The 54392-nt window shown below is 71.7% G+C and carries 62 protein-coding genes (2 of these 62 running past the window's edge); 30 read left to right on the forward strand and 32 right to left on the reverse strand.

What is annotated here, in order from left to right; translation table 11 throughout:
• Positions 1–444: the 3' portion of a response regulator transcription factor gene (locus AB0A90_RS19130; RefSeq protein WP_357249241.1), read on the forward strand. 201 nt of this gene lie to the left of the window's left edge; only the last 444 of its 645 coding nucleotides appear in the window; its start codon lies beyond the left edge, outside the window; the stop codon is at positions 442–444.
• 107 nt (positions 445–551) lie between these two features.
• On the opposite strand, the gene AB0A90_RS19135 is transcribed toward AB0A90_RS19130, so the two are convergent.
• Complete coding sequence (locus AB0A90_RS19135; protein ID WP_357249244.1) at positions 552–1331, reverse strand: alpha/beta hydrolase; 780 nt, start codon at positions 1329–1331, stop codon at positions 552–554.
• Between the two features lie 159 nt (positions 1332–1490).
• Between AB0A90_RS19135 and AB0A90_RS19140 the strand changes: the two genes are divergently transcribed.
• From AB0A90_RS19140 to AB0A90_RS19155, 4 genes are all read left to right on the forward strand, one after another.
• On the forward strand, positions 1491–1970 hold the full coding sequence (locus tag AB0A90_RS19140) for a hypothetical protein (protein ID WP_357249247.1): 480 nt from the start codon (positions 1491–1493) through the stop codon (positions 1968–1970).
• Between the two features lie 326 nt (positions 1971–2296).
• Complete coding sequence (gene zwf / locus AB0A90_RS19145; RefSeq protein ID WP_357249250.1) at positions 2297–3676, forward strand: glucose-6-phosphate dehydrogenase; 1380 nt, start codon at positions 2297–2299, stop codon at positions 3674–3676.
• Between the two features lie 147 nt (positions 3677–3823).
• Positions 3824–5236: an OFA family MFS transporter gene (locus AB0A90_RS19150; protein ID WP_357249253.1), complete on the forward strand. Its 1413-nt coding sequence runs from the start codon at positions 3824–3826 to the stop codon at positions 5234–5236.
• Positions 5233–5358: a hypothetical protein gene (locus tag AB0A90_RS19155; RefSeq protein WP_357249256.1), complete on the forward strand. Its 126-nt coding sequence runs from the start codon at positions 5233–5235 to the stop codon at positions 5356–5358. Before AB0A90_RS19150 ends, AB0A90_RS19155 begins: the two co-directional genes overlap by 4 nt.
• 89 nt (positions 5359–5447) lie before the next feature.
• On the opposite strand, the gene AB0A90_RS19160 is transcribed toward AB0A90_RS19155, so the two are convergent.
• Positions 5448–6176: an SDR family oxidoreductase gene (locus AB0A90_RS19160; protein ID WP_357249259.1), complete on the reverse strand. Its 729-nt coding sequence runs from the start codon at positions 6174–6176 to the stop codon at positions 5448–5450.
• A gap of 88 nt (positions 6177–6264) precedes the next feature.
• On the opposite strand from AB0A90_RS19160, the gene AB0A90_RS19165 reads away from it, so the two are divergent.
• From AB0A90_RS19165 to AB0A90_RS19175, 3 genes are all read left to right on the forward strand, one after another.
• A complete protein-coding gene (locus AB0A90_RS19165; RefSeq protein ID WP_357249263.1) occupies positions 6265–7098 on the forward strand; it encodes a patatin-like phospholipase family protein in 834 nt (277 codons plus the stop codon).
• A 45-nt stretch (positions 7099–7143) separates the two neighbouring features.
• Positions 7144–7605 carry a peroxiredoxin gene (locus AB0A90_RS19170; RefSeq protein WP_357249267.1) on the forward strand — a complete coding sequence of 154 codons (462 nt, stop codon included), beginning with the start codon at positions 7144–7146 and terminating at the stop codon, positions 7603–7605.
• A gap of 84 nt (positions 7606–7689) precedes the next feature.
• Positions 7690–8367: a hypothetical protein gene (locus AB0A90_RS19175; protein ID WP_357249271.1), complete on the forward strand. Its 678-nt coding sequence runs from the start codon at positions 7690–7692 to the stop codon at positions 8365–8367.
• Positions 8368–8373: 6 nt separating this feature from the next.
• Here the strand turns inward: AB0A90_RS19175 and AB0A90_RS19180 are convergent, their stop codons facing one another.
• Positions 8374–8826, reverse strand: coding sequence for a MarR family winged helix-turn-helix transcriptional regulator (locus AB0A90_RS19180; RefSeq protein WP_357249274.1), 453 nt, complete (start codon positions 8824–8826; stop codon positions 8374–8376).
• A 97-nt stretch (positions 8827–8923) separates the two neighbouring features.
• Between AB0A90_RS19180 and AB0A90_RS19185 the strand changes: the two genes are divergently transcribed.
• A complete protein-coding gene (locus tag AB0A90_RS19185) occupies positions 8924–9358 on the forward strand; it encodes a hypothetical protein (RefSeq protein ID WP_357249277.1) in 435 nt (144 codons plus the stop codon).
• Positions 9359–9405: 47 nt separating this feature from the next.
• Here the strand turns inward: AB0A90_RS19185 and AB0A90_RS19190 are convergent, their stop codons facing one another.
• From AB0A90_RS19190 to AB0A90_RS19210, 5 genes are all read right to left on the reverse strand, one after another.
• Entirely contained in the window at positions 9406–10338 is a 933-nt protein-coding gene (locus AB0A90_RS19190; RefSeq protein WP_357249280.1) for a CU044_5270 family protein, read from the reverse strand.
• Positions 10335–10919 (reverse strand): RNA polymerase sigma factor, encoded by a 585-nt coding sequence (locus AB0A90_RS19195; protein WP_357249283.1) that lies wholly within the window; start codon positions 10917–10919, stop codon positions 10335–10337. Before AB0A90_RS19195 ends, AB0A90_RS19190 begins: the two co-directional genes overlap by 4 nt.
• A 75-nt stretch (positions 10920–10994) precedes the next feature.
• Positions 10995–12188, reverse strand: a complete 1194-nt coding sequence (locus AB0A90_RS19200; protein WP_357249286.1) for a GNAT family N-acetyltransferase — start codon at positions 12186–12188, stop codon at positions 10995–10997.
• A gap of 86 nt (positions 12189–12274) precedes the next feature.
• The gene (cydB, locus tag AB0A90_RS19205; RefSeq protein ID WP_357249289.1) at positions 12275–13273 is read right to left on the reverse strand and encodes a cytochrome d ubiquinol oxidase subunit II; all 999 of its coding nucleotides are present in this window, start codon (positions 13271–13273) and stop codon (positions 12275–12277) included.
• Between the two features lie 18 nt (positions 13274–13291).
• Entirely contained in the window at positions 13292–14704 is a 1413-nt protein-coding gene (locus tag AB0A90_RS19210; protein ID WP_357249662.1) for a cytochrome ubiquinol oxidase subunit I, read from the reverse strand.
• Positions 14705–14856: 152 nt separating this feature from the next.
• Here AB0A90_RS19210 and AB0A90_RS19215 point away from each other — a divergent pair, with 152 nt between their 5' ends.
• The 5 genes from AB0A90_RS19215 to AB0A90_RS19235 all read left to right on the forward strand — a co-directional run bounded on the left by AB0A90_RS19215 (position 14857) and on the right by AB0A90_RS19235 (position 20135).
• Positions 14857–15621, forward strand: coding sequence for a lysophospholipid acyltransferase family protein (locus AB0A90_RS19215; protein WP_357249665.1), 765 nt, complete (start codon positions 14857–14859; stop codon positions 15619–15621).
• 114 nt (positions 15622–15735) lie between these two features.
• The gene (locus AB0A90_RS19220) at positions 15736–16578 is read left to right on the forward strand and encodes an SDR family NAD(P)-dependent oxidoreductase (protein WP_357249292.1); all 843 of its coding nucleotides are present in this window, start codon (positions 15736–15738) and stop codon (positions 16576–16578) included.
• A gap of 153 nt (positions 16579–16731) precedes the next feature.
• Positions 16732–18162 carry a sensor domain-containing protein gene (locus AB0A90_RS19225; RefSeq protein ID WP_357249295.1) on the forward strand — a complete coding sequence of 477 codons (1431 nt, stop codon included), beginning with the start codon at positions 16732–16734 and terminating at the stop codon, positions 18160–18162.
• 2 nt (positions 18163–18164) lie between these two features.
• A complete protein-coding gene (locus tag AB0A90_RS19230) occupies positions 18165–18809 on the forward strand; it encodes a response regulator transcription factor (RefSeq protein ID WP_357249669.1) in 645 nt (214 codons plus the stop codon).
• A gap of 123 nt (positions 18810–18932) precedes the next feature.
• The gene (locus AB0A90_RS19235; RefSeq protein WP_357249298.1) at positions 18933–20135 is read left to right on the forward strand and encodes a serine hydrolase domain-containing protein; all 1203 of its coding nucleotides are present in this window, start codon (positions 18933–18935) and stop codon (positions 20133–20135) included.
• A gap of 131 nt (positions 20136–20266) precedes the next feature.
• Here the strand turns inward: AB0A90_RS19235 and AB0A90_RS19240 are convergent, their stop codons facing one another.
• Positions 20267–21166, reverse strand: coding sequence for an alpha/beta hydrolase (locus AB0A90_RS19240; protein ID WP_357249301.1), 900 nt, complete (start codon positions 21164–21166; stop codon positions 20267–20269).
• Between the two features lie 35 nt (positions 21167–21201).
• On the opposite strand from AB0A90_RS19240, the gene AB0A90_RS19245 reads away from it, so the two are divergent.
• The 4 genes from AB0A90_RS19245 to AB0A90_RS19260 all read left to right on the forward strand — a co-directional run bounded on the left by AB0A90_RS19245 (position 21202) and on the right by AB0A90_RS19260 (position 24732).
• Positions 21202–21699 (forward strand): MarR family transcriptional regulator, encoded by a 498-nt coding sequence (locus tag AB0A90_RS19245; protein WP_357249305.1) that lies wholly within the window; start codon positions 21202–21204, stop codon positions 21697–21699.
• Between the two features lie 78 nt (positions 21700–21777).
• Entirely contained in the window at positions 21778–22545 is a 768-nt protein-coding gene (locus tag AB0A90_RS19250; protein ID WP_357249308.1) for a glycerophosphodiester phosphodiesterase, read from the forward strand.
• Between the two features lie 19 nt (positions 22546–22564).
• The gene (locus AB0A90_RS19255) at positions 22565–23959 is read left to right on the forward strand and encodes an MFS transporter (RefSeq protein WP_357249311.1); all 1395 of its coding nucleotides are present in this window, start codon (positions 22565–22567) and stop codon (positions 23957–23959) included.
• A 164-nt stretch (positions 23960–24123) separates the two neighbouring features.
• Positions 24124–24732 (forward strand): thymidine kinase, encoded by a 609-nt coding sequence (locus AB0A90_RS19260; protein WP_357249671.1) that lies wholly within the window; start codon positions 24124–24126, stop codon positions 24730–24732.
• Here AB0A90_RS19260 and AB0A90_RS19265 read toward each other — a convergent pair.
• Both AB0A90_RS19265 and AB0A90_RS19270 read right to left on the reverse strand, forming a co-directional pair.
• Positions 24699–25913 carry a low temperature requirement protein A gene (locus AB0A90_RS19265; protein ID WP_357249314.1) on the reverse strand — a complete coding sequence of 405 codons (1215 nt, stop codon included), beginning with the start codon at positions 25911–25913 and terminating at the stop codon, positions 24699–24701. The two genes, AB0A90_RS19260 and AB0A90_RS19265, sit on opposite strands and share 34 nt — an antisense overlap.
• A gap of 167 nt (positions 25914–26080) precedes the next feature.
• Positions 26081–26929, reverse strand: coding sequence for a hypothetical protein (locus AB0A90_RS19270; protein WP_357249317.1), 849 nt, complete (start codon positions 26927–26929; stop codon positions 26081–26083).
• A gap of 200 nt (positions 26930–27129) precedes the next feature.
• Here AB0A90_RS19270 and AB0A90_RS19275 point away from each other — a divergent pair, with 200 nt between their 5' ends.
• The gene (locus tag AB0A90_RS19275; RefSeq protein ID WP_357249320.1) at positions 27130–27666 is read left to right on the forward strand and encodes a hypothetical protein; all 537 of its coding nucleotides are present in this window, start codon (positions 27130–27132) and stop codon (positions 27664–27666) included.
• Here AB0A90_RS19275 and AB0A90_RS19280 read toward each other — a convergent pair.
• From AB0A90_RS19280 to AB0A90_RS19290, 3 genes are all read right to left on the reverse strand, one after another.
• Entirely contained in the window at positions 27654–27962 is a 309-nt protein-coding gene (locus tag AB0A90_RS19280; RefSeq protein WP_357249323.1) for a bacterial transcriptional activator domain-containing protein, read from the reverse strand. The genes AB0A90_RS19275 and AB0A90_RS19280 overlap by 13 nt on opposite strands.
• An 84-nt stretch (positions 27963–28046) precedes the next feature.
• Entirely contained in the window at positions 28047–29249 is a 1203-nt protein-coding gene (locus AB0A90_RS19285) for a low temperature requirement protein A (RefSeq protein WP_357249326.1), read from the reverse strand.
• Positions 29236–29694: a hypothetical protein gene (locus AB0A90_RS19290; RefSeq protein ID WP_357249328.1), complete on the reverse strand. Its 459-nt coding sequence runs from the start codon at positions 29692–29694 to the stop codon at positions 29236–29238. The genes AB0A90_RS19285 and AB0A90_RS19290 overlap by 14 nt, the downstream gene beginning before the upstream one ends.
• A gap of 147 nt (positions 29695–29841) precedes the next feature.
• Between AB0A90_RS19290 and AB0A90_RS19295 the strand changes: the two genes are divergently transcribed.
• Positions 29842–31545, forward strand: coding sequence for an acyl-CoA dehydrogenase family protein (locus AB0A90_RS19295; protein ID WP_357249331.1), 1704 nt, complete (start codon positions 29842–29844; stop codon positions 31543–31545).
• Between the two features lie 31 nt (positions 31546–31576).
• Positions 31577–32749 carry a hypothetical protein gene (locus tag AB0A90_RS19300; protein ID WP_357249334.1) on the forward strand — a complete coding sequence of 391 codons (1173 nt, stop codon included), beginning with the start codon at positions 31577–31579 and terminating at the stop codon, positions 32747–32749.
• Between the two features lie 25 nt (positions 32750–32774).
• On the opposite strand, the gene AB0A90_RS19305 is transcribed toward AB0A90_RS19300, so the two are convergent.
• The 7 genes from AB0A90_RS19305 to AB0A90_RS19335 all read right to left on the reverse strand — a co-directional run bounded on the left by AB0A90_RS19305 (position 32775) and on the right by AB0A90_RS19335 (position 37311).
• Positions 32775–33620, reverse strand: coding sequence for an LLM class flavin-dependent oxidoreductase (locus tag AB0A90_RS19305; protein ID WP_357249337.1), 846 nt, complete (start codon positions 33618–33620; stop codon positions 32775–32777).
• A gap of 28 nt (positions 33621–33648) precedes the next feature.
• On the reverse strand, positions 33649–34647 hold the full coding sequence (locus AB0A90_RS19310) for a tyrosine-type recombinase/integrase (RefSeq protein ID WP_357249340.1): 999 nt from the start codon (positions 34645–34647) through the stop codon (positions 33649–33651).
• A gap of 67 nt (positions 34648–34714) precedes the next feature.
• Complete coding sequence (locus AB0A90_RS19315) at positions 34715–35140, reverse strand: Hsp20/alpha crystallin family protein (RefSeq protein ID WP_357249343.1); 426 nt, start codon at positions 35138–35140, stop codon at positions 34715–34717.
• 103 nt (positions 35141–35243) lie between these two features.
• Complete coding sequence (locus AB0A90_RS19320; RefSeq protein WP_357249346.1) at positions 35244–35735, reverse strand: GNAT family N-acetyltransferase; 492 nt, start codon at positions 35733–35735, stop codon at positions 35244–35246.
• A 41-nt stretch (positions 35736–35776) separates the two neighbouring features.
• Positions 35777–36190: a DUF6069 family protein gene (locus AB0A90_RS19325; RefSeq protein WP_357249350.1), complete on the reverse strand. Its 414-nt coding sequence runs from the start codon at positions 36188–36190 to the stop codon at positions 35777–35779.
• 76 nt (positions 36191–36266) lie between these two features.
• On the reverse strand, positions 36267–36743 hold the full coding sequence (locus tag AB0A90_RS19330; RefSeq protein WP_357249353.1) for a MarR family transcriptional regulator: 477 nt from the start codon (positions 36741–36743) through the stop codon (positions 36267–36269).
• Positions 36744–36795: 52 nt separating this feature from the next.
• On the reverse strand, positions 36796–37311 hold the full coding sequence (locus AB0A90_RS19335; protein WP_357249356.1) for a DUF2087 domain-containing protein: 516 nt from the start codon (positions 37309–37311) through the stop codon (positions 36796–36798).
• Positions 37312–37435: 124 nt separating this feature from the next.
• On the opposite strand from AB0A90_RS19335, the gene AB0A90_RS19340 reads away from it, so the two are divergent.
• Positions 37436–38155: a VOC family protein gene (locus AB0A90_RS19340; RefSeq protein ID WP_357249359.1), complete on the forward strand. Its 720-nt coding sequence runs from the start codon at positions 37436–37438 to the stop codon at positions 38153–38155.
• Between the two features lie 45 nt (positions 38156–38200).
• Here AB0A90_RS19340 and AB0A90_RS19345 read toward each other — a convergent pair whose 3' ends face one another.
• Complete coding sequence (locus tag AB0A90_RS19345) at positions 38201–38704, reverse strand: MarR family transcriptional regulator (RefSeq protein WP_357249363.1); 504 nt, start codon at positions 38702–38704, stop codon at positions 38201–38203.
• Positions 38705–38772: 68 nt separating this feature from the next.
• Between AB0A90_RS19345 and AB0A90_RS19350 the strand changes: the two genes are divergently transcribed.
• Both AB0A90_RS19350 and AB0A90_RS19355 read left to right on the forward strand, forming a co-directional pair.
• The gene (locus AB0A90_RS19350; RefSeq protein ID WP_357249366.1) at positions 38773–40005 is read left to right on the forward strand and encodes an MFS transporter; all 1233 of its coding nucleotides are present in this window, start codon (positions 38773–38775) and stop codon (positions 40003–40005) included.
• Between the two features lie 197 nt (positions 40006–40202).
• Positions 40203–41474 (forward strand): MFS transporter, encoded by a 1272-nt coding sequence (locus AB0A90_RS19355; protein WP_357249368.1) that lies wholly within the window; start codon positions 40203–40205, stop codon positions 41472–41474.
• Positions 41475–41554: 80 nt separating this feature from the next.
• Here AB0A90_RS19355 and AB0A90_RS19360 read toward each other — a convergent pair whose 3' ends face one another.
• From AB0A90_RS19360 to AB0A90_RS19370, 3 genes are all read right to left on the reverse strand, one after another.
• Entirely contained in the window at positions 41555–42049 is a 495-nt protein-coding gene (locus AB0A90_RS19360; protein ID WP_357249371.1) for a CAP family protein, read from the reverse strand.
• Positions 42050–42471: 422 nt separating this feature from the next.
• Entirely contained in the window at positions 42472–42978 is a 507-nt protein-coding gene (locus tag AB0A90_RS19365) for a DinB family protein (RefSeq protein ID WP_357249374.1), read from the reverse strand.
• On the reverse strand, positions 42975–44006 hold the full coding sequence (locus AB0A90_RS19370) for an aldo/keto reductase (protein ID WP_357249377.1): 1032 nt from the start codon (positions 44004–44006) through the stop codon (positions 42975–42977). The genes AB0A90_RS19365 and AB0A90_RS19370 overlap by 4 nt, the downstream gene beginning before the upstream one ends.
• A gap of 122 nt (positions 44007–44128) precedes the next feature.
• On the opposite strand from AB0A90_RS19370, the gene AB0A90_RS19375 reads away from it, so the two are divergent.
• Positions 44129–45679 carry a glycosyltransferase family 39 protein gene (locus AB0A90_RS19375; protein WP_357249380.1) on the forward strand — a complete coding sequence of 517 codons (1551 nt, stop codon included), beginning with the start codon at positions 44129–44131 and terminating at the stop codon, positions 45677–45679.
• Between the two features lie 37 nt (positions 45680–45716).
• Here the strand turns inward: AB0A90_RS19375 and AB0A90_RS19380 are convergent, their stop codons facing one another.
• The gene (locus AB0A90_RS19380) at positions 45717–46199 is read right to left on the reverse strand and encodes an Rrf2 family transcriptional regulator (RefSeq protein WP_357249384.1); all 483 of its coding nucleotides are present in this window, start codon (positions 46197–46199) and stop codon (positions 45717–45719) included.
• Positions 46200–46336: 137 nt separating this feature from the next.
• Here AB0A90_RS19380 and AB0A90_RS19385 point away from each other — a divergent pair, with 137 nt between their 5' ends.
• Both AB0A90_RS19385 and AB0A90_RS19390 read left to right on the forward strand, forming a co-directional pair.
• Positions 46337–47077, forward strand: a complete 741-nt coding sequence (locus AB0A90_RS19385; RefSeq protein WP_357249387.1) for an NAD(P)H-binding protein — start codon at positions 46337–46339, stop codon at positions 47075–47077.
• Between the two features lie 93 nt (positions 47078–47170).
• Positions 47171–47905 (forward strand): SMI1/KNR4 family protein, encoded by a 735-nt coding sequence (locus AB0A90_RS19390; protein ID WP_357249390.1) that lies wholly within the window; start codon positions 47171–47173, stop codon positions 47903–47905.
• 28 nt (positions 47906–47933) lie between these two features.
• Here the strand turns inward: AB0A90_RS19390 and AB0A90_RS19395 are convergent, their stop codons facing one another.
• Positions 47934–48416 carry an NUDIX hydrolase gene (locus AB0A90_RS19395; protein ID WP_357249392.1) on the reverse strand — a complete coding sequence of 161 codons (483 nt, stop codon included), beginning with the start codon at positions 48414–48416 and terminating at the stop codon, positions 47934–47936.
• 129 nt (positions 48417–48545) lie between these two features.
• On the reverse strand, positions 48546–49664 hold the full coding sequence (locus AB0A90_RS19400) for an NAD(P)/FAD-dependent oxidoreductase (RefSeq protein WP_357249395.1): 1119 nt from the start codon (positions 49662–49664) through the stop codon (positions 48546–48548).
• 53 nt (positions 49665–49717) lie between these two features.
• On the opposite strand from AB0A90_RS19400, the gene AB0A90_RS19405 reads away from it, so the two are divergent.
• Positions 49718–50410, forward strand: a complete 693-nt coding sequence (locus AB0A90_RS19405; RefSeq protein ID WP_357249398.1) for a TetR/AcrR family transcriptional regulator — start codon at positions 49718–49720, stop codon at positions 50408–50410.
• A 151-nt stretch (positions 50411–50561) separates the two neighbouring features.
• Here the strand turns inward: AB0A90_RS19405 and AB0A90_RS19410 are convergent, their stop codons facing one another.
• Complete coding sequence (locus AB0A90_RS19410; protein ID WP_357249401.1) at positions 50562–51242, reverse strand: uridine kinase; 681 nt, start codon at positions 51240–51242, stop codon at positions 50562–50564.
• Positions 51243–51296: 54 nt separating this feature from the next.
• Positions 51297–51740 (reverse strand): nuclear transport factor 2 family protein, encoded by a 444-nt coding sequence (locus AB0A90_RS19415; RefSeq protein ID WP_357249675.1) that lies wholly within the window; start codon positions 51738–51740, stop codon positions 51297–51299.
• 94 nt (positions 51741–51834) lie between these two features.
• Here AB0A90_RS19415 and AB0A90_RS19420 point away from each other — a divergent pair, with 94 nt between their 5' ends.
• Positions 51835–52293: an HNH endonuclease gene (locus tag AB0A90_RS19420; protein ID WP_357249404.1), complete on the forward strand. Its 459-nt coding sequence runs from the start codon at positions 51835–51837 to the stop codon at positions 52291–52293.
• A 102-nt stretch (positions 52294–52395) separates the two neighbouring features.
• On the opposite strand, the gene AB0A90_RS19425 is transcribed toward AB0A90_RS19420, so the two are convergent.
• Both AB0A90_RS19425 and AB0A90_RS19430 read right to left on the reverse strand, forming a co-directional pair.
• A complete protein-coding gene (locus AB0A90_RS19425) occupies positions 52396–52920 on the reverse strand; it encodes an NUDIX hydrolase (RefSeq protein WP_357249407.1) in 525 nt (174 codons plus the stop codon).
• A 317-nt stretch (positions 52921–53237) separates the two neighbouring features.
• Positions 53238–53633 carry a RidA family protein gene (locus AB0A90_RS19430; protein ID WP_357249678.1) on the reverse strand — a complete coding sequence of 132 codons (396 nt, stop codon included), beginning with the start codon at positions 53631–53633 and terminating at the stop codon, positions 53238–53240.
• A 130-nt stretch (positions 53634–53763) separates the two neighbouring features.
• On the opposite strand from AB0A90_RS19430, the gene AB0A90_RS19435 reads away from it, so the two are divergent.
• Positions 53764–54392 carry the 5' portion of a WYL domain-containing protein gene (locus tag AB0A90_RS19435; RefSeq protein WP_357249410.1) on the forward strand. It continues 346 nt past the right edge of the window, so 629 of the gene's 975 nt are visible here — the first part of the coding sequence; the start codon lies at positions 53764–53766; its stop codon lies beyond the right edge, outside the window.

Raw genomic sequence — 54392 nt, forward strand, 5'->3', positions numbered from 1 at the left:
ATCGAGGCCCGCCGCCAGATTCCAGGGCTGCCCATCATGGTGCTCTCGCAGTATGTCGAGCAGGTCTACGCCAGGGAGCTGATGTCGGATCGCGCGGGCGCGGTGGGCTACCTGTTGAAGGACCGGGTTACGGACGTCGACCAATTCGTCGCCAGTGTCCGGCAGGTCGCTACCGGCAGCACCGTTATGGACCCCGACGTGGTGAGTGCGCTCCTCACCCACCGCTCCTCCGACCCTAAGCTTCTGGAGCTGAGCCCACGCGAGCATGAGGTCCTCACGCTGATGGCGCAGGGCCGCTCGAACGCTGCGATCGCCGCCCGGATGTTCGTCACCGAGAAAACCGTCAGCAACCACAGCAACAACATCTTCACCAAGCTCGGTCTCAAGCCCTCCGAGGACGACAACCGCCGCATCCTGGCGGTACTCGCCTACCTGGAAGGCTGAGTCCTTGACCTCTGCCCCACCATGGGTGCGACCGAGGGACTGCCGAGCAACAAGGGCCGGTGGGCGATGTGCAAGCCGTGGCGGCACGTCGTCAGTCTGGCGAGGTGCTACGGGGCGCGGCGCAGCCACTCCTGGGTGTGCGATCGCAGCACCGAGGCCTGCTCGTACGGCAGGTAGTGTCCGGCGGCGTCGACCACGGTGAAGGTGCCCCGTGGGTAGCGGTGCATCGCGCGGAACTGGTCGGCGTAGCCGACGACGCGGTCCTGGCGGCCGGTGAGCACGGTGACCGGGCCGTCGAAGATGACCTCCGCGGTCTCGTCGGGCAGCGCGTAGTCGGGACCGGACTGCAGCTTCTGTAGGAACGTCGCGTCGCCGGGGCCGCCGGATTCCATTGCCGCGAGCACCGTCGCGGCGACGGCTGGGGTGCGCTGGCCCAGGGCCGCGTCGAGGTGCGCGCGCAGGGCGGCGGGTGCGTCGTCGAGCCAGCCGGTGGGTGCGTCGAGCGGTGGCTCGTCGGGCAGGGTCCGCGTGTCGCGGGCGATGGTGACACCGGGACAGACGAGGAGCAGGCCGCGGACGAGTTCGGGTCGTTGACGGGCGATGCCGGCGGCCAGGTACGCGCCGTAGGAGGCGCCGGCCAGCAGGACCGGTGCGTCGACGTGGTCGTCGAGCCAGGCGCACACGCTGTCCAGTACCGCCTGGGACGTGGGTGCGCAGGTCGCGGGGGTGTCTCCGTGGCCGGGCAGGTCCAGGTAGGTCTCCCGCAGGTCGGCGCCGGCGAAGGCGGGGCCGAAGGCGGTGGCCGTGGCGGCGCGGCTCATGCTGAACATGGGCAGGCACACCACGTCCGGGCCGGTGCCCGGTGATCGTTTGTACGCCAGGTTCATGGCGGCAGTCCTCGCGTGTGGTGGTGGGCAGGAGACGCGGCACCAGCCTACAAACGGGCGTGCGCGGGCGTGGTGCGGTCTCTACAGTGATGCGCTCTGGGCCGGCGCGTGTGCACACGTGACCGGCGGAATCGTGTGTCACCACGGGGGAACACCTTGATGAGTACGTCTGTCCGTGTCGTGCTGGGCCTGGTCGCGACCGCTGGTCTCGTGGTGGGTTGCCAGCCTGCCACGAAGGAGAGCGCGGCGGGCGCCAGTCCGTCGGCGAGCGCAGCGACTTCGGTGAGCGCAGCGCCCAGCCCGACCGTCGACGTGGCGGCGAACAGCAAGCAGGTCTGCGCCAGCACTCTCGCGGTGGTCAAGAAGCACTACGTGGCGATGGCCGACGATGCGATCGCCGCCATCGACAAGCCGGTCAGTGCCAAGGAGGCGGGCGCGAAGGTCCGTGGTCACTACACGGCGCTTCTGGCGGATCTGCGGAAGGCGGCGCCGACCGCTGCCGACCCGCAGGTGCGCGCCGCGTTGGAGACCCTGGCCACCGGGGTTGAGAAGCACCTCGCCGGCCCGAAGGCCACCCAGGTCGAGGCGCCGGATCTCGACCCGTTGTTGACGGCGTTGGACACGGTCTGCGGTCGCTGACCGTCGTGGGCGCCGGGCCGTGTCGGTCGGCGCCCACGAACAGCGCGAGACGGGGTACGGCTCGATGTCGCGGCACCTGTGGTGCGGGTGCCTGGCTCCCCCGTTCCGGTGAGGTCGGGGTGGTCGGCGTCATTCGATCAGGTCCGGCGGGGCGTTACCCGCATCACATCGGGGCTGCAAACCGTCATCTGGGCTGTAACCCTTCTTCAGGGTAAGCGCCGTCGCTGTCGCCGACCTCACGTGCGCCGTTCGCGGGGGAATTCCGGGAGCGGGTCGCGCGGTTCTCCGTTCGGAAGATCAGGATCACATGATCGAATGGAAGTGCCATGCACATGCGCTCAGATGCGGTAGTGCTGTTCGGTGTCACTGGCGACCTCGTCTCGAAGAAGCTGTTTCCGGCGCTGTACGAGTTGACTCGGCGTGATCGCCTCGACGTTCCGGTGATCGGGGTGGCCCGCTCCCCCTGGGATGATGAGCAGCTCGTCACGATGGCCCGCAAGTCGGTAGCCGAGGCCAGCGACGAGGTGGACGACGAGACCTTCGACCGGCTGGCGCACCACCTTTCGATGATCTCCGGCGACTACGCGGACCCGGCCACGTACCAGCGGCTGGCCGAGCGTCTGCGGGGCGCGGAGCGGCCGGTCTTCTATTTGGCGATTCCGCCGGCGGTGTTCGGTTCGGTGGTCGAGGGTCTCGCGGCGGCTGGTCTGGCCGATCGGGGTCGGGTCATCGTGGAGAAGCCGTTCGGGCGTGATCTGGAGTCGTCGCGTGAGCTGGACCGCACGCTGCGGGGGGCCTTCGACCAGGAGCGGGTGTTCCGCATCGATCACTACCTCGGCAAGGAGGCCGTCGAGGGGTTGTACGCCTTCCGGTTCGCGAACCGGTTGTTCGAGCCGCTGTGGAACAACCAGCACATCGACAACATCCAGGTCACTCTGGCTGAGGGTTTCGGCACGCAGGGCCGCGCTGGTTTCTATGACACGGTGGGCGCGACTCGGGACGTGTTGCAGAACCACATCCTGCAGGTCGTCGCGTTGATCGCGATGGAGGCGCCCGACGGTGACGACGCTGCCGCGTTCCGGGAGGCGGAGGTGCGGGTGCTGCGGCAGATCGCGCCGTTGTCGCCGGAGTCCACGGTGCGGGGGCAGTACGCGGGTTATCGGGACGAGCGGGGTGTGGCGGCGGAGTCGAACACGGAGACGTTCGTGGCCACGCGGTTGACTGTCGACTCGCCCCGCTGGGCGGGTGTGCCCTTCTATCTGCGGACCGGTAAGTCCCTGCCGGGGACGGCGACGGAGGTTGTGGTCGAGTTCAAGCAGCCGCAGCGGTCGTTGATCCCGGCCGAGCGGGGCACGGTGACTGTCGCGAACCTGCTGCGGTTCCGGTTGGGTCGTGGTGACGGCATCACGATGTCGATCCAGGCGAAGAGCCCGGGTGCGGAAGTGGCGAGTCGTCCGGTGGATCTGTCTGTCGACTTCGGTGCGGCGCTCGGTCGTCGTCAGGAGGCGTACGAGCGGTTGCTCGACGACGCGATGAACGGGCAGCACCTGCGTTTCGCGCGGGCGGAGACGATCGAGCAGGAGTGGCGCATCGTGGAGCCGATCCTGGATCTGCCGGCGGCGGTGCAGTCGTACGACAGGGGCAGTTGGGGTCCGGCGGACGCCGACGCGTTGGTCGGTGGGTGGCATACCCCGGATCTGGGGTAGGGCGCGGTGCGGTTTCCGGTCAGTGGTGCTGATTGACCGCTCAGCTCAGCGTGGTGACCGTCCGGCGATGGTGAGGTTTGCCGCCTGCGTGTGGTGTGGGCACGTTGTGCGGGACGTCTCTCGTCCTCGTCGGAGAGGAAGCAGCGCATGCTTTCCGCACTCGATCGTCGGCACACCGTCGCGCCGCCCGGCTACAGCAGGTGGCTCATCCCCCCGGCGGCGTTGGCCATTCATCTCTGTATCGGTCAGGTCTATGCCACAAGCGTCTACAAGAACTCGCTGATCGCCCACTTCGACACGAGCCAGACCGCGATCGGGGTGATCTTCAGCATCGCGATCGTGATGTTGGGGTTGTCCGCCGCGGTCGCCGGGACCTGGGTGGAGTCGAACGGGCCGCGTAAGGCGATGTTCGTCTCGGCCTGTTTCTGGGCGGCCGGCTTCCTGGTGGGTTCGCTGGGTATCGCCACGAAGCAGTTGTGGTTGCTGTATCTGGGTTACGGGTTGCTCGGTGGTATCGGTCTGGGTATCGGTTACATCTCCCCCGTCTCCACGTTGATCAAGTGGTTCCCCGATCGGCCGGGTCTGGCCACCGGGTTGGCGATCATGGGGTTCGGTGGTGGGGCGATGGTCGCCTCTCCCCTGTCCCGGCAACTGCTGTCGTTCTACGACCCCGGCTACGACCCGGCGAACGCGGGCTCGACGGCGTCGGGCGGCGCGCTGGTGTGGTTGTTCGTGACGCTCGGCCTGGCCTACTTCGTGATCATGATGTTCGGGGTGGCGAACGTACGGGTGCCCGCGGAGGGCTGGCGCCCGGCCGGCTTCGATCCCGCGAGCGTGGCGGCGAAACCGCTTGTCACCACGGCGAACGTGTCGGCGGCCAACGCGGTGAAGACCCGCTCGTTCTGGCTGCTGTGGGTGGTGTTGTTCTGCAACGTGACCGCGGGCATCGGCATCCTGGAGCAGGCCAGTCCGATGATCCAGGACTTCTTCCGGGACAACGGCACGTCGGCGGTGTCGGTGGCGGCGGCCGGTGGGTTCGTGGGGCTGCTGTCGCTGTTCAACATGGCGGGTCGGTTCGTGTGGTCGTCGACCTCGGACGTCATCGGCCGCAAGCCGATCTATCTGGTGTACCTGGGTGTCGGCATGGTGCTGTACGCGCTGCTGGCGCTCGTCGGGCAGACCGCGACGGCGTTGTTCGTGCTGTTGGCGTGCGTGATCCTGTCGTTCTACGGGGGCGGGTTCGCCACGGTGCCGGCGTACCTGCGGGACCTGTTCGGGACGTTCCAGGTCGGGGCGATCCATGGCCGGTTGCTGACCGCGTGGTCGGCGGCGGGGATCGCGGGTCCGTTGATCGTCAACGGGTTCCTCGACGCGCAGGGCGAGCCGGGTTCGTTGACGGCGGCGGCGTACCGGCCGGCGCTGTTCACGATGGTGGGTGTGCTGGCTGTGGGCTTCGTGGCGAACCTGCTGGTGCGGCCGGTGCCGCAGCGCTACCACGAACCGGCACCGGAGCGTGGCGTGGATGAGGAGACGACGGTGGAGAGGAGTGCCACGCGATGAGTGACGACAGCCGTTCCGGGCAGCAGGCCCGGTTGTGGATCTCCTGGTTGGTGGTGGCGGTGCTGCTCGGTTACGGGGTGGTGCAGACCGTCATCACGGCGGCGAAGCTGTTCACGCAGTAAACCCGGTCCGGCGGTCTCCGACCACGAACGTGGTGCGGCGGTCTCCGACCACGAACGTGGTCCGGCGGTCTCTGCCCGCGCACGGGTGGTCAGAGACCGCCGGAGACCCGCAGGACCGTGCCGGTGGTGTACGAGGCGTCCGGGCCGAGCAGCCAGGCGATGGCGGCGGCGATCTCGTCGGGTTCGCCGGCGCGGCCCAGCGGGACGCGGCCGGCGGCGGTGTCGGCGCGGTCGGGTACGCCGGAGTCGGCGTGGATGTCGGTGCGCACGATGCCGGGTGCGACGGCGTTGACCCGGATGCCTTTTGGGGCGAGTTCCTTGGCCAGGCCGACGGTGAGGGTGTCGGTGGCGGCTTTCACGGCGGCGTAGTGCACGTACTCCCCCGGGCTGCCGAGGGTCGCGGCGGCGGAGGAGACGTTGACGATCGCGCCGCCGTCGGTGAGGCGGCGGGCGGCCTGCTGGGCGCAGAGGACGTAGCCGACGAGGTTGACGTCGACGACTCGGCGCAGGTCGTCGACGCGGAGGTCGGTGAAGGGTCCGATCGGGCTGGTGACGCCGGCGTTGTTGACCAGGCCGGTGAGGGGGCCGAGTTGGGCGGCCGCGTCGAAGAGGTGGTGTACCTGCTCGGGGTCGGTGGTGTCGGCGCGTACCGCGATGGCCTGTGCGCCGGCGGCGCGCAGGTCGGCCAGGACGGCGGTGGCGGCGGTCTCGTCGCGGCGGTAGCACAGCGCGATGTGGTGACCGGTGTGGGCGAGGCGGCGGGCGGTGGCCGCGCCGATGCCCCGGCCGCCGCCGGTGATGACGGTGACGGGTGCCACGGTGCCTCCCGGCGGGTGTGACGGCTGCGCGATGGTCGTGCCGACGCTACCGTGACCGGCGCGGGTTGGTCGTCGAGAGGAGCGTCACATGCGGCGGGCGTTGGTGCTCGGCGGGGGCGGGGTGACCGGGGTCGCCTGGGAGTTGGGGCTGCTGGCGGGGCTGACCGAACGGGGTGTGCCGGTCACCGACGCGGATCTGGTGGTGGGTACGTCGGCGGGGTCGATCGTCGGCGCGCAGGTGTGTTCCGGGTTGCCGGTGCAGCGGTTCTACGCCGAGCAGTTGGCGCCGCCGTCGCGTGAGCTGGCGGCGCGGCTGGGTGTGTCGGTGCTGGCGCGGCTGATCTGGGCCGGTGGGCGTAGCCGGGACGCGGTGCGTTCGCGGGCGCGGATCGGGGCGATGGCGGTGGCGGCGCGTACCCCGTCGGAGGCGTCGCAGCGGGCGGTGATCGAGGCCCGTCTGCCGCAGCGGGAGTGGCCGGCGCGGCGGCTGCTGGTCACGGCGGTGGACGCGTCGTCCGGGGAGTTCGTGGTGTTCGACCGCGACAGTGGGGTGTCCCTGGTGGAGGCGGTGGGCGCGAGTTGCGCGGTGCCGGGGGTGTGGCCGCCGGTGACGATCGGCGCGCGCCGGTTCGTCGACGGTGGGATGCGCTCGTCGGTGAACGCGGATCTGGCGGCGGACGCGAGGGCGGTGCTGATGCTCGCGCCGACGTCGGCGTCGTTCGGGCCGATGCCGCGGCTGTCGGCGCAGGTGGCCGGGTTGCGGGCGGCCGGGTCGCGGGTGGTGGTGGTGACGCCGGACGCGGCGGCGCGTGCGGCGATCGGCCGCAATGTGCTGGACCCGGCGCGGCGGGCGGGCGCGGCGCGGGCCGGGCGGGCCCAGGCCGACGTGGTGGGCGACGAGGTGGCGGCGCTCTGGGTGTGATCGCTTACGCTCTGCGCGCGGTCGATCAGACGATGGAGGTGCGCGGTGGCGGGTGTGGGTGTCGGCGACGAGGTGCGGGATTTCGAGCTGCCGGATGAGACGGGCACGCCCCGGCGGTTGTCGGAGTTCCTGGCGGCGGGGCCGGTGGTGCTGTTCTTCTACCCGGCGGCGATGACCCGGGGGTGCACGGCGGAGAGCTGTCACTTCCGCGACCTCGCGGCGGAGTTCACGGCGCTGGGCGCGACGCGGGTGGGCATCAGCCGCGACCCGGTGGCGAAGCAGGCCGAGTTCTCGAAGCTGCACGGCTTCGACTATCCGTTGCTGTCGGACGTCGACGGTGCGGTGGCGCAGCAGTTCGGGGTCAAGCGGCGGGTGCCGTTGGGGCCGTTGAGCATGAAGCGGATGACGTTCGTGATCGGGGTCGACCGGCGGGTCGTCGAGGTGATCCACAGCGAGGTCAGCATGAACGAGCACGCGGACCGGGCGCTGCGGGCGTTGGGCGGCTGAGCGGGGTGTGAGCCCCGTGCGGCGGGTGTCGCAGCCGGCTGGTATCAAGACAGCAATCAAACAGGTGTACGGAAGAGGGTTGTGATGGATGCCGGCCAGGGTTTGTCCACTAGCGAGGTGCAGAGCATCCGGGAGGCGTTGGCGGCCGGGCGTAAGCCGCGGGTGGTGTTCACCGCGGCGGCGGGTCAGATCGCCGGTCAGGTCGGTCAGGTGATCGAGCTGACCGATCCCGAGGTGTCCGACGAGTTCGTGGTGGTGCGGTTCGGTCGGGACGAGTTGCCGTTCTCCCCCGCCGACCTGGCGGTGGCGCCCAAGGGTGTGACGCGTCGGGTGGTGGAGCCGGAGCCGGAGCCCGAGGCGCCGGCGGTGGCGGCGCCGGAGTTCGTGTTGGACACGCCGCGGGTGCCCGCGCAGCGACTGGAGGAGCCGAAGGTGGAGCAGACGGAGAAGCCGCCGGCGCGGCGGGCGGTCAAGGCCGTCAAGCCGAAGGGTCCCGCGGGTCTCACCGTGACGTTGGCGTACGCCGATGGTGAGTGGACCGTCGCCGCGCAGCAGGGCAGCAAGGCATTGGCGAAGCCGTACGTGGTGAAGCCGGCGGAGGCGTTGAAGATGGTGGCTCTGGTCGACGTGCCGGGGGTGCAGGAGGCGGTGGAGCAGATCCTGGGCACCGAGCGGGCCGAGGCGGAGCAGCAGGCGGACAAGCTGCGCGCGGAGCTGGCCGAGATCGAGGCCCGGTTGGCGGAGTTGCGCGAGGCCCGCTGAGCGTGTTCAGCGCCGGGTGTGGTGGTCCAGCAGCCGGGTGAGCAGGTGGGTCAGCTGGTCGCGTTCGGTGGCGGACAGCGGGGCGAGCAGGTCGCGTTGGACGCGGTCGAGGGTGTCGCCCAGCCGGTGGGCCTCGTCGGCGCCGGTGGTGGTGAGGCTGATGACGTTGCGGCGGCGGTCGGCCGGGTCGGGGGCGCGGACGACGAGTCCCCGACCGGCCAGGTCGTTGATGGCGGCGACGACGTCGCTGCGGTCGATGCCGCAGCGGCGGCCGAGGTCGGCCTGGCTGGCGGGGCCGTCCTCGGCGAGCGCGGTGAGCAGCCGGTAGTGGTAGCCGCGCAGGTCGTGTGCGGCGAAGCCGTCGGTGAGCAGGCGGGTGGCGTGGCTGGCGGTCTGGTTGAGCAGCCAGGTCGGGGTGGTGCGCAGCCCGGCGGGTGACTGCGGGGCGGTGGCGTCCATGGGCGGCAGCCTAACAGGAATCGTTGGCGCGACCCACGATCGACTGTTACGTTGGCCTCGCCAACGTTGGTCCAGCCAATGTATTTCAGGAGGCGTCATGTCCACCACTCCCACCCTCAACGGCCAGTCCATCGGCCAGGCCCACTACGCCACCCGGGCACTGCTCGAACGGGCCGTCGCGCCCCTCGGCGTCAACTTCGGCCAGGTCCTCGCGCTCAACGTCCTCGCCGCCGGCCCCGTCGCGCCGGCGCAGCTCGTGCGTCGGATCACCAGCACCCTCAAGGTCGACGAACCGGCCGTGTACGAGGTGATCGCCAGCCTCACCGACGCCGACCTCGCGCACCTCGACGAGGCGTCCCTGCGGCTCACCGACACCGGTCACGCCACGCAGGCCCGCGTCGCCGACGCCGTAGCGGGAATCACCGCCCGGCTGTACGCGGACATCCCCACCGACGAGGCCAGCATCGCGGCAGGGGTGCTCACCCTCGTCACCCAACGCGCGAACGCCGAACTGGCGGCGATCCCGGCTTGACCGGGCGGCCGGCACCCAGCCCGTGGGGTGCCGGCCGCCTGAACCACCTACCGCGTCGGGCGTTGCCCGAGCTGCGACACCACGGCCCGTTGCAGCACGGCGGTCGTGCCCAGCACCGTCCCGGGCGGCCCGTCGGCGGTCTCCGCCACGAGATAGCTGCGCTCACCGAGGTAGTCGAACGTCCGCTCATCGAAGATCCACTCGTCGCGGCGGCTGCGCTCGGTGTGGGCGACGGCTATTCCCCGCCGCCCGGCCGCGTCGGTGACCCCGCGCACCACCTCGACCCCGGGGATCTTCGCCGCGGCCCGGTAGAGCGCGGCGCTCGTGCGCGGCGGCACCAACGACTCGCGCAGGATGTCACCGATCGCGGTGAACGCCGCACCGTCGTGGCTGGTGCCCCGACCCCGATCCTCGCGTTCGGCGTACAGCTCCGTCAGCAGGGCGTCCGGGTCGTCGGGCAGGTCGACGAGCGCGGCGTTCGGGGTCACGTCCGTGAGCGTCACGCTCTCCGGAATCACGCCGACGATCGGCGCGTCGAAGAACGGCTGCCGCAGCAGACCGTCACCCCGTTCGTCGCGGGGGATCCAGATCTCCCGCTCGTGCACCGGGCGCAGCCGCGCCGGGCCGTCACCGAGTTCGGCGAAGGCGCCCCGGCTCTTGATGTAGACGTAGCCGCCCTCGCCGGGCGGTGGCACCGGCTTGTCGGCGGCGGCCACGGCCATCCGGTTGAGCAACAGCGTCGCGCCGACGCGTTCGCCCTGCACGACCGGGACGACAAGGGGAGCGCTGCGCGGCGCCCACGGCTGGGCGACCACCCCGACCGCGACCACGACGGCCAGCGCCGCCGCCGCCGGCACGAGCACCCGGACCCGCCGGGGCCGCCGTGCCGGCCGCCGGACCTCGGCCAGCAGATGATGCCGCAGTGCCTGTCGGCGCAGCGCCGGCAGGGCCGGCACGGGCGGGGCGGAGGTCTCTCTCATCGGTACTCTCCCTGCTCGACGGGGGTCATCCGGGTGCCGGTCAACTCCTGCTGCGCCAGCGCCCGCAGCCGGGTGCGGGCCCGCGACAGCCGGGAGCGCACGGTCCCGACGGGTACGCCCAGCGCCTCGGCCGCCGCCGCGTAGTCCAGGTGCGACCACACGCAGAGCAGGAACACCTCGCGGTCGGCGCGGCGCAGCGCCCGCAGTCCCGCCAGGGCGGCGGCCACCTGGTCGGCGTCGTACAACCGGTTGACGACCTCGTCGGCGAAGTCCGGGACGACGTCGCGTACCGGCAGCCGCCGTAACGCCTCCCGGTGCCGGCGCGCCGCCCGACGGCGATTGCGCAGCACGTTCGTCGCGATGCCGAGCAGCCACGGGCGCAGACTGTCCCCGTCCGGGCGCAGGGATCCGCGGATCCGCCACGCCTCGAGGAAGGTCAGCGACACCACGTCCTCGGCGTGCGCCGGGTCGCCTCCGCTCCACAGCGCATGTCGATGGATCGCGTCGGCGTGCTCGTCGAAGAGCTCACCCAACGCCTCGGAGTCTCCGGCCCGGATCCGGGCCCGCATCTCGGCTGTCACACCTGTATCTGTCCGCTGCGACGGTTGAGTTCCCACGTCCGGTGCGCGAATCCACCGGCACCCGGGCGACGCCGGTCAGAAGTAGTCGAGCAACTGCGCCGGGCCGCCGGCGCCCAGCAGGTCGAGCGCGGCCGGGTCGGCACCCGGGCTGTGGTGCAGCAGGCCGGCCTGCGCGACCGATCGGGCCTGCGCCGCCCCGGCGTACAGCAGGGCGAAACCGCGCACGTCCAACCGCAGGTCGGCCTCGCCACCGACCCGGGTCAGCTCGGCCGCGCCGTCGGTGACGGTCAGCCGCCACGTGCCGGTGTTCCAGTCGGCGAGCGCGTCGGTGAGGGTGAAGTCGACGACACCCCGGGCGTGGGCGGGCCACCCCCGCGCGCTCACCGCGCGGGCGACGTCGACCGGCCGGTGCATCCACAGGTCCCGCTCGTGGTCGCGCGCCGCCTCCAACGGCAGGACGGTGCTGACCGCGTCACCGTCGAGGGGGCACAGCCGTACCGTCGGGGCGACGCTGGCCCAGCTGGCGAGGACTCCGACGAGTTCCCGGGCGGCCTCGGCGGTGACGGCCAGGGCCTCGTCGACGGTGAGGACCGAGTCGGCGCCGTAGCCTCGGCCCCGCTGCCAGGTGGCGTACCCGACCAGGTCGCCGTCGTCCTCGACGAGGGTGAGACCGTCGCCGGGCAGGCCCCGGTCGGCGGCGAAGAAGTCGAACAGCTCACCCCGGCGGGTCAGCATGCCGTTGCGGTGCCGGGCGACCCGCTCGTAGAGGTCGGCGACGGCCGGCAGGTCGGCCGGTGTGCCGGCCCGCACGGTCACCTCCGGGCTGGGTCGGTGCCGGGGCAGCGCGGCGGTGGCCAGATCGACGGTACGCAGCACGCCGGCGGCCTCCCACCCGCAGGCCCGGTACGGGGCGGCGACGGTCGGGTAGAGCGCGCTGACCGCCGCTCCCCGCTCCCGGGCGCCGCGCAGCAGGGCGGTGAGCAGGGCACGGGCCACGCCCCGGCCCCGGGTCTCGGGGGCGACCGCCACCCCGGCGACGTCGGCGGCCGGCACCGCCCGGCCCGACCACCACTGGTCGTGGTGCCGGTCGACGGCCTTGCCGACGAGCCGACCGCTGTCGTCGAACGCGCCGTAGCGGGTCATGCCGGCGGGCGTGACGGTGGCGTGCGCGGGGGGCTGCGGGTCGGAGCCGAACGCGAATCGACCCAACTCCCAGGCGGCGTCGAGGTCGTCGGCGGCGAGTTCACGAACGTGCACGGGCTCGGGCATCGGCACACCCTAGCGGGGCGGATACGCGCCGACCGCCGATTTTCGAACAGGTGCGAGGGCGCCCCCATTCTCCCGGCCGGACACGCTCAGTGCTGCGGGATGTTGGCCACGCCGATGCGCTTGCGGAACACCCAGTACGTCCAGGCCTGGTACGCGAGCACGACCGGGGTGAAGATCACCGCCACCCAGGTCATGATCTTCAGGGTGTACGGGGTGGCGGCGGCGTTGGTGGCTGTCAGCGTGCCGGCCGCGTCCAGGGTGGAGGGCAGCACGTTCGGGAACAGCGCCGCGAACAGGGTCGCCACGGCCAGGCCGATCGCCACGGCGGTGCCGGTGAACGCCCAGCCCTCTCGGCGTACCCGGGCGGCGGCCAGGCCACCGAGCAGGGCGAGGGCCGCGCCGACGGCGAGCACGACGGCCGCCGTGCTGGAGCGGATGCTCAACGTCCAGGTCAGGAACGCGACCGCGAGCACGGCGGCGCCGACGCCCAGGCGCACCGCGAGCGCGCCCGCGCGCTCACGGATGTCGCCGGTGGTTTTGAGGGCGAGGAACACCGCGCCGTGGGTTGCGAACAGCGCGAGGGTGGTCGCGCCACCGAGCAGGGCGTACGGGTTGAGCAGGTCCACGAGCCCACCGACGTACTCGTGGTCGCCGTCCAGCGGGACCCCGCGCAGGATGTTGGCGAAGACGACGCCCCACAGGATCGCCGGCAGCAGCGAGCCGACCACGATCGCCGCGTCCCACCGGCGTTTCCAGGACGCCTCGGGGCGCTTGTGTCGGTACTCGAAGGCCACGCCCCGGGCGATCAGGGCCAGCAGGATCAGCAGCAGCGGCAGGTAGAAGCCGGAGAACAGGGTGGCGTACCACTCGGGGAAGGAGGCGAACATGGCACCGGCGGCGGTGATCAGCCAGACCTCGTTGCCGTCCCAGACCGGGCCGATGGTGTTGATCAGGACGCGGCGCTCGCGGTCGTCGCGGCCGAGGACGGGCAGCAGCATGCCGACGCCGAAGTCGAAGCCCTCCAGGATGAAGTACCCGGTGAACAGCACGGCGACGAGGAGAAACCAGATGGTGGTCAGTTCCACGATGAGCTCCGTCCGGGATCAGTAGGCGAAGGCGAGCGGGCGCTCGGCGTCGTCGGTGTCGTCGGCGGGCGGCTGTTCGCTGACGTCCGGCACGCCGGCCTTGGCGTAGCGCAGCAGCAGCTTCACCTCGATCACGGCGAGGGTGGCGTAGATGAGCGTGAAGGCGGTGAACGAGGTGAGCACCTCGGCCAGCGACACGCTGCGCGACACCCCGTTGCGGGTGAGCATCTCGCCGAAGACGATCCACGGCTGGCGGCCCATCTCGGTGAAGATCCAGCCGAAGGAGTTGGCCAGCAACGGCAGCACCGGCATGGCCAGCCCGGCGCGCAGCAGCCACCTGCTGCTCGGGGTGCGGCCCCTGCGCTGGCTCCACAGCACCAGCAGGGCGATCGCGCCGGCGGCCAACCCAAAGGTGATCATGAAGCGGAAGCTCCAGTAGGTGACCGGGATGATCGGGGTGTAGCTGCCCGCGCCGTACTGGGTGGCGTACTGGGCCTGCAGGTCGTCGATGCCGCGGACGGTGCCGTGCGGGTCGCCGGTGCCCAGGAACGACAGCAGGTACGGGATCTTGAGGGCGAACACCTCGCGGCTGCCGTCGAGGCTGCCGATGGTGAGCACGGAGAACGAGGCGGGGCTCTCGGTGGTGTAGAGGCCCTCGGCGGCGGCCATCTTCATCGGCTGCACGTCCGTCATGATCTTGCCTTGGATGTCGCCGGTGAACAGCACGGCGGCGGACGCGACCAGGACCACCCAGGAGCCGAACCTGGTGGCGAAGCGGTAGGCGTCGGTGTCGGCGGAGCCGCGGTTGCGGATCACGTGCCACAGGCCGACCGCGACGATCAGCGACCCGGCGACCAGGAACGAGCCGGCCAGGGTGTGCGGGAAGGTGATCAGGGCGACCTTGTTGGTCAGCACGGCCGGGAAGTCGGTCAGCTCGGCGCGCCCGCTGTCGGGGTTGATGCGGAAGCCGACCGGGTTCTGCATGAACGAGTTCGCCGCGAGGATGAAGTACGCGGACAGGTTCGTGCCGATCGCGGCGGCCCAGATGCTGGCCAGGTGCGCCCGCTTGGGCAACCGGTCCCAGCCGAAGATCCACAGGCCGATGAACGTCGATTCGAGGAAGAACGCGACGAGCGCCTCGATGGCCAGGGGTGCGCCGAAGATGTCGCCGACGAAGCGGGAGTAGTCGCTCCAGTTCATACCGAACTGGAATTCCTGCACGATCCCGGTGACCACACCCATGGCGAAGTTGATCAGGAAGAGCTTGCCGTAGAACTTGGTGAGTTTCAGGTAGCGCTCGTTGCCGGTGCGGTGCCACATCGTCTGCAGGATGGCGACCAGCACGGACAGGCCGATGGTCAGCGGCACGAAGAGGAAGTGGTAGACGGTGGTGACACCGAACTGCCAGCGGGCAACGTCCAACGCGTCCACCTGAAACCCCCAGCTACTCATACTACGAGACGTAGTAAATACTACTGCTCGTCGTAGACGCTCGGCTGACCCGCACCCACCCCGTGCCCATGACCCTGATCACCCCGACCCGACCTCGCGATCACCCCACCGCGTGCGACGATGGCGCGCTGATGAACACCTCCACCTGGCAGCCGCCGCTGATCTGGCGCGCAGCCCTCCTCCTGGCCCGGGGCTTGGTCGGCCTGCTCGCCCGCCTCGACGTCACCGGCGACGTCCCGGCGCACCTGCGGCGCGGCCCGCTGGTGCTGACCGCCAACCACATCAGCCCGTTCGACCCCCTCGTCATGGCCGCCGCCTGCCAGACCCGCGGCATCGCCCCCCGAATCATGGCGACCGCCGGGCTGTTCCGCGTGCCGGTGCTCGGCGCCGCCATGCGCCATGCCGGGCACATCCGGGTCGACCGGGGCACCAGCGCCGTCCACCGGGCACTCGACGACGCGGCCAGCGCCGTCGCCAGCGGGTCGGTGATCCTCATCTACCCCGAGGGTCGCATCGGCCTGGACCCCGGCATGTGGCCCGAACGCGGCAAGACCGGTGCCGCCCGACTCGCCCTGGCCTGTGGTGCCCCGGTCGTGCCGATCGCCCAGTGGGGCGCCCACGAGGTGCTGCCCTACCAGGCGCCCCGCGGAATGCTGCGCGGCGTCGCCCACGCGCTGTGGCGCCGCCCGGTGATCCGGGTGCACTTCGGCGCGCCCGTCGACCTGGGCGAGACGAACACCGCCACTCCCGGCGCCGCCCGCCGCGCCACCGACCGGATCATCGACGCGCTCACCGACACCCTCGCCCCGCTGCGCCCCGACGAACCGGACCTGCCCCGCCACGTCGATCCCAGCCGCCCCGCCGACACCAGCCGCGCCCACCGTCGGTTGAGCTGACGGACCGGGCGGGGTGCCGTGCTCGACTCGGCTGCCCGGAAACCGGGGCACACCTGCACCCCCAGACACCCCGACCTGCGGGAAACCGCGTCGATCACCACGAGAGGGAAGACCATGAGCGAGCAGACCGTGCTGATCACCGGAACGTCCACCGGCATCGGGCTGGAGATCGCGCTGGGCTGCGCGCGGGCCGGCTGGCGGACCGTCGCCACCATGCGCGACGTCACGCGCGCCGACCGGCTGCGCGACGCCGCCGAGGCCGCCGGGGTCGCCGACCTGATCGACGTACGCCGACTCGACGTCACCGACCCGGACGCGGTCACCGGCTGCGTCGAGGACGTGATCGGCGCGTACGGCCGGCTCGACGCGGTAATCAACAACGCCGGCGCCGGGCACGTGGGCACCCTGGAACAGGACAGCGTCGACGACGTCCGGGCCGTGATGGAGGTCAACTTCTTCGGCGTCCTGCACGTCAGCCGCGCAGCCCTGCCCCACCTGCGGGCCAGCCGGGGCCGACTGGTCACCGTCTCCAGCGTCGGCGGGATCGTCGGGCAGCCGTTCAACGAGGCGTACTGCGCGGCGAAGTTCGCCGTCGAGGGGTACCTGGAATCCCTCGCCCCGCTCGCCGCGACCACCGGCGTACGCGTCACCCTCGTCGAGCCGGGCGCGGTGGCCAGCGAGTTCGTCACCAACATCGCCATCGACGCCGACGCCGCCATCGCCGCCGCCGGGGTGTACGGGCCGGCGCTGCGCGCGTACCTGGCCCGCACCGGGCAGGCGTTCGCCGCCGCGCAGTCCCCCGCCGACGCCGCGGCGGCGGTGCTCGCCGTGCTGAGCGACCCGGCACCGCCGGTGCGGGTGCAGACCTCCGACGGCGCCCGGCAGTTCGTCGGCGTCAAGCTCGCCGACCTCGACGGCGCCGCGGTCGCCCGGATGACCGGCGCCTGGCTCACCTGAGCGGGCGACAGCCGGCCACCCCGGAGACCACCGTCGGCCCGCGGAGGCCGGCCTGGGGGAAATCCCCCGGTGCGAGATTGCTGCCAGCCGGCTTCTGCCCGGACAACCGCGCGCCTAGCGTGATCTTCCGTGAGCGGGAGGCGGGGTGGACGGATGACGGGCATGGGCCAACAGGTGCGCACGCCGGCCGCGGACCCGCCGCCGGACGACCGGAGGCGGGGCAGGCGCCCGTGGCGGGACGCCCACGCGCCGGCTGTGGCCCCGTTCCACAAGCCTGCGGGCCGCGAGCTGGTGTTCTGCGTCGCCGGGCTGCCGTTCATCGTGCTCAACCCGGTGGCACTCTTCGTTGGCGCGGTGGACCTGAGCTGGTTGGTCCGCAATGGCGGACGGGACAACCCCACCCCGACTGATCTGGCCATCGCCGTTGTCAGCGTGGGATTGCTGCTCGTGCTGCTGGTGTCGACGACGGCGGCCCGCCGGCTGGGCGCACTGCACCGCACGCTCGCGACCCGTCTGCTCGGGGTCCGGGTCGCGGCACCGCCTCCGGTACGCGTGAGCCCCGCCGGTCGGGCCTGGCCCGGCTTCCGCGACGGGGCCGGTTGGCGGGTCGTCGGGTATCTGCTGGCCAAGGTGCCGGCCAGCCTGGTCGAGCTGTACGCCGTGTTCTTCTGGATCGGGGGTCTGGTCAACCTGAGCTACCCGCTGCTGTGGGGGGCGTTCCGCAACCACCCGCCGGGGGTTCGGCTGGACCCGGTGCCGGTGTTCACGCCGTTCGGGTTGTTCGGCGACGGTACGTTCCGCGTCGCGACCCTCGGCGGCACGTTCGCCGCCACCGCGGCGGGAGCGGCGATGCTGCTGGCCGCGCCGTGGGTGACCAGAGCCGTCACGTCCGCCGACGCCTGGCTGATCCGAGGTCTGCTCGGCCCGGGGCGGCTGGCGCAACGGGTCCACGAGCTGGAGCTGAGCCGGGCATCCGCCGTGGACGATTCCGCCGCCCTGCTGCGCCGGCTCGAACGCGACCTGCACGACGGCGCGCAGATCCGGCTGGCCACACTGGCCATGAACCTCGGTATGGCCCGCCGCAAGCTCGGCGACGGCGACGAGGTCGCGGATGCCGCCGCCGTCCGCGAGTTGGTCGACGCCGCGCTGCGCGGCGCCAAGGACGCGCTTGGCGACCTGCGCGCTCTGACCCGCGGGATCCACCCGCCGGTGCTCGACAACGGGCTGCCCGACGCCCTCGCCTCGCTGGCCGCCGACAGTGCGATCCCCGTCGAGCTGGAGATCGGCATCCCGGTCCGGCCCACCCCCGCGATCGAGAGCATCACGTACTTCTGCGCCGCCGAACTGCTGGCCAACGCCGCCAAGCACAGTTTCGCGAACACCATCGCCCTGCGGGTGACCGGCGGGCAGGGAGTGCTGCGGCTCAGCGTCGCCGATGACGGCACCGGCGGCGCCGACCCGACCCGGGGCACCGGCCTGTCCGGGCTGGCGCAACGGGTCGCCGTGGTCGACGGCACGCTGAGCATCGCGAGCCCGCACGGCGGCCCGACGATCATCACCGTCGACCTTCCGCTGCGCGCATGAGGGTGCGCGTGGTGATCGCCGAGGACGCCGCCCTGTTCCGGGCGGGGCTCACCCGCCTGATCGAGGACCACGGCCACCAGGTGTGCGCCGCCGTGGGCGACGGCGACACGCTGCTGGCCGCGGTGACCGAGCATCAGCCCGACGTCGTGGTGGCCGACATCCGGATGCCGCCCACGCACACCGACGAAGGGCTGCGCGCCGCACTCGAGATCCGCCGCCAGCACCCCCGCACGGGCGTCCTGGTGCTCTCGCAGCACATCGAGACCACGTACACGGCCCGGCTCCTACAGGGCAACGCGGCGGGCGTCGGGTACCTGCTGAAGGAACGGGTGGCCGACGTCGCGGAGTTCGCCGACGCGCTACGGCGGGTCGCCACGGGCGGCACGGCGCTCGACCCGGAGGTGGTCGGTCACCTGCTGCGCGTCAGCCGCAAAGCCGGTGGCGTGGCGGCGTTAACCCCACGCGAGCGCCACGTGCTCGCACTGATGGCGGAAGGGCGCTCCAACGCCGGCGTCGCCGACGCGCTCACGGTGACCGGCGGAACCGTGGAGAAGCACGTCGCGAGCATCTTCGACAAGCTGGGATTACCACCGGACGAGGCCGACAACCGCCGTGTCCTCGCGGTCCTGCGCCACCTGAGTTCGTAGGTCCCGCACCGCCACGCGCTGGGGGCTATCCCCCACGTCGACGTTGGGGGTTTCCGGTTGGTGCGGACATCGAGGCTTTTCGTAGCGTTTGGGGGCAGACGTTGTCCCGAGGGGAGCCTTCAGATGAGCGTGGTTTTCGCAGGACGGAAGACGGTGCGGTGGCGCGGCGCCATGACGGCCGCGACCGTGGCGGCAGTGCTGGCCACCACGGTCGGCCCGGCCGGCGGGTCGGCCGCACCGCCCACCCCGGGTCACCGGTTGACGGCCACGGTGCTCCAGGAGGGCCTGGACGACCTGCGTGGCCTGGGCGTGTCCGGGACGCAGGGCCTGGTCCGCGACGGGGACCAGGTGACCGCGGCGCGCAGCGGCGTCGCCGACCTGGACACCGGCGTGCCGATGCCGGCCGACGGGTACTTCCGGATCGGCAGCACCACGAAGACGTTCGTGTCGGTGGTGGTGCTGCAACTCGTCGGCGAGGGCCGGATCCGGCTGGACGACCCGATCGAACGCTGGCTGCCCGGCGTCGTGACCGGCAACGGCAACGACGGCCGGTACGTCAGCGTTCGCCAGCTCCTGCAGCACACCAGCGGCCTCTACGACCCCACCGGCGACCTCGCCGCCCTGCGGTCGGCCGACGAGTTCCTGGTGCACCGCTTCGACCACTACACCGAGGCGCAGCAGGTGGCGACCGCGATGCGGCATGCGCCGCTGTTCGCCGCCGGCACCGGTTGGAGCTACTCCAACACCAACTACCTGCTGGCCGGGATGCTCGTCGAGCGCGTCACCGGGCATCGGTGGGACGCCGAGGTGCGCTCCCGGATCCTGCTGCCGGTGCGCCTGACCCACACGTTCTACCCGGGTGACCAGCCGACCCTGCCCCGGCCGCACGCCAACGGGTACCGGCAGTTCGCGCCCGGCGGCCCGCTGGTCGACACGACCGTGTTCAATCCGACGGTGACGGCCTCGGCGGGCGGCCTGGTCAGCACCCCCACCGACCTGGCCCGCTTCTGGCAGGCGGTCGGCCGCGGCCAGCTCCTGCGACCCGCACAACTGGCCGAGCTGCGCCGCAGCGTGCTGGCCGACGGGTTCCAGGGGATCCGGTCAGGCATCCGGTACGGGCTGGGCGTCATGTGGATACCCAACCGGTGCGGTGGCTCCTGGGCGCATGTCGGCTCCATGCCCGGGATGAGCACCCTCGCCGCGGTCAGCCCGGACGGGCGCCGCTCGACGGTCCTGTACCTGGCCACCGAGCTGGCCGACCCCGCTCCGGCGGTGGCGGTCATCCAACGACAGATAACCCTGCTGGACGACCTGGTCTGCGGGTGACGCCGAGGGCGGCCGCCGTACGCGCGCTCAGGTGGGCGACGTGGTGCGGCAGCCGCCCTCGCCCCGCGCGCCGCGCCAGGCGACCGGCTCGTCCGTTTCCCGACGAGGGAACGAGCCTTCGGGTGGGGCGCTCAGGGGGTCTGTAGTCGCTGCGTGATGAACATCGCGGCGCGGTCCAGGGCGTGGTCGGCCTCGTCGAGTTGGCCGATGAAGGACTGGAAGACGTGCGGAACGCCGGCGGTGATGTCGAGGATGACGTCGACCTCGGCGTCGCGGGCGCGTTTGGCCAGCCGGACCGAGTCGTCGAGCAACAGTTCGTTCGTGCCGACCTGGAGCAGGATCGGTGGGAAGCCGGTCAGGTCGGCGAGCACGGCGGGTGCCGCAAGCACCTGGTTCGGGTCCTGGCCGGCGAGGTAGAACTCTGCCGTGTGGGCCATGCCCTGCCGGGTGAAGAACGGGTCGATGCCCTCCTTGGTGTCCATCGACTCGCCCGTGCGGGTGTGGTCCAGGCCGGGCGAGAAAGCGACAAGCGCGCCCGGCAGAGGTAGCCCGGCGTTTCGGGCGGCGAGGGTGGTGGTCACCGTGAGGCCACCGCCTGCGGAATCGCCTGCGAAGGCGATCGACTCGGCGGCGACGCCGCTGTCGAGCAGGGACCGATACGCCGCGAGGCAGTCCTCGATCGCCGCCGGGAACGGGTTCTCCGGGGCCAGCCGGTAGTCGAGGGAGAAGGCCCGCATTCCGGTCCGCGTGACCAGACTCGCGGTCAGGCCCATCGCGGTGCGCGGAGATCCGAGCGCGAACGAGCCGCCGTGAAAGTACAGGATGGTGCCCGGGCGGGTCTGGCCCTCCGGTTCGACAAGCACTGCCGGACGGCCGCCCAGGGTCAGCTCCGAGGTCCGCACCGGAGGAACCGGGAACGACGCCATGAGCGCGTCGAAGCTCTCGCGCATCGTCTCGACCGGCTCGGGCGCGAAGCCCTTGGGCCCGCCGACCAGCATGGCGTCGATGGCCGCGCGCTGTTCCCTGCTCATGTCCGATGCCTCCCACGGGCGATAAAGTAGCTGCCGTGGAAGCTAATATACCTGCCGCGGCATCTTTTTCCGGTGCCGGGTCCGTCACACTGGCTCAGGTCTTCAGCGACCTGGTCCGCTGCGAGACGCGGCTCTACAACGCCCTGAACGAGACGTTGCGCCGCACGCACGGCATCGTGGCTTCGCAGTTCGAGTTTCTGAGCTACCTCCGTGACCATCCTGGTTCGCGGGTCGCCGATCTCGCCGAGTTCTTCGCGATCGGCGTCGGGGCGACCAGCAAGGGCGTGGGCCGGCTCGAAGCCCGAGCCTGGGTTCGGCGCGTGCCGAACCCGGCCGACGGCCGGTCACTGCTTCTGGAGTTGACCCCGCAGGGCGCGGAACTCGTCGACGCCGCCGAAGGCACCTTCCAGGAACACCTGGACACGCACCTCGGTCGGTCGATCGCCCCGGCCCAGGTCGCGGAACTCGGTCACACACTGGCCCGGCTTCGCGCCACCTTGGAACACGGCGGCGTCGGCACGCCTGCCGGCTGACGAGCCTGGTCCGCGCGGGCGGGCGACAGACGCCGGCCGGCCACCCGCCGGCCACCAACCGGGGGCATACTGCGTCGCGTGTTGACCCGATTCGGCTATCTGGACGCGCCCGCGCCACTGGCGTTCGCCCACCGTGGCGGTGCCGCCGAGGGCGACGAGAACACCGCCGAGGCGTTCGCCCGCGCCGTCGGGCTCGGCTACCGGTACGTGGAGACCGACGTGCACGCCACCGCGGACGGCGTGGCGGTGATCTTCCACGACCCGACGTTGCGACGGGTCACCGGTGAGGCCGGGCGCATCGCCGAGCTGAGCTGGGCCGACCTCGCCTCGGTACGCGTCGGCGGCGCGGCCGTCGTACCCCGGCTCGACGAGGTGCTGGGCGCCTGGCCGCAGGTCCGCTTCAACATCGACGTGAAGGCCGACGGCGGCGTCGAGCCGACGGTCGCGACGGTGACCCGGGCCGGCGCCGCCGACCGGGTGTTGCTCGCGTCGTTCAGCGACGCCCGCCTGACCCGGCTGCGCGCGCTCACCGACGGACGGGTCGCCACCAGCCTCGGCATGCGCGGGGTCGCCCGGCTGCGGCTCGCGTCCCTGCACGGACGCCCGCTGCGGTTGCCTCCGTCGGTGGTCGCCGCGCAGGTGCCGCCGCGCTACGGGCGGGTGCCGGTGGTGGACCGCCGGTTCCTCGACTACTGCCACCGGCTCGGCCTGCAGGTGCACGTCTGGACGATCGACCAACCCGACCAGATGCACGACTTACTGGATCTCGGTGTGGATGGCATCATGACCGATCACGTCGGCGTGCTGCGCGACGTCTACCGCAGCCGCGGCCACTGGGCCGCCTGAACCGTCGAAGGACCCCCGGATGGCCGAGACCGTGACCCCCACGGTGGACGACACCCCGCCCCCGGCGAGCACCCGCCGCGAGCGCAGGGGCTGGTACATCTACGACTGGGCCAACTCCGCGTTCCAGACCACGGTGATCACCGTGTTCCTCGGTCCGTTCCTGACGACTGTCGCCGAGTTGGCCGCCGGCTGCGAGTTGGGCGCGGACACCTGCGACGGGTACGTGCACCCGCTGGGTATCCGGGTCGCGGCCGGGTCCTACTATCCGTACCTGATCTCGCTGTCGGTGTTCCTCACCGTGTTCGTGCTGCCGGTCATCGGGGCGATCGCCGACCGGTCGGCGCACAAGAAGCGGCTGCTCGGCGGGGCCGCGTTCACCGGTGCCGGCGCGACGATCCTGATGGCCTTCGTCACCGGCGACCGCTACCTGCTCGGCGGGGCGTTGTTCCTGATCGCGAACATCTCCTTCGGCGCGGCGGTCGTCGTGTACCACTCGTTCCTGCCGCAGCTCGGCGGCCCCGACGAACGCGACGGCATCTCCAGCCGCGGCTGGGCGATCGGCTATCTCGGCGGCGGTCTGCTGCTGGCGTTGAACCTCGTCGCGATCACCCTGCTCGACGAGGGGGACAACCCGCAACGCACCCTGGACCTGGCCCGCTGGTCGATCGTGTCCGCCGGGGTGTGGTGGGCGGTGTTCACGCTGGTGCCGCTGCGCTGGATGCGTGAGCACCCCAGCGCGGCGGCCCTGGCCGGCGGTGGTGGCAACGTGGTCACCGACGGGTTCCGGCAGCTCGGCCGCACCATGCGCGAGATCAAGGCGTACCCGTTGACGTTGTTCTTCCTGCTCGCGTTCCTGGTCTACAACGACGGCATCCAGACCGTCATCACCCTGGCCAGCCAGTACGGCACCGAGGAGTTGCGCCTGGAGCAGAGCACCCTGATCATCACGATCCTGCTGGTGCAGTTCCTCGCCTTCGGCGGCGCGCTGAGCCTGGGTGCGCTGGCCCGGCGCATCGGCGCGTGGAAGACCGTGCTGCTCAGCCTGGTGCTCTGGACCGGTGTGATCATCGCCGCGTTCCGGCTGCCCGCCGAGGCGCCGGTGCCGTTCATGATCCTCGGCGCGGGCATCGGCCTGGTCCTCGGCGGCAGCCAGGCGTTGAGCCGGTCACTGTTCAGCCAGCTCATCCCGGTCGGCAAGGAAGGCGAGTACTACGGCTTCTACGAGATCAGCGACAAGGGCACCAGCTGGCTCGGCCCGCTCGCCTTCGGTCTGGTGTTCCAACTCACCGCCTCCTACCGGGTGGGCCTGGTCTCACTGCTGATCTTCTTCGTGGTCGGCTTCCTGCTCCTGGCCGCCGTGCCGATCCGCCGTGCCATCGTCGCCGCCGGCAACACCCCGCCCCGGGTGCTCTGAGCACGCGTCCCGCGCGCGGCAGATCAGCCTCGGCCGATCGGCTAGGCTGCCCGACCGTGACAGACGACGCCGCCACCGCTCCGACCTGCCTGGCTCACCCGTTCCCCGGCCAGCCGCACGCACCGGCCGGGTGCGCGGCCGCGCGCGGGCTCGACGGGCGGCCGGTGCACGCCGCGGCGTTGAAGTTCTTCTGGGGGCCGATGGACTGCGGCAAGTCGACGATGGCGTTGCAGATGAACTACAACCACGCCCGGCAGGGTCGCCGGGGGCTGGTCACCACCCGCATCGACAGGTCGCTGGGCCCGCAGGTCACCACGCGCATCGGCCTGGCCCACGAGGCCATCGAGGTCACCGACGACCTGGACCTGCGGGCCCTGGTCCGCGGGCGGTGGGCCGACGGGGTACGCGTCGACTACCTGATCTGCGACGAGGCGTGCTTCTACACCGTGGAGCACGTCGAGCAGATGGCCGAGTTGGTCGACAGCTACGACGTGGACGTGTTTGCGTTCGGCCTGGCCACCGACTTCCGGTCCTGCCTGTTCCCCGCCGCGCAACGCCTGTTCGAGTTGGCCGACGAGGTGGCCCGCATCCAGGTCGAGGTGCTCTGCTGGTGCGGCCGGGAAGGACTGCTCAACGCCCGTGTCTTCGACGGGCGGGTGGTCCGCGAGGGCGCGCAGGTCGTCATCGGCGACACCGTCGACACCGCCGAGGTGCGCTACCAGGTGCTCTGCCGCCGGCACTACCGCAGCGGCGACCTCGGCCCCCGCGACTGACCCACCCGCCGGGCCGACACCCGGTCGGCCACGATCACCCCGACCGTGACCAGCAGCGCCGCGCTGGCGGCCACCGCGACCGGGGACCGCAGCGCGACCGCCGCCGGCGACAGGGCGAGCAGCAGCACCGCCGCCGCGAACCGGGCCACCGCCCCGGCGTCGCGCAGCACCAGCTGGTACGCGGCGTGCCCGGTCAGGAACAGCGCCGGACCGCCCAGCATGACCAGCGCGCCCGCCCAGCCGACAGGTTCACCGGGGGCGTGCAGCAGGCGCTCGTCGCCGACCGCGGTGACGACGATGCCGGCCACCATGACCGGGTGCAGATAGTTGAACACCAGTCGCGAGAGCCCACCGGCGCGCTCACCCGCACCCGCCAACACCGCCATCACGGCCTGTGCCCGGTCGAAATACACCCACCACAGGGCCACCGAGCCCGCGAAGGCGAGCAGGAACGCGGCGATCGTCACCCCGTCCAGCCGCTGCGTCAGCGTCCCCCCGGTGATCAGGATCGACTCCCCCAACGCGATGAGGATGAACGCCTGGCAACGTTCGGCCAGGTGCCCACCCTCCACCTCCCAGTGCTCCGGGGTGCTGCGCCCCAACCCGGGCACCGGAAACCCGGTCGCCAGCCCGATCGCGTCGACGGCGATCACCGCGATCCAGATCACCTCCCGGGCCGGGGTGTCGACCAGCCCGCCGATGACCGCGAGCGTGCCGGTGCCGGCGATCCAGACAACGCACTGGCGGAAGCTGTCGCCGAGCCAGGGCTGACCGCGGATGGCCCACAGGGCGAAGACCGTCCGCCCCACCTGCACCGCCGCGTACGCCCCGGCGAAGAGCAGCCCGTTGTCGCCGAACGCGCCGGGCAGCGCCGCCGCGAGCAGCAGGCTGCCCAGCGTCACCAGCAGAAGGACGGCTCGCACCGGTGCCCGATCCGGGCGCAGCCAATTGCCCGCCCACACGGTGTAGATCCAGACCAACCACACCAGACCCAGCAGGACCGCGGTCCGTCCAGCGCCCGACCAGTCGAGATCCCTGCTCAGGTAGTGCGACAACTGGGTGATGGTGAAGACGTAGACCAGGTCGAAGAACAACTCGGTGGAGGTGGTCCGCTCCACGCCACGACGCGGGCGTAGCAGATCCGGGTGCAGCGGATGGCCGTCCGATCCGGAGCGGGTCACCGCGCGCCTGCCCGCCGGATCGGGCCGGCGGCCTGCGCATTCCCGGCATCCACGACTACCGACGGTAGAGAAGACGATCGCACCGACGGGCGACAAGCCGGAAATCGACTCCACGCGCTGACCGGCCGCCCCCCGTGTTGGGGACGGCCGGTCGTGATGCGGGTGGTTCAGCCCACGCAGACCTGCTGCGCCCTGACGTTCCACGCCGCGGCGAACGCGACGATCTCCCGTCCGGTCGCCTCAGCGGTGTCCAGTGCCGGCTTGGGCAACAACGTCGCCACCGAGCCGGCCCCGGTGAGCCCGGTCAACACCGCGCCGACCCCCGCGGTCTGCGACCCCGCCGGGCAGGCCAGCGTCGTCACGGATTTCGGCGAGGCCGCGTTGAACGCGCTCGTCGCCTCCGTCAACGCCATCGCCGGCAGCGGGGTGCCGCAGAACGCCTGGGTCTGCAACGTGAAGTTGCCCGGCGCGCCGAACACGTACGCGGTGCTCGACACCGAGCCGAGCGCCGAGGTGTACGCCAGTTCGTCGATCGCCACCGCAGCGTTGGCGTTGTCGATCCGGTACCCGCCGCCGAAGGTCTTCTTGCCCGCCGGGCAGACGGCGGTGACGCCCACCTTGTCGAGGGCGTTGTTGACCGACGTGGTGGTGACCAGTTGCAGGCCGGCCACCGCCCCGGCCGGGGCGCAGACCGCGAACGCGTCCACCGACCAGGGTACGTTCGTGGCGTTGGCCTCCACCCCGAGCACGGTCACCGTGTGCAGGGTGGCGTCGGCGTAGACCCGGGTCATCAGGACGTCACCCTGACCGTCGTTGATCCGCCCGCCGGCACCGACGACCTGGTCCGCGCCGTTGCAGGAGATGGGCATGGTCTTGGCGTTCGTCGCGTCCAGGACGCTGGTGGCGGCGACCCGGTACAGGCCGACCGACGCCTGCGCCGGGGTTGTCGGTGCGAGCAGCGTCGTGGCCGCCGCCATGCCGGTCAGCACTGCCAGACCGGCCAGTTTCCGCTTCATCGGATGTTCCCTCCGCACTGCCTCGTCGACTGTCGACGACGGCGTTGCGATCAGACTCCGCACCCTCGTCAGGAGCGCGTCAGCACCGCGGACGGCCACGCCGTACTGACGCCACGATGACGGGCGGCTGCGACAGTGCCGGCGACGTCATCGCGGCGTCACCGGGCTCCGGACGGGGTCCACGAACGGGAGGTCCCATCATGCGTATCCGAGCGGCGGCGCTGGCCGCCCTCCTGGTCAGCGGCGCTCTGATCGGCGTCACCGGTGGCGCGGCGCACGCCGACCCGGACGTCAATCCGTGCGCCGCCACCGACGGCGACCCGATCATGGGCACCGACGGCGACGACATCCTGCACGGCAGCGGCGGACCCGACGAGATCTACGGGCTCGGCGGTGACGACATCATCTACGGCGGCGGTGGCGTCGACACGATCCACGGCGGTGGCGGCGACGACGTCCTGTTCGGTAACGACTGCGGGGACTTCATCGTCGGCGGGGCCGGCGACGATGTGCTGGCCGGCCTCTACGGCGACGACCACCTCTCCGGCGCCAACGGCGCGGACCTGCTGATCGGGGTGGCCGGCGTCACCGTCTGGGGCGTGGTCAGTGACGGCGACAGCCTCGACGGTGGGCCCGGGGAGGACACCTGCGCGGAGGACGACGAGACCAGCAGCGACATGGTCTTCTACTCGTACGTGGACACCAACGACGGCAACGAGAACCTCTACAACTGCTGACCAGCCGTCGCCCGCAGCACGCCCGGGTCCGGGGGCGGTGCGTCGATCGCGCGCATCGCCCCCACCCACCTGTCGAACGCCCGCCGAGCCTCTCCGTGCCGGCCGGCACCGACAAGCGTCGCGACCAGCGCGCGGTGCGCCCACTCGTCGTAGGAGTCGGCGTCGAGCAGCCGGACCAGAGTGGTGGCGGCCCGGTCGGCGTCACCGTCGCGCCGGTATCGGCGGGCCAGTTCACGCAGCGCCCGCAACCACACCGAGCGGGCCTCTTCCCGCAGCCCGTCGGCGCGGAGGGTCACCCGGAGGGCCGGTCACCCACGCTAACCATCCGGTGGCCCGTCGACGCTGGCGTTGTCCGAGAACCGACGCAGTGCCGCCGGGGATCAGGACGGCCCTCGGGCGGCGGACCGTGCCCGCGACCGGTCGGTCACGATGACGGCGACGGTCACCGCCAACGCCAGCGCGGCGCACACCGCGACGGGCAGTCCCAGCCGCACGCAGATCGGCACCAGCGCCAGCAGCACCAGCACGGCGGTGATCCGGCTGGTCGGTGGGCGTCGCCACAGCAACGCCTTGTAGGCGCCGTGCCCGGCGAGGAACAACGCCGGACCACCCAGGGTGAACAGCGCGGCGACAGTGGTGGCCGGCGCGCCGGGCTCCCGCAGCAACAGCTCGTCGCCCGCGGAGGCGACGATCACGCCGGCGACGATCACCGGGTGCAGGTAGTTGAACGCGACCCGGCTCAACGCCCCGGTGCGCTCGCCCGCCCCCGCGATCACCTCGGTCGCGGCCGGGGCCGACCGGGCGAAGTACACCCACCACAGCGCCACCGAACCGGCGAACGCCAGCAGGAACGCCCCGGACGTCACCAGGTCCACGTGTGAGGTGAGGGTGCTGCCGGTGACCAGGATCGACTCACCCAACGCGATCAGGACGAACGCCGCGCACCGTTCGGCGAGGTGCCCGCCCTCGACCATCCACCGTTCGGGGCGGCTGCGTCCCCGCCCCGGTAGCGGGTAACCGATCAGCAGGCCGACCACCTCGAGCACGATCACCGCCGCCCACAACGCCTCCCGGGCGACCCCGCTGGCCAGGCCGCCGAGCACCACGAGCACCGACGTCCCGGTGATCCACGGCAGCACCTGCTGGAATCCGGCGACCAGCCACGGGCTGCCCTGCACCGCCCACAACGCGAACAGGGTGCGGCCCACCTGTACGGCCACGTAGACCACCGCGAAGAGCAGGCCGGTCCCGGCGAACGCCTCCGGGATCGCCGCCGACAACGACAGGCTGCCCAACGCCACCCCGATCAGCACCGTGCGCACCGGTCCCTGATCCGGTTGCAACCAGTTGGTCAGCCAGGTGGTGTAGACCCAGACGAACCAGACGAGCGCCAGCAGCAGCGCCGTCCGCGCGGCGCCGCGCCAGTCCGGGTGGGCGATCAGGTAGTGCGACAACTGGGTGATGGTGAAGATGAAGACCAGGTCGAAGAAGAGTTCGGTGGACGTGGTCGGTTGCACCCCCGTGCGCGGGCGCAACAACTGCGGGCGTACCGGGGTGGAGGTCGGTGGCTCAGAAGGGGTCACCGCACACCCGCCAGTCCCCGCCCTCGCGGACCACCGGCAGGCGCCGTTCCTCGCTGAGCCCGCCGTCGCGGGTCACCTTCACCGTCACCGTGCCGTGCGGTCGTCCGCTGCGGGTGGCGACCGACACGTCGGTGATCTCGTAGTCGGTGACCATCGGCGGCGTCCGCACCCAACTGGTGAAGCCGATCGCGCTCCACCGGCTGCGCGCGTCCGCGCAGAGCCGCTCGTACGCCTGGTCGCTGTCGCCCAGGGCGACCTCGCTGAGAAAGTCGTCAGCGGTTTCCCGGATCGGGCCGGCGGCCTGGCGGACGGTCTGCAGGTTCCAGGCGGCCACCCCGGCCACGCCGACGCAGCACAGCGCCACACCGAACCCGGCGAACGCCAGCCCGGTGCGCATCGGGCGGTTGCGCCGGGCCGGTCGGCTCCACGGCTGGCCGGCACCCACGACTACCGACCGTAGAGAACGCCATCGCACTGAAGTGCGACAAGTCGGAAATCGGGCGTATCTGGGTCGGTGGGACTGCCCTGTTCGGAGCGGCCACGGATCGTCTACCGTCGGCGCACGTCCCCGAGCAGTGCCAGGAGTCGATCGATGAGCCGCTTCGTGCAGCCGGTGCCACCTCCCGTCGACCCGTACGCCGGTGACGGCCTGCTGCGCTCCTGGCTGGAGCGCCACCTGGGTCCGGACGGGCACGCCGCCGCGAAGGGACGCCTCGCCGACCTGGCCGCCGACGTCAGCGGGCCGCTACGCGCGGCGCACGCCGACGCGGAGGCGCACCCGCCGACCCTGGTCCGCTACGACCCGTGGGGTGCCCGGATCGACCGGATCGACACCTCCGCCGGCTGGCAGGCGCAGCGCGCCGCCGCCGCCCGACACGCCGTGGTCGCGCTGCCCTACCTGACCGACGCGCGCGGCACCTGGGGCGCCGCCGCGCGGGTCGTGCAACACGCCCTGCTACACCTGTACGGGCCGGAGTCGGCGACGTTCTCCTGCCCGGTGGCGATGGCCGACGGGGCGGCGGCGCTGCTGAGCATGCCCGACGTGGACGCCGGGGTGCGCGACGCGTGGCTGCCCCGATTGATCTCCACGGACCCGGCCACGGCGATCACCAGTGGGCAGTGGATGACCGAGTCGCAGGGCGGCTCCGACCTGGGCCGGTCGAGCACGATCGGCCGACCGGCGGCGGATGGGTCCTGGCGGCTGACCGGGGAGAAGTGGTTCTGCTCGGCCGCCGACGCGGCGATGGCGGTGGCGCTGGCCCGACCGGAGGACGCCGGACGCGGCAGTCGGGTGCTGGCACCGTTCCTGGTCCCCCGCTACGCGGCCGACTCGCCGTTGAGCATCGGCGGGGCGCCGGACGCGCCCGCATCGGGTGTCACCGTGCGCCGCCTCAAGGACAAGCTCGGCACCCGCGCGCTGCCCACCGCCGAGATCGGTCTGCACGACGCGTACGCGCTCCCGCTGGGCGACCCGGCGGTGCCCGGCCTGGTCCGGGCGATGACCCTGGTCGTGGTGACCCGGGTGCACAACGCCGCCGCGGCGGCCGGCGGGATGCGCCGCGGGCTGGACTACGCCCGCGCGTACGCCGACGTGCGGCACGTCGCCGGCGGGCCGTTGCTGTCCTCGCCGCTGCACCGGGCCACGCTGGGCACCCTCGCGGTCGACGCGGCGGGCGCGTTCGCCCTCGCCGGGCACGCGTTCGCCCTGCTGGGGCGGGTCGAGGTCGGCGCCGATCCGGAGGCCGTGGCGGAGCTGCGCATCGTGGCGCCGCTGGCGAAGCTGGCCACCGGCCGGCTGGCCGTCAGCTCCGCCAGCGAGTACGTGGAGAGTTTCGGCGGCGCCGGTTACGTGGAGGACACCGGCGTGCCCCGGCTGCTGCGCGACGCGCAGGTGCTGCCGATCTGGGAGGGCACCACAAACGTGCTGGCCCTGGACGTGCTGCGCGCGTTGACCAGGGAGGACGCCGGGACCCCGGTGCTGGGCCGGCTCGCCGCCGCGGTCGACCTGGCCCGACCGCTGTCGCCGACGCTTGCCGACACCCTGGCCGCCGCCGCCACGGGGCTGGGCGACACGATCACCTCGGTGACCGCCGATCCGGGCGCCGCCGCGGTGCAGGCCGGTGCCCGTGGTCTGGCGCTACGCCTGGCGTATGCGCTGACCACCGCGTTGCTCATCGAGCACGCCGCGTGGGGTGACGAGCAGGCCGAGCTGGCGGCCCGGCTGTGGGCGCGGCGCTGGCTGCGGCACGAGGAGATCGCTGAGGACGCCCACCACCACCTGGAGTTGCTCTGCTGACCGGCCGGAGCGAGCACACGGACGGGCACCCGTGTCGGTGCTGATCGAGCTGGGCGACGACCGGGGTGCGCCCCGAGACGACGACAGACCCCCGCCGACGGTGTCGCGGGGTCGGCGGGTGGCGCTGCTGGTGGTGGCGTGCGCCCTGCTCGGCGGGGCCGCCGAGCCCGCGTACCTGACACCTGAGCTGGGACCGGCGACGCCCGCCGGCGCGACCGTGCTCGGTGCGGGGCCGCTGCTTCTGGTCGTCGACCCCGGCCCGGACCCGCCGACGATGAGTGCCTACGACGCGGCCGCGCCACGTCGCCCGGCGCGGTGGCGGGTCGCGGTGCCGCCGGGCTCCGGGTGGTCCGCCGAAACAGTCGGTGACGTGGTGCTGGTCGCCGAACGCGACCAGGTACGCGGGACGCGAGTGACCACCGCCCGGTCGATCCGCACGGGCCAGGTGGTGTGGCGACGACCCGAGCGGGTGTACGCGGCCGGCGACGTGGCGGTCGCGGTGAGCGAGGTACGCAGTGCCTCCGAGCCGGGTCGCCGGATCGAGGGCGGCGTGCACGGGGTCGATCCGGCCACGGGCGTCAATCGTTGGTCGGTGCCGGTGCCCTCCACGGCCGTCCTGCGGGTGCTGCCCGACGTACCCGGGCGGTTGCTGCTGGTCCAGGACGACGGGCTGGCCCGGCTGCTCGACATCCGCGACGGCGCCGACCGGGGGCGGGGGCGACTTCCGCCGGCCGACTACGGCCCGGACAACCCGCAGGTCGTTGGCGCGCACCTGGTGCTGCGGCATCCGAGCGGCAGCGGAGGGTCGGCGCTGACCGGTTACGACCTGCCCGGGCTGACGCCGCGCTGGCAGGTGGCGGCCGAGCCGGGCGAGTTGACCCTGCGGCCCTGCCAGGGTCTGATCTGCGGGCAGGACGAGCAGGGCCGCTGGGCCATCGACGCGGGCACCGGCGCGCGGCGGTGGACGTGGCCGGGCGGGGCGCGTTGGCACACCGTCGCGGGCGCTCGGGTCGCCGGCGAGTCGTTGGTGCTGCTGGGCTTGGCCTCGGACGGCCGGCGCGTCCTGGTCGCGACGGTGGGCGCGGACGGTCACCGGGTGATCGCGGTGCTTCCGGCCGGGCTGAGCGGCTGCCGGCGGGTCGGCGCCCGGCTCATCTGCGGCGACGGCACCCGCGTGACGCTCTGGCCGCTCGGTGTCCCCTGACCCGACCGCGTCCGCGGGTCGGCGCTCAGCGCAGCGGGCCTCGGGCGACGGCGGCGCGCATCGTGCCCGGGTCGTCGACCGGGATGAACTCCAACCACCAGGTGGCGCCGGCTGCCGCGAGGTCACCGAGGTACGCCCGTTCGGCGCGTTCGTCGGATCGGCGTCGCCGGCCACCGATCGCCACGTCGAACGGTTGACCGTCGGCGCGGGTCGCGGGCAGGGCGCTGACCAGGTCGTGGACCTCGTCGGGGGTGAAGTCGGACCACCCGTCGGTGTCGGTGAGCTTGTACGGCACGATGCCGTCGGCGCGGGCCGCCCGGCGGCGCACCGCCCCGGCCTGGGTGCTGCCGCCGACCCAGACCGGCACCCGGGGCGACTGCACCGGCGGTGGTCGGAGCGCGACGCCGTCGGCGCGGTAGTGGGTGCCGTGGTGGTCGACCCGCTCGCCGCTGAGCAGCCCGGTCAGCAGGTCGAGGCCCTCGTCGAGCATCGCGGCGCGCACGGACACCTCGGTCTGCTCGCCGAACGCCGCCATCCCCCGGTCAGCGGGGTCGCCGACGCCGACCGCCACGGTGGCGCGGCCCGCGCTGAGGTGGTCGAGGGTGAGGACCTCCCGCGCCAGCTTCGCCGGGCGGCGTCGGGGCAGCGCGGTGACCGTGGTGCCCAGCCGCACCCGGTCGGTGCGGCCGGCGATCGCGGTGAGCACCAGCCACGGGTCGTAGGTGGACGGGTCGTCGCCGGAGTAGTAGATCAGGTAGTCCTCCAGGAACACGCCGTCCCAACCGGCGCGCTCGGCGAGCTCACCCAGCTCGACCAGGGTGGACACCGCGACGGCGGCGCCGCCGCAGGAGATTTCCAGACCGTGTCTCATCGGTCGACCGTAGGACGGGGGTACGACGTCAGCTGCGGCGGCGGGACCGGGCCGCCCACACCACGTAGGCCGGGTCGCGGTCGAGGTTGTGCCGGTCGCGGTCGTAGCGGCGGGTGGTGCGCGGGTCGGCGTGGCCCATCGCGTCCTGCACGTCCTCCAGCGGCACCCCCTCGGAGCGGGCGGTGGTGGCGAAGGCGTGCCGCAGTGAGTGCGGGGACAGCTTCGCCCAGGCCGGGATACCGGCGGCGCGGGCGAGGCGGCGGACCATCCGGAACACCGAGTGCCGGTCCAGCCGGGCGCCGCTGGCGGTGACCAGCAGCGGCCCGGTGAGCTGTGGCACGGGCACGCCGGTGGCGGCGGCCCGCTGGGCCAGGTAGGCGTCCACGGCGTACCCGCTGCCGGGGGTGAGGGCCCGGCGGCGCTGCTTGCCGCCCTTGCCGACGAAGCGCACGCTGCGGTGGCCGCGTTCGGTGCCGAGGTCGGTCAGGTCCAGCGAGATCAGCTCGCCGACCCGCAGGCCCAGGTCGGCGAGGAGCGCGATCGCCGCCCGGTTGCGCAGGGCGGTCGGGCCGGTGTCCGCGTCGGCGGCGGCGAGCAGGGCGTCCACCTCCTCCGGGCTGAGCCCGAGGGTGGCGGAGTGGTCGCGGTCGACGCGGGGCCGGTCCGCGCCGGAGACCGGGTTGGCCGGCACCGCGCCCAGCTTCACCAGGAAGTCGTACCAACTGGACAGCGCGGAGAGTCGTCGCGCTACGGTCGCCGGGGTCAGCGGTCGGCCGCTGCGGGCGGCGAGGGTGGACTCCAACGCCCGGGCGTAGTCGTTGACGTGCAGGAACGTGGCGCGCAGCGGGTCGAGGTCGCGGCCGGCGCACCAGGTGAGCCAGCCGGTGACGTCGCGTCGGTACGCGTCGCGGGTGTGCTCGGACAACCGCCGGTTACGCAGCCACGCCTCGGTGACCTCGACCGGTCCACTCGGCAGCGCGGGTGGCGCGGACGGGCGGGCCAGCACCGGAGCGTCGGAGAACACCATGTGAAAAAGGTTCTCAGCCTCGGGTGGGATCAGCGCGCAGGCGCGCCGATCCCACCCGACACCGTGCTCATGCGTTGATCTGCCGACGCCCGTCGCCGTTGGCGGTGATGGTCACGCGGCGGGGCTTGGCGCGCTCGGCGACCGGGATGCGCAACGTCAGCACCCCGTGCTCGTACCCGGCTTCCAGCTTGTCGCTGTCCAGGGTGTCGCCCAGGAACAGCTGCCGGGTGAAGGTGCCCATCGGGCGTTCGGCGGCGACCAGCTCGACGCCGTCGCCGCTGGGTCGGCGACGCTCGGCGCGGACGGTGAGCACGTTGCGCTCGACGGTGCAGTCGATGGTGTCCGGGTCGACGCCGGGCAGGTCGAACGCCGCGTAGAAGTGGTCGCCGTCGCGGTAGGCGTCCAGGTGCATCATCGCGGGACGGGCTGCCGTACCGAAGAACTGCTCGGCGAGCCGGTCGATCTCGCGGAACGGGTCGGTACGCATCAACATGGTCATGCCTCCTCGGTTCTCCTGGCCGAAGGTGATGAGTTGAGCCGGGTCGACTCAACTTCCTCTTCTTATTTAGCGCATCCCCCGACCGGACGTCAACCGCTCAGCGCAGCCGCTTCTCGAACCAGTGCTCGGCGTAGGGGTCCTGCGAGTACGCCGGGATCTCGACGTAGCCGTGCCGGGCGTACAGGGCGCGGGCCTCGACCAGGTCGGCGCGGGTGTCGAGCCGTATCACGTCCGTCCCGGCCGCCCGGGTCCGCTGCTCGACGGCGGTCAGCAGTGCGGCACCGCCACCGGCGCCGCGGTGCGCGGGGCGGACGAACACCCGGGTCAGCTCGGCCCAGCCCGCATGCCAGCGCAGCCCGGCGCAGCCGGCCAGGTCGGCGCCGTGGTGGGCGAGCACCAGCAACCCGCTCGGGTGGGCCAGGTCATCGCCGGGCATCTCGGCGAGCGCCTTGTCGACCTCGCCGGGCAGTGCCGGGCGGCGGTGGTGGCGCACCACCATCTCGGTCATGTACTCGCGCAGCAGCAGCACCGCGTCGGGTTGGTCGGGTCGGCTGACGCTCGTCGTCCAGGTCGGTCCGGTGGTGGTCACCAGTCGATCATCAGCGCCCGGTCAATCGTTTATCGAGGTGGTCAGCGGCGGCGTGCCGGCAGCAGGGCGATCAGGGGCACCGCCACGGCCAGGTGCGTCGCGCCGAGGGTCAGCTTGGCCCCGCCGGTGGCCTCGACGCCGAACAGGGGGACGAGGGACACCGCCGTGACCACCACGGCGAGGGAGATCCAGACCGGCCGGGCGACCTTTGGGGCGAACCGCTCCAGCAGGGCCAGCGCCGCCCAGCCGAGCAGGGCGGCGCCCAGGGCGACCACGACGATTTCCCCCGCCCCGATGTCGATGGCGGGTTGACCCGGGCTCTCCACCGTGAAGTCGACGCCGGCCAGCGCGCCGATCGCCCAGACGGCCAGGGCGGCCACCACGGCGGCGGCGACGCCGAGGGCGCGGCGGCGCAGAGTCGAGGTGGTGGGGGTCGTGACGGCGGTAGCGCTCATGACGGCTCCTCGTTCAGGGGAAACGAACGAGTACGACCGTAGCAGATAGTCTTGTTCGGAACTATCTCTCTCGGAACTAACAGGTGGAGCGGCCACCCGGCGCGTACGGGGAGGTGGTGGCCAGCGGGCCGCTCACCAACGCCAGCAGGGCGCGCAGAAACGCCTCCCGGTCCTGCTCGGGCAGGGTCGCGAGCAGGTCGTCCTGAATGCGCCGGACCACCTGCTGCGCCCGTTGCAGGACCTGCTCCCCCGCCGGGGTCACCACGACCAGCCGGGCTCGCCGATCCGTCGGCGCCGGTCGGCGCTCGGCCAGCCCGGTCCGCTCCAACTGGTCGAGCGTGACGACCATCGTGGTCTTGTCCACGCCACACCGCTCGCCGATCTCGCGCTGGGTCAGCTCGCCGGTGCGGGCCTGCGCCAGCACGTAGTGCGCCCGCGGCGAGATACCCAACTCGGCCAGCCCCGCGGCATGCTCGGTCTGCAACGCGTGACTCGCCCAGGAGAGCAGGAACAACAGGTCCGGTGGGCCGTCGGCGGGCGTGCAGGAGGTCATGCGCCGAGGCTAGCAAGATGCTCCGCGACCAGACGGTTTGCGCCGTGGACGATCAGGGCCGCTGGTAGATGCCGTGCTCCCGGGTGAGCAACTGCTCGTCAATCAGATACCGACGTAGCGTGGCGTGGTCCGACCCGCCCGCCGCGCACCACGCCTTGAGCACCTCGTCGACGGCCCGCTCCGGATAGCGGGTGCCCGGCTCGAACGACCGCTCGGCGATGTGCGTGAGCAGGACGCGCCGCCGTTTCGGCTGCGCCGGCAGGCCCACCAGGACGTCTCCGCGTAGGAAGGTGCGCAGCACCGGATCGGCGGCCGGGTCGGTGTCGTCGGCCGGGCGGCTGTCGCGGGCGGCCGCCCGCAGCGACGCCTCGTCGGCCGCGAGCGCGCCGTCCGCGCCGGCGACAAGGCCCGCGTCGGTGAGCCGACGAACCCCGGTGAGCACGACCCGCACCGGCAGGCCGGTGCGCTCGGCGACCTGCGCCGCGCTGGTCGCCCCCAGCACGATCGCCGCGAAGATCCGTCGTCGTCCGTCGTCGGCCAGCGTCCCGGCCAGAGCATGCGCAGTCACGCCGGTCACCCTCGCATCAGCGGTACGCGCACCGCCAGGCGTTTTCCGGCCGATCGGATGGCCGAAGGCGATGATCGGCTATTTCCATGTGCGACGGGCACCCTCCCACGCCTAGGAAGAAGGCATGACCAACGAGCGGACCGTTCCCCTGCTGCCGTGCGCATCCATCGACGACATCGAGAACTTCTACGGAGTTCTCGGTTTCCGCACGACGTACAAGCAACGCAAGCCCAACGCGTGTGTGGGGGTGCAGCGCGAAGACCTGCATCTGCAGTTCTTCGAGATCACCGGATTCGACCCGGAGCAGTCCTATGGCTCCTGCCTCGTCATCACCGCCGACATCGAGGGACTACACCGGGCATTCGCGGCCGGCATGCGCGCCGCGTACGGCAAGGTACTGGTGTCCGGAACGCCGCGGATGACCCGACCCAGGGCGCGGAAGAACGCCGACGGGTTGGGCGGATTCAGCGTCATCGACCCGGGCGGCAACTGGATCCGCGTCTTCCGGGACGCCGCCACCGCGCCCCTGCCGGCCGCCACGACTGCCGGGCGGCTGGCCAAGGCCCTGGCGAATGCTGTCGTACAGGCCGACTCCAGGGGAAGCGTGGGACAGGCCGTTCGGATCCTCGACAGCGCGTTGGCCCGCCCGCAGGCCGACGACGACCCGGTCGAGCAGGTAGAGGTCCTGGTCTACCGCGCCGAACTCGCACTGGTGCTGCACGATCCATCGACCGCGACCGAGATGCTGGCCCGCGCCCAGTCCGTCACGCTCACCGAAGACGAATCCGAACGGGCGGCACCGGCGTTCGACAACGCCACCGAACTCGCAGCAGCACTGCGGTGACTCACCATGCGAACGCCAGCCGGCCGACGGCTCCCGCCGGGCGGCTCAGTCGGCCGCGGGCTGCTCGGCGACGAGCAGCACCCGGCGCAGCAGGTCGGCGAGGTGTCGCCGCTCGGTCGTCGTGAGCGCGCCGAGCAACCGGTGCTCCTCCGCGCCCTGGATCTCCATCGCCCCGCGCCACGCCGCCCGCCCCGCGTCGGTGAGTTCCACGTCCACCCGCCGACGGTCGACCGTGGACGGGATGCGGCGCACGAAGCCGCGCCGCAGCAGGACGTCCACCCGCGCGGTGATCGAGGCGGGAGCCATCGCGAGATCCGTGGCGAGGTCCGAGGGCGCCGCCCGGCCCCGGCGGCCGGCCAGGGCCTGCAGGGTGTCGTACTCATGGACCGACAGGTCGAAATCGGCCAGGACCCGCTCCTTCACCGAACGCAGGTGCCGGGTCAGCTTGATCATCCTGGTCACCGCGCCCTCGACGTCGGCGTCGAGGTGCGGCACCACCGGCAGCCACCGCTCGATGTGGCTGTCGACGGTGTCGGGAGTCGTGGTCACGGCCCCAGTTTACCTCAACGTCGAAATATTTGTTGTCGAAAGGTTCGATCTCGAAGTATGTTGCCGGTATGACCCACCCGCTGCGTACCCGCTCGTTCCGGTTGCTGTTCCTGGGCCGGACCGTCTCCGCCGTCGGCGACGCGGTGGTGCCCGCCGCGCTGGCCCTGGCCGTGCTGCGGGCCACCGGCTCCACCGGCGCGCTGGCCGTCGTCCTGGCCGCGGCGATGGTCCCCCGGCTGCTGCTGTTGCCACTCGGTGGTGTCGTCGCCGACCGGTTCGACGCCCGACGGGTCGCGTTGCTGGCCGACCTGGTCCGCTGCGCCACCCAGCTCGCGGTCGGCGTGGAGCTACTCGGGGGTGATCCGTCACTGACCACAGTCGTCATCGCGTCCGCCCTCGGCGGCACCGCGTCGGCGTTCGCGATACCGACCGCGTCTCCGCTGGTCGCCGGCACCGTCGAACCGGCCAGCCGGCAGCGGGCCAACGCCCTGATGGGGATCACCGCCAACGCCAGTCGCCTCGCCGGCCCGGCGCTGGCCGGCGCGCTGGTCTGGGCCGCCGGCCCCGGCTGGGCGTTCATCCTCGACGGCGCGTCGTTCGCGCTCAGCGCGGCACTGCTCGCGCTGGTGCGGATCCGCCACGTGCCGGTGCCCCACCGGTCCGTACTCGCCGACCTGCGCCACGGCTTCGGGGAGGTCCGCGCCCGGGACTGGTTCTGGACCAGTCTGCTCGGGCACGGCGTGTGGAACGGCGCCGCCGCCGTACTGATGACCCTCGGGCCGGCCGTCGCCATCGACCGCCTCGGCGGCGAGACGACCTGGGTGCTGCTGTTGCAGGCCGGCGCGATCGGCATGCTCACCGGCTCACTGCTGGCCGGGCGGGTCCGCCTACGGCGACCGGTGTTGCTGGCCAACCTCGCGTTGGCCAGCTACGCCGCGCCGCTGATCCTGCTCGCCGTCGCCGCGCCCGCCCCGGCGGTGATCGCCACGTACGCCGTGGCGCTGAGCGCCCTCGGCTACTTCAACCCGGTCTGGGAGACCGTCGTGCAGCACCACTTCCCGCCGGAGGTCCTGGCCCGCGTCACCTCCTACGACTGGCTGGTGTCGCTGGGCGCCATGCCGCTGGGGTACGCGCTGGCGCCGCTGGCCGCCGACGCGTTCGGCGCACCCGTCCCGCTGGCCGTCGCCGGCTTGCTGGTCCTCGTCTCCTGCGCGGGCACCGCACTCGTCCCCGGCGTACGCCGACTCACCTGGCCGACCACCCCGCAACCGCGAGCGGCCGGACCCGCCGGCGTTCGGTGAGCCAGACCGTGCGCGCCCACGAAGAAGGCTCTCGCCCAGCGCCGGGAGCCTGCGAGCGGGGTGGTCGGTCAGCCGGCGTCGCGGGTCATCGCGACGCGAAAACGCTGCATTAATCGCGCGCTCTGCGACGCCGGTATGGCTAGCCTCACCCAGAGGCTGGTCGGGAAACGGCACATCCATGAGTCGGAGGATTCTCGATGTCAGGCGCAGCGACCGGCGGCGACTCGCTGCGTCCCACCCAACTGCTTCGCCGCAGTCGGCCCTTTCGCAATCTCTTCTCGGCCCGGCTCGTCTCGTACGCCGGCGACTCGCTCAGCCTCGTCGCGCTCATGTTGCACGTCAGCGAGACGACGGGGAAGGCGCTGGCCGTCTCCCTCCTGCTGCTTGTCGGAGACCTCGCGCCCTCGATGTTGGGTCCCTTCAGCGGCGCGCTCGTCGACCGGCTCAACCTCCGCCGGCTGATGGTCGTCTGCGAACTCGTCCAGGCCGCGGTCCTGCTGGTGATCGTGGTGACGCTGCCCCCGCTGCCGGTGCTGCTGGCCCTCGTCGCGATCCGCGCCACCGCCTCGCAGATCTTCCAACCGGCGTCGCGGGCGGCGGTGCCCGCACTGGTCGCCGACCGTGACCTGGAGACCGCCAACTCCACAGTCGGGTTCGGCGCGAACGCGGCGGAGGCGGCCGGCCCGCTCCTCGCCGCGGCCCTGTTCCCGCTGGTCGGAGTGCGTGGGCTGCTGCTCGCCGACGCGGTGACGTTCCTCGTCTCAGCCGTCCTGCTCGCGACTCTCCCGTCGCTTCCGGCGGTGACCCCCGAGGGGCGCCAGCCGTCGCTCCTGCGCCAGGCCAGATCGGGAATCGGCTATCTGCTGAGCGTTCCGACGGTGCGGGTGATCTTCCTGGGCTTCACCGCGGTGGTCGCCTTCAACGGGGTCGACGACGTGGCACTGCTGGTGTTGGCCCGGGACACGTTCGAGGTGGGCAACTCCGCGTTCGGGTTGCTGCTGGGCGCGGTCGGCATCGGACTCGTCGCCGGGTACGCCGTGTTGTCCCGGTGGGGCACCCGGGCGTCGATGGCGCTGCTGCTGATCGTGGGCTTCGGGGTCAGCAGTCTCGGGAACCTGCTCACCGGGCTCGCCTGGGCCGTCGCCGCCGCGATCGCGCTCCAGGGGGTCCGGGGGCTCGGACTGGCGGCCATGGACGTCGCCTCCAGCACGCTGCTGCAACGGACGGTCCCCGCGGGCATGCTCGGCCGGGTCTTCGGCAACCTGTACGGCGCGATCGGGGTCGCCGCCGCGGCGTCCTACCTGGCCGGTGGCCTGCTGCTGGACCTCACGTCCGCTCCGGTGACCCTGGTGATCGCGGGTGTCGGCGGCCTGGTGGCCACCGGCATCGTCGCCCTGCGACTGCCACGGGCGATGCGACGCAATGATGGTGCGACGCCGACGACGCGGAGTTCCGGCGCTCCGGAATGAGGGGCCTCGGCCGCTCGACTGGCGCAGAGCGGGGCGCACCGGCCATCGCCGGTACGCCCCGCCGCGAGGGGGTCGGTGTGTCAGCTCGCGGGCCCGATGTTCATCACGTACTGGCCCTCCATGTTTCCGGGCGGCGAGAAGTTGGCCACGATGAAGGTCTCCCACCACTTCGTGCCCTGGCCGGCGACCCGCCCCACACCCAGCTTGGTGGTGGTCTTCCACACCAGTGCGGTGAAGTGCCCGATCGGCTTCGTGGGGTCGATGGGTTCGCCCGTGGCGAAGTTGTAGTTGCTGTTCTCGGCGTACCAATTCTCCACCGCGGCAGTTCCCGAACCCGCCGTGGGGCCGGTCGAGGCGCCCGCCCACGACGCGTTCTCACCGGTGTCCGGTCGCAGGCCCTCGTGGGTGAGCTTGGTGCTCTCGGCCATGAAGGACGCCCTCGACTTCGAATACTCCACGAGTTCCGGGTCGAGGGTGAGCAGCGACGATCCGTGCCGTGCCCGCAGTTGGTTGACCTTGGTCAGCACCTCCTGCAGGAACTCGTCGTTGGTTCGATCAGCGAATCCAGCTCGCATGATGTGACACCCTTCTGCTGAAGACGAACGGCGGAAGATCTACCCCCATGGCGGGCGGCTCGGCCCCGGAGGGCTCACACAGCGGGCCGGACAGCCATCGGCAGCCTTCCATCCGCCAACGCGAAAAGACCGTCACTTAAAGTGACGCATCAATGACAGAGACGCTAACACTGGACTCGCCGATGAGTCGGCGAGGAGAGGTTGGGGCGAATCCCCAGGTGACCCCGGGTAGGCGGGCGTGGACGCAGCGTCAGCGGCAGGTCGTGCCAGCCGGGTACGACATCAGCGGCGTGCCAGAGAAATTTCTACTCTCTGGCACAACGGCAATTTCGCACCCAGCGGCACGGTGCGGCTTCCCGCCGCCGGCCACCGGGAGGTCCGGTTGTTGCTGGCCGCCGAGGCTCCCGGCGGGCGCGGCGGCGTCACTCGCCGGTCGGACCCCCGGCGAGTTCGGCGACCACGTCGAGGTGACCGAGGTGGCGGGCGTACTCCTGGACCAGGTGGAACAGCACCCGCTCCAGCGACGCCGGGTCCGCGCCGTTCCACCGCGGCCCCGGCGCGCCGATCTCCGCCAGGTCGTGCGCCGTCACCACCGCCGTGGTGTGCGCGCCCTGCGTCCGCAGCGCCGCCACCAGGTCCTCCCGCGTCTCGTCGGGGGCGACGTACCAGCGGTCCTCACGGCGGTCGCCCCACGGCTGCGCGACGTCCCGGCCCTGGAACCCCCACTCGATCCAGCGCCGCTCGACGTGGCGCAGATGCGTGAGCAGCTCCAGCGGGGTCCACCCGGACGGCAGCCGGCTGCGCCGCAACTCCGGCTCGGCCAACGCGGACACCTTGGCCACCAGGGTCTCGCGGAAGTAGTCCAGGTAGCGCAGGAAGACCTCGGTGCGGCTGCCGGCCGGTTCGGTCGGCTCGGGAAAGGCAGTCACGACCCGGTGGGCAGGTCGCGGGCGCGCTGTCGCACACCCGCCCCGCCGTACGGGTAGTCACCCACCAGCGGGGCGCTCGCCTCGTCCAGTGACCGCATCTGCTCGGCGTCGAGGACCAGGTCCGCGGCGGTGAGGTTGTCGTCGAGCTGCTCGGTGGTACGCGCGCCGAGGATCACCGAGGTGACCGCCGGGCGGGCCGCCAGCCAGGCCAACGCCACCGCCGACATGGACACGCCCCGTTCGTCGGCGACCCGGCGCACCGCGTCGAGCACCCGCCAGGTGCGCTCCTCGGCGTTGCGACCGGCGTACGCCTCGACGCCGCGCTGCGGGTTCTCACCGAGTCGGGTCGCGCCGGTGGGCGTGTTGTCGCGCTGGTACTTGCCGGTCAGCCAGCCGCCGCCCAGCGGCGACCACGGCAGGATGCCGATGCCCTCGTTCTCGCAGACCGGCACCAGTTCGAACTCGATCTCCCGGGCCAACAGGTTGTACTGCGGTTGCAGGGACACGATCGGGGTGAGGTTGAGGTGCTGGGTGAGCAGGGCCGCCTTCTGCAACTGCCAACCGGTGAAGTTGCTGACCCCCGCGTAGCGGATCTTGCCCGCGCGCACCGCGTCGTCGAAGAACCGCAGCGTCTCCGGCAGGGGGGTCAGCGGATCCCAGGCGTGCGCCTGGTACAGGTCGACGGCCTCGACACCGAGCCGCCGCAGGCTGGCGTCCAGGGCGCGGGTGAGGTGCACCCGGGACAGGCCGGCGTCGTTCGCGCCCGGACCCATCGGGAACCGGCCCTTGGTGGCGATCACCAGTCGGTCCCGCACGTCGGGCCGCGTCCGCAGCCAGCGTCCCACGATGTCCTCGGAGACACCCGCGGAGTAGACGTCGGCGGTGTCGAGGAACGTGCCCCCGGCCTCGACGAACCTGTCGAGTTGAGCGAAGCTGCCGGCCTCGTCGGTCTCCGCCCCAAACGTCATCGTGCCCAGACACAGGGTCGACACCACCGTGCCGGTGCTGCCCAGAGTGCGGTAGCGCATATCGTCCTTTCGGTCCGAGTGACAAAGCCGATCTTCGCACTCGGTGGGGCCACCCGCACACGGAGGCCGCCAGGCCCCGGCACGGGCACCCGCGCGGTCACCTCGCCGGTCATCATGGGCGGGTGAGCGAGTCCGCGATCAACATTGACCGGCCTCACCGGCCGGCTCCGACATCACCGCCGGGAGCACCGGAGCCCGGTGCGCCCACCCGCGGCCCGGGGCTGGTGGCCCTGGCGACGAGCGTGGTCCTGCTGTTGCTCGCCGGGCGCTACGGCTATCACCGCGACGAGTTGTACTTCCTGCTCGCCGGCCGGCACCTCGACTGGGGTTACGTCGACCAGGGGCCGCTGGTCCCGGCGCTGGCCCGGCTGCTGGACACGATCGCGCCGGACAACCTGGTGATTCTGCGGACCCCGTCGGCGCTGCTGGCCGGTGGCGCGGTGCTGCTGGTCGCCGCCATCGCCCGCGAGTTGGGCGCCGGTCGCGGTGCGCAGACCTGCGCGGCGGTGCTGGCCGCGCTGTCCGGCATCGTGCTCGCCAGCGGGCACCTGCTCAGCACCACCACCGTCGACCTGCTGGTCTGGCTGGCCGCGGCGTGGTGTGCGGTGCGGTTGCTGCGTACCGGCGACAGCCGCTGGACGCTGGGCATCGGGCTGGCGCTCGGCGTGGGCATGCTCAGCAAACTGCTGCCCGCGCTGCTGGCCGTGGGCCTGATCGCCGGCGTGCTCATCGGCGGGCCACGTCGGCTGCTGCGCGACCGCTGGGTGCTCGCCGCCGCCGGGATCGCCGTGCTGCTGGCCGCACCCAACCTGATCTGGCAGGCGGCGCACGGCTTTCCCCAGCTCGGCGTGGCGGCGTCCATCGCCGACGGTGACAGCTCCTACAGTGGCCGCCGCGACGCGTTGACCCTCCAGTTCGTCATCATCAGCCCGTACGCCGTACCCATCTGGATCGCCGGCCTCGTCGCGCTGCTGCGACGACCGGCGTGGCGGGCCTACCGGGCGGTGGGCTGGGCCTGGTTGGTGGTGTTCGGCATCGTGCTGATCGCCGGTGGCAAGGGCTACTACGACGCGCCGCTGCTGCTGGTGCTGACGGCCGCCGGCGCGGTGGTGACCGTCGGGTGGGCGTCGCGCGGGTCGGTCCGGCTGCGCCGAGGGCTGCTCCCGTTGGGCGTGGTGCCGTTCCTGTTGCCCAACATCGTGCTGCTGCTGCCGGTGCTGCCGGCCGAGCGGTTGCCCGGTTTCGTGGTCGACGTCAACTACGACGCCGGCGAGACGATCGGCTGGCCGGCGTTCGCCGACTCGGTCGCCACGGTCCATCGTGGGCTGCCGCCCGAGGAGCGCCCCCGGGCGGTCATCCTGACCAGCAACTACGGCGAGGCCGGCGCGCTGGCCCGCTACGGTCCGGTCCGTGAGCTGCCCCGGGCCTACTCCGGGCACAACAGCATGGTCGACTTCGGCCAGCCGCCGGCCAGCGCGGACGTGGTCATCGCGGTCGGCTGGGAGCGCCCCGAGCCGCTGACCGCCTGGTTCGACGAGTGCACGCTCGCGGGGCGGGTGGATCAGCGGGTCGAGGTGGACAACGACGAGAACGGCGGCCCGATCCACGTCTGCCGGGGGCTGCGGCGTCCGTGGGCGCAGATCTGGGACACCGAGGTACGCCACACCGGCTGATGCCCGGGGCGCATGCTCCGGCAGTGGGCCGCGGTGGTCAGCCGGCCCCGCTGGTCAGCCAGGTCTGGATGCCGGCCAGTGCTTCGGGGCCGGAGGTGGCGTCGACGTCGCGGGCGAGGTCGGCGATGGTGACCGCGGCGAGCGCCTGGCGCCAGGCGTCCTCGGCTGCCCACATCGCGCGGGCGACCGGGCACGGCGTGGTACAGGCGTCGGCCGGGGTCGCGAACGGGCCGCGCTGGCGGATCTCGGTGCAGACGAAGGTCGGGCCGGGGCCGTCGACGGCCCGGACCACGTCGAGCAGGGTGATGCTCTGCGGTGCCCGGGTCAGCACGTAGCCGCCCGCCTTGCCCTGCACGGAGTGGATCAGGCCGGCGCGGGCCAGGGCCTGGAGCTGCTTGGCGAGGTAGCTGCCGGAGACGTCGTGCAGCTCCGCCAGCTTGGCCGCCGGCACGGGCGCGCTGCTGGTGGTGAGCACCACGCAGCAGTGCAGCGCCCACTCGACCCCGCCGGACATCTTCATGCCCTCACCCTAGCCAACCCCACTTACTCGGACTTCAAATGTCTGAGTATTGTTCTCGGACAGGAAAGGTCCGAGTTCCGGCCGCGCACAGTGCGGCCGGACAAAGACCCCACAACGTCACGGGAAGGTGCACTGTCATGAAGATCGCCGTACTGGGTGGGACCGGGCTCATCGGTTCGCAGGTCGTGCGGATCCTGCGGGCCGCCGGTCACGACGCGGTGCCACTGTCGCCGTCCACCGGGGTGGACCTGCTCACCGGACAGGGCCTGGCCGACGGACTCACCGGCGCGGACGTCGTCGTCAACCTGACCAACTCGCCGACCTTCGACGACGCCTCCCCCGCCTTCTTCCAGACGACCATGGACAACCTCCTCGCCGCGGCCGATCGCGCGGGCGTCGGCCACGCCGTGGTGCTCTCCATCGTCGGCGTCGACCAGGTGCCCGACCTGGCCTACTACCGCGCCAAGGTCCTCCAGGAGGACATCCTCAAGGCCGGTCCCGTCCCGTACTCGATCGTGCGCGTCACCCAGTTCTTCGAGTTCGTCGAGGCGATCCTGTCGTGGACGGCCGACGACACCACCGTCCGCCTGCCCCGCACCCCCGTGCAGCCCATGGCCGCGGCCGACGTGGCGCAGGCCGTCGCGGACGTCAGCACGGGCGCACCGCTGCGCGGTGTCCGCAACGTCGCCGGCCCCGACGTCTTCGCCCTCGACGAACTGGGACGGGTCACCCTCGCCGCGCGAGGTGACCAGCGCACCGTCACCACCGACGACAGCGCCGGCATGTTCGCCGCCGTACCCGGCGCGGTGCTCATCGCCGCCGACGACGCCGTCATCGCCCCCACCACCTACCGGGAGTGGCTCGGCCGCCAGGGCTGAGGCGTCCGCCGGCCCGCACGCCGCCGTGCGGGCCGGCGCCGGTCGTGGGGCCGGGGCCGCGAAGACGAGGTGGTGACGGCTAAGGTCGGCGTCGTGACCGACACCGCAACCGAGGTCGACAGGCCCGTCGCCGAGGCGTGGGCGCGGATCGAGGCTGGCCTCGGTCGCGTCCTGCCGTCCTCCCTGAGCCAGCTCAACGCACCGGCCCCGGCACCCGCGATCGATGCGGTGGAAACCGCCTTGGCCATCACACTGCCGCCCGATTTCCGCGCAAGTCTCCGCATCCACAACGGGACCGACCCCGGTACGACACTGCCGGCTGTTGAGCCCACCCCGGTACCGCTGGACAACCTCTGTGACACCGACCAGATCATCGAGATGACCCGGATGTGGCGCGACAACTACGGTCCGGAGCCGGACTGGGACGACCCTCAGGTCTGGGCCTACCTGGTCGACAGAGGAATGCTCTGCCTGAACGGTCCGGTGCGGCCGATCGTCGGCACGCCGGGCGCGGTGGTCGTGGGGCACATGAACGGCGACGTGCTGTGGCTGCTCGACGGTGACCCGGCACCGGGAGGAACGCCCGGACAGGTGGTCCGGGTGGATGTCGAGTGCGCCTCCTGGGACGTGCTGGCCCCATCCTGGACGCAACTGCTCGTCCGCTACGCCCAGGACCTCGCGCTGTTCGCGGCGGACCCGGACACCTCACCTCTGGAGATCGATCCCCTCGTGGGGCCGGCCTGCGAGTGGGGCAGCACCCCGTCGGCCTCGTGGGGGACGCGTCCGGCCTGGCTTCGGGACGTCCCAGCTCGCAGCCCCTACACCTGATCCTCGCCGACGAGCCCTGGACGGGCGGTCAGTGTCGCAGCAGGCCGGTCGTGTGGATCGGCTCCACGTGCCCGGTGGGTGGCGCGGTGCGGTGCAGTTGCAGACCGATGTCGACGACGACGGACCGCTCCAGTGCCACGACCTGCGCCAGCGGAACCCACTGCGCCAGGTCGGTCGTGCCACAGGTCTCGGATCGAAGCTCACCGCCCACGATCCGGGCCCGATAGAACACCGCGAGCATGTGCAGCTCGACGACGTCGTCGTCGAGTCGCTCCACGTTCCTGGTCCGCGAGTTCACCCCGAGCAACTGCTCGACCCGCGCCGCGTACCCCGTCTCCTCCGCCACCTCGCGCACGACGGCGTCGAACGGATCCTCGGTGTGCTCGACCCCGCCGCCGGGCAGCGTCCAGTGCCGCCGAGCCCCGTCCGGCGACACCCAACGGGCGAGCAGCAGACTCTCGTCCCGCAGACACACCGCGTACGCGGCCACGCGAAGCCGTTGTGTGATCACAGTGACCAGGATCGCGCAGTTGCCGGCGACGTGCCGCCCGCACACGCGGTCGGCCGGCCTCACCGTGGACGTGCAGACGATGTCCGCAGACGGGGAGCGATGGCGCGGCGCCGCTCTCGCTCCCGCAGGTCAGGAGGGCTGGACGTCGTCGAAGAGGGCGAGGGCGTCGGCGGGGTCCGGGCTCACGAGACGTTCCAGACCGGCCGTCGTGATCGTCGCCCACCTGCCGGCCCGTGCCCACATCTGTTCCTCGAAGGCGCGGACGGCCTCGTCCAGATTCTCGGGCTCGGCGGCGATGGACTCCGCGAGTTCGGCACCGTCCAGCATCGCGAGGTTCGCGCCCGCGCCCAACGGCGGCATCAGGTGGGCGGCGTCGCCCAGGAGCGTCACCCCGCGCACGTGGACCCAGGTGTGGGATTCGGGCAGCACGTAGAACGGGCGGTGGACGAAGGCGGTGCCGTGGCCGAGCAGGTCGAGGACGGGAGGTGCCCAGCCGTCGAACAGCGCCAGCAGGCCCGATCGCGTGGCCTCGACGTCGGCCAGGTCCAGGCCGGCGTGCCAGTCCAGCGGTGCGCGGAACTTGGCGTACACCTTGACGTGACCGCCGCTGTTGCGCTGGGCGACGAGAGATCGGTTCACGCCGTACACGGCCACCGAACCGTCGCCGATCAACCGGGCGAGGGCGGGGTGGCGGGTGTCGACGTCGTCGAGGGAGGTCTCGACCGAGGTGACGCCGGTGTACTGCGGCGTCACCGGCGAGACTGCCGGGCGTACCCGGGACCAGGCGCCGTCCGCGCCCACCACGAGATCGAACGTCTCCTGCCGCCCGTCGGCGAAACGAATGAGTACGCCATCCCCGGCCCCCGACACCACCTGCGCCACCTCTCGACCCCACTGCACGTCGAGGGAGCCGAGCAGCAGGTCACGAAGGTGCCCGCGGTCGATCTCCGGATTGGCCTGTTCCTCCGGATCGGGTCGCCAGTCGCGCAGAACGGTCCCAGCAGTGTCCAGGATGCGCATGGCCTGCCCCTCGGGACGAGACAGCGCCTGGAACTCTGCCCGCAGCCCCGCCTTGTCCAGTGCCAGCTGGCCCAGCCCCTCGTGCAGGTCCAGCGTGCCGCCCGGGGGGCGGGCGTCGGGCGCGGGATCGCGTTCGAGGACGGTGACGGGGTAGCCGTGGCGGTGCAGGACACGGGCGAAGGTGAGACCCCCCGGGCCACCCCCGACCACCGCGATACGGTGTCTCATAGCGATACACCGTATATCGCCCGTACAATGCATCGCAACAACAGGGAGTGATCATGACCGTGTGGGACCGGCCGGAGCCGCCGCATCGCCCCGTGCCGCTCAGCCGGGAGCAGATCATCACCGCCGCCATCGCGCTCGCCGACGAGGGCGGACTGGAGGCGGTGTCGGTGCGCAAGGTCGCCGCCCGCCTCAACGCCGGCCCGATGCGGCTGTACGGATACATCTCCACCAAGGACGAACTGCTCGACCTCATCGTGGACGAGGTCCACGCCGAGATCCTCCCCGCGGAGCGGCCCGGTGACTGGCGGGAGACGCTGCGCATCCTCGCCCACCGCACCAGGCAGGCCGCGCTGCGCCACGTTTGGCTCGCCGATCTGCTCGGCGGCCGCCCGACCCTGGGCCCCAACGCCATGGCCGTGACCGAGGCCAAGCTGGCCGCCCTCGACGGTCTCGCCGACATCGACACCGTCCTGCGCGCCGTGGACACGGTCAGCGCCTACGTCATCGGTGCGATCAGGCGCGAAACCGCGAACCTGCGGGCCGAGCGCGCCACGGGCCTGTCCAAGCGCGACTGGCAACGCGCCTTCGGCCCGCACGTGACGAAGATGTTGGCCACGGGTCGCTTCCCGGCACTGTCCAAGGCCGTGCACGACGGCACCGAGGTGGACCCCGAAGCATCCTTCGCGACCGGCCTGGACTGGGTCCTCGACGCCGTGGCCGGCAAAATCACCCGACCGCCGGCGTAACGCTCACCTCCTACCCAACCCGCGGATACGCAGGTAGGCGCGATCGTCGAAGCTCACCTGACCAGGCAGCACCCCCTTGGTCCCGGCAAGTTCAGCCACGCACCACGGGTCCTGTCGCTCCGATGGTCTCTCCACTCAGGCTCGTTCGCACTCAGCTCGACCCTCGTCGGCCGATGTCGACCTTGGTGAGGATCGGCCGGGTCACATCCTGGTTGTCGATGACGACGTCCGCGCGTTCGTGCGGCGCACAGGCGGCGAAGTACAGCCGCTGGCCGCCGACGTAGCGGCCGAGGCTGGGATGGTCGGGATCCGGATGCGAGCCATCGCGTCCGGCCATCCGTGCCGCGGTGACCGCGAACGGCGCGTCGAGAAAGACGGAGAAGTCCCAGAAGTCCACCAGTTCGTCTCGGTGCAGGAACAGCCCGTCGACGATGAGTACCGTGCCAGGCGCCGCGGTCCGCCACGCAAGATCCAGGACCTCGTCGGTCCGAAGATCGTGGGCAGCAGGGCGGTAACGGCGCGCGCCCCCGGGACCGAACCCCTCTAGGACGTTGTGGACGAGGGCGTCGTAGTCGTAACTGTCGAGCCAGAATCCTTCCGGCGAATCCCGGCCCCGGCGATGCCGCACGGCCCGACGGTGATGAAAGTCGTCCGCCGACACGTGCACGACATGACGTCCCCGCTCGCTCAGCGACGCGGCCAGCTCGCCGGCGAACGTCGACTTCCCCACCCCATCGACCCCGTCAACGGCCACCCGCACGCACTGCGGCGCGGCGAACGTCGGAACCAGGTCAGCGACATCGTCAAGCAGTTGCCCCCGTACGACGTCCACGCCCGTCCCCTCCGCACGCCGACCGCCCGCGACCACCGTGCTCTCCCCCACCTGTCAGGGGTGCAGCGGTGTGCGGCGGGGAATCACCCTGCGATACGCGATACGCCATCCAGCCGCTTCCCGACGCACGACGTCCTCGTAGACGACACTGCCCACGCCGCCGTCGGCGGAGATCCCGATTCCCTTTGACCGCACCCGCACCGTGCCGTCCGGATCCTCGGTCACGCAGATGTTCGTGACGTGATGCCCCACCGGGTTCGCATCGCCTACCGCCAGGCTGGCTTCGGTGATCGCCTCGTACCCACGCAGTTCACCGAACCCCAACGCGGAGACGTCGTACACGATGTCGGTACAGAACAGCTCACCCATCCGGTCGAACTCGCCGCTGTCCATCAGATGCCCGTGCAACGAGATCAGCTCATGCACCGCGAGCCTGTCTTCGACTGACAACGCCACCAATGACCTCCACCCGACAACCCGACATCTTCGGCGGCGCATCGCCAACCCGCCGACGTCGATATTCCTATCAGGTCGTGGGCGGGACAGCGCGGCCGGCGACCGGGAGCATCCCCGACATGGGTACGGTGACACCGTGCTCTCGGCCGTGAAGGGTCTGTCCCGCTACCACACCGAGGAGTCGCTGCGCACCTACCTGCTGCAGCGCTCACACCGCACCGAGGATGGCTGCCTGGTCATCGAAGGCTACGGGCGGCGACGCGGGGTGCACCAGAAGGTCGCCGGTCGTGCGTGGGCGCACATCGCCGCGTACGTCGTCCTCGTCGGCGGGTACGACGCTGCCCTCGACGTCGACCAGACCTGCGGCGCCGCCGACTGTATCGAGCCGACGCACCTGCGCCAGCTCAGCCGGGCCGAGACCTGCCGCACCCGCAACCAGCCGGCACTGTGCCGCAACGGCCACGACCGTGAACTCGACCCGGTGACCAACCGGTACCGGCGAGTCTGCCGGACATGCAACCGGGAGGCTCAACGCCGATGGCGCGAACGCCAAGCCGCCGAGGTAGCCCAAGCCCGCTCCGCGCATGGCCGCTGACAGCGTGTTCCCTGACGCACCACCACGAACACCTCCCCAACCCGAACCGGTCCGTCAGCATCGCAGCCGCCACGCCGGTCTGCCGTCGGTCGAGCGGCGGGGTCAACGGGACATCGCGTAGAGGGTCAGCGCAGCCAGCGACGGCGCATCGACGATTTCACCAGCCAACACCATCGCCCGGATCTGCACGTCGGTGAACGACAGGTGCACCATGTCCTGCTCGGTCGCCTCGCGGTCCGGCTCTCCCTCGGTCAACCCGGTGGCCAGGTAGACGTCGCAGCCCTGGGTGGAAAACCCGTACGCCTCGTACAGGTGCCCCAGATGGGTGACGGTCTCCGCACGCAATCCGGTCTCCTCGGCCAACTCCTGACGAGCCAGCTCGGCAGCGTCGCCCCTGACCCCGTGTCCCCAACTGCCCTGAGGAAACTCCCAGGCTCGCCGGCCGACCGGGTAGCGGAACTGCTCGACCAGCCAAAAGCCCTCAGCCCAGCGGGGCAGGACCAGCGCGGAGTCCGGCTTCTCCACCACCCCGTAGATGCCGGTCGAGCCGTCCGGCCGGCGAACGCGATCCTCCCGGACGGTCATCCAGGCATTGGTGTAGACGGTTCGACTATCCAGGCGCTCCATCGCACGATGCTCGCAGGCCACCTGCATCGGTCGAAACACCGTCGCCGCCACTGAGCGGCTTCAGTGGCCCGCGCCCGCACCGAAAACCCCGCGTCATCGACGGATCCACACCAGCCGGATGCCTTACGCACAAGAACTGTCATTATGGTGCACGCCTGGTTCGCCCCTTTTGTGATGGTGATTTATTGGGTTACTGTTACTGGCAATACGATAAATAAGCGTCGCAGGACTTCCAGCGGGACTGAGCACCGCAACCATCCATGCCTGGTGCTCGTGCCGGCTGAACCGGCACGAGCACCAGAGGCGGCGAGGTCACCTCACGCGACGGCGGTTCCCTCAAGTTCGACCATCTGTCCGGGGATCGCCAGCCGTGTCACCCCGAGCATCGTGGTGGTCGGTGCCACCCCGGCGGCACCCAACCGCGACGCCAGGACGCCGTAGTGCGGAAACAGCAGGTCGACGTCGGTGGTGTAGACGTTGAGCCGGACGAGGTTCGCGAGGGACATCCCGGCCTCGCCGAGCACGGCCTCCAGGTTGTCGAGGCTCAGCGCCAACTGCGCGGCCAGGTCCCCGTCATGCAGAGGTTTGCCGTCGCCGCTCATCGCGGTCTGTCCGGAGCAGTACAGGGTCCGGGTCTGCCCGGACACGATCTCACCCTGGTTGAATCCCATGTCCAACGACCAGGTCACGGGGTTGACTGCCGTTCGCTGCACTGACACATCAGCTCCATTCGACTCAAAGGACGTACGCCCACGGGCTCAGTAGCCACCGTCGTTGACGTCGCGTTGATGAGCCTGCCAAGCAATCACGACACCCTGTGTCGTGTATCGGTAGAGTCTTCGCATGCGTGCCGACCGATTGGTCTCGCTGGTGCTGCTGCTGCGCCAACGCGGTCGGCTGTCCGCGGCCACGCTGGCCCGCGAGCTGGAGGTGTCCACCCGCACGGTGCTGCGCGACATCGAAGCGCTGTCCGCCGCAGGCGTCCCCGTACGTGCCGACCGCGGTCGGCACGGAGGATTCGCACTGTTGCCCGGGTTCCGGACCGAACTCACCGGACTGAATCACGACGAAGCGCTCGCCCTGCTCGTCGCCGGATCGCGGCGCGGCGCTCAGGCATTCGGTCTCGGCTCGGCGCTGGCTTCGGCCATGCGCAAGGTGGTCGACGCGCTGCCCGAAGGCTACCGGGCCACTGCGGCCGACGCGGTCCAGCGATTGCTCATCGACCCACAGACCGACCTGCTGTCGCGCCGGCAGGTCCCCGACGAGGTGCCCGACGCCGTCGTGGCCGAGGTCCGACGTGCGGTGTTCGCCGGACACAAGCTGCGCATCCACTACGCAGCCGTGGACCAAACCCCGACGTGGCGCACGGTGGACCCCATCGGCCTCGTCACGGTACGCGACCAGGGCTACCTGCTGGCCACGAGGTCTGGCGTGGACCGCACCTACCGGCTGTCCCGGATCGTGGCCGCCGA

The organism is Micromonospora sp. NPDC049204 (assembly GCF_040647935.1).
Taxonomy (GTDB): Bacteria; Actinomycetota; Actinomycetes; order Mycobacteriales; family Micromonosporaceae; genus Micromonospora.

Excerpts from the sequence above, each read along its gene's own strand:
- AB0A90_RS19135 (WP_357249244.1), bottom strand. The coding sequence starts at position 1,331 with ATGAACCTGGCGTACAAACGATCACCGGGCACCGGCCCGGACGTGGTG.
- AB0A90_RS19140 (WP_357249247.1), top strand. The coding sequence starts at position 1,491 with ATGAGTACGTCTGTCCGTGTCGTGCTGGGCCTGGTCGCGACCGCTGGT.
- zwf (WP_357249250.1), top strand. The coding sequence starts at position 2,297 with ATGCACATGCGCTCAGATGCGGTAGTGCTGTTCGGTGTCACTGGCGAC.
- AB0A90_RS19150 (WP_357249253.1), top strand. The coding sequence starts at position 3,824 with ATGCTTTCCGCACTCGATCGTCGGCACACCGTCGCGCCGCCCGGCTAC.
- AB0A90_RS19155 (WP_357249256.1), top strand. The coding sequence starts at position 5,233 with ATGAGTGACGACAGCCGTTCCGGGCAGCAGGCCCGGTTGTGGATCTCC.
- AB0A90_RS19165 (WP_357249263.1), top strand. The coding sequence starts at position 6,265 with ATGCGGCGGGCGTTGGTGCTCGGCGGGGGCGGGGTGACCGGGGTCGCC.
- AB0A90_RS19175 (WP_357249271.1), top strand. The coding sequence starts at position 7,690 with ATGGATGCCGGCCAGGGTTTGTCCACTAGCGAGGTGCAGAGCATCCGG.
- AB0A90_RS19180 (WP_357249274.1), bottom strand. The coding sequence starts at position 8,826 with ATGGACGCCACCGCCCCGCAGTCACCCGCCGGGCTGCGCACCACCCCG.
- AB0A90_RS19185 (WP_357249277.1), top strand. The coding sequence starts at position 8,924 with ATGTCCACCACTCCCACCCTCAACGGCCAGTCCATCGGCCAGGCCCAC.
- AB0A90_RS19190 (WP_357249280.1), bottom strand. The coding sequence starts at position 10,338 with ATGAGAGAGACCTCCGCCCCGCCCGTGCCGGCCCTGCCGGCGCTGCGC.
- AB0A90_RS19200 (WP_357249286.1), bottom strand. The coding sequence starts at position 12,188 with ATGCCCGAGCCCGTGCACGTTCGTGAACTCGCCGCCGACGACCTCGAC.
- AB0A90_RS19215 (WP_357249665.1), top strand. The coding sequence starts at position 14,857 with ATGAACACCTCCACCTGGCAGCCGCCGCTGATCTGGCGCGCAGCCCTC.
- AB0A90_RS19220 (WP_357249292.1), top strand. The coding sequence starts at position 15,736 with ATGAGCGAGCAGACCGTGCTGATCACCGGAACGTCCACCGGCATCGGG.
- AB0A90_RS19225 (WP_357249295.1), top strand. The coding sequence starts at position 16,732 with ATGACGGGCATGGGCCAACAGGTGCGCACGCCGGCCGCGGACCCGCCG.
- AB0A90_RS19235 (WP_357249298.1), top strand. The coding sequence starts at position 18,933 with ATGAGCGTGGTTTTCGCAGGACGGAAGACGGTGCGGTGGCGCGGCGCC.
- AB0A90_RS19240 (WP_357249301.1), bottom strand. The coding sequence starts at position 21,166 with ATGAGCAGGGAACAGCGCGCGGCCATCGACGCCATGCTGGTCGGCGGG.
- AB0A90_RS19255 (WP_357249311.1), top strand. The coding sequence starts at position 22,565 with ATGGCCGAGACCGTGACCCCCACGGTGGACGACACCCCGCCCCCGGCG.
- AB0A90_RS19270 (WP_357249317.1), bottom strand. The coding sequence starts at position 26,929 with ATGAAGCGGAAACTGGCCGGTCTGGCAGTGCTGACCGGCATGGCGGCG.
- AB0A90_RS19275 (WP_357249320.1), top strand. The coding sequence starts at position 27,130 with ATGCGTATCCGAGCGGCGGCGCTGGCCGCCCTCCTGGTCAGCGGCGCT.
- AB0A90_RS19295 (WP_357249331.1), top strand. The coding sequence starts at position 29,842 with ATGAGCCGCTTCGTGCAGCCGGTGCCACCTCCCGTCGACCCGTACGCC.
- AB0A90_RS19305 (WP_357249337.1), bottom strand. The coding sequence starts at position 33,620 with ATGAGACACGGTCTGGAAATCTCCTGCGGCGGCGCCGCCGTCGCGGTG.
- AB0A90_RS19310 (WP_357249340.1), bottom strand. The coding sequence starts at position 34,647 with ATGGTGTTCTCCGACGCTCCGGTGCTGGCCCGCCCGTCCGCGCCACCC.
- AB0A90_RS19315 (WP_357249343.1), bottom strand. The coding sequence starts at position 35,140 with ATGTTGATGCGTACCGACCCGTTCCGCGAGATCGACCGGCTCGCCGAG.
- AB0A90_RS19325 (WP_357249350.1), bottom strand. The coding sequence starts at position 36,190 with ATGAGCGCTACCGCCGTCACGACCCCCACCACCTCGACTCTGCGCCGC.
- AB0A90_RS19330 (WP_357249353.1), bottom strand. The coding sequence starts at position 36,743 with ATGACCTCCTGCACGCCCGCCGACGGCCCACCGGACCTGTTGTTCCTG.
- AB0A90_RS19340 (WP_357249359.1), top strand. The coding sequence starts at position 37,436 with ATGACCAACGAGCGGACCGTTCCCCTGCTGCCGTGCGCATCCATCGAC.
- AB0A90_RS19350 (WP_357249366.1), top strand. The coding sequence starts at position 38,773 with ATGACCCACCCGCTGCGTACCCGCTCGTTCCGGTTGCTGTTCCTGGGC.
- AB0A90_RS19355 (WP_357249368.1), top strand. The coding sequence starts at position 40,203 with ATGTCAGGCGCAGCGACCGGCGGCGACTCGCTGCGTCCCACCCAACTG.
- AB0A90_RS19360 (WP_357249371.1), bottom strand. The coding sequence starts at position 42,049 with ATGCGAGCTGGATTCGCTGATCGAACCAACGACGAGTTCCTGCAGGAG.
- AB0A90_RS19370 (WP_357249377.1), bottom strand. The coding sequence starts at position 44,006 with ATGCGCTACCGCACTCTGGGCAGCACCGGCACGGTGGTGTCGACCCTG.
- AB0A90_RS19380 (WP_357249384.1), bottom strand. The coding sequence starts at position 46,199 with ATGAAGATGTCCGGCGGGGTCGAGTGGGCGCTGCACTGCTGCGTGGTG.
- AB0A90_RS19385 (WP_357249387.1), top strand. The coding sequence starts at position 46,337 with ATGAAGATCGCCGTACTGGGTGGGACCGGGCTCATCGGTTCGCAGGTC.
- AB0A90_RS19400 (WP_357249395.1), bottom strand. The coding sequence starts at position 49,664 with ATGAGACACCGTATCGCGGTGGTCGGGGGTGGCCCGGGGGGTCTCACC.
- AB0A90_RS19405 (WP_357249398.1), top strand. The coding sequence starts at position 49,718 with ATGACCGTGTGGGACCGGCCGGAGCCGCCGCATCGCCCCGTGCCGCTC.
- AB0A90_RS19415 (WP_357249675.1), bottom strand. The coding sequence starts at position 51,740 with ATGCGCCGCCGAAGATGTCGGGTTGTCGGGTGGAGGTCATTGGTGGCG.
- AB0A90_RS19425 (WP_357249407.1), bottom strand. The coding sequence starts at position 52,920 with ATGGAGCGCCTGGATAGTCGAACCGTCTACACCAATGCCTGGATGACC.